27 protein-coding genes and 3 pseudogenes (2 of these 30 running past the window's edge) are annotated in these 57,671 nt (G+C 71.4%); 14 read left to right on the top strand and 16 right to left on the bottom strand.

The features are described 5' to 3' along the window. Positions 1–2,648, bottom strand: partial view of an SDR family NAD(P)-dependent oxidoreductase gene (locus tag M3Q35_RS14265; protein ID WP_476408949.1) — the 5' portion only. 2,383 nt of this gene lie to the left of the window's left edge; the window shows 2,648 of its 5,031 coding nt (coding positions 1–2,648); the start codon lies at positions 2,646–2,648; its stop codon lies off the left edge, out of view. 5 nt (positions 2,649–2,653) lie between these two features. Then, complete coding sequence (locus M3Q35_RS14270) at positions 2,654–7,639, bottom strand: type I polyketide synthase (protein WP_420704761.1); 4,986 nt, start codon at positions 7,637–7,639, stop codon at positions 2,654–2,656. 145 nt (positions 7,640–7,784) lie between these two features. Here M3Q35_RS14270 and M3Q35_RS14275 point away from each other — a divergent pair, with 145 nt between their 5' ends. After that, positions 7,785–8,555 (top strand): thioesterase II family protein, encoded by a 771-nt coding sequence (locus M3Q35_RS14275; protein ID WP_273942226.1) that lies wholly within the window; start codon positions 7,785–7,787, stop codon positions 8,553–8,555. Beyond that, positions 8,546–8,830, top strand: a complete 285-nt coding sequence (locus M3Q35_RS14280; RefSeq protein ID WP_273942227.1) for a LysR family transcriptional regulator — start codon at positions 8,546–8,548, stop codon at positions 8,828–8,830. Before M3Q35_RS14275 ends, M3Q35_RS14280 begins: the two co-directional genes overlap by 10 nt. Here M3Q35_RS14280 and M3Q35_RS14285 read toward each other — a convergent pair. Next, on the bottom strand, positions 8,814–9,968 hold the full coding sequence (locus tag M3Q35_RS14285) for a 3-deoxy-7-phosphoheptulonate synthase (protein ID WP_273942228.1): 1,155 nt from the start codon (positions 9,966–9,968) through the stop codon (positions 8,814–8,816). The two genes, M3Q35_RS14280 and M3Q35_RS14285, sit on opposite strands and share 17 nt — an antisense overlap. Positions 9,969–10,217: 249 nt before the next feature. Here M3Q35_RS14285 and M3Q35_RS14290 point away from each other — a divergent pair, with 249 nt between their 5' ends. From M3Q35_RS14290 to M3Q35_RS14310, 5 genes are all read left to right on the top strand, one after another. Next, on the top strand, positions 10,218–11,222 hold the full coding sequence (locus tag M3Q35_RS14290) for a 3-oxoacyl-ACP synthase III family protein (RefSeq protein ID WP_273942229.1): 1,005 nt from the start codon (positions 10,218–10,220) through the stop codon (positions 11,220–11,222). Between the two features lie 40 nt (positions 11,223–11,262). Then, positions 11,263–12,942 (top strand): 3-hydroxyacyl-CoA dehydrogenase family protein, encoded by a 1,680-nt coding sequence (locus M3Q35_RS14295; protein ID WP_273942230.1) that lies wholly within the window; start codon positions 11,263–11,265, stop codon positions 12,940–12,942. A gap of 32 nt (positions 12,943–12,974) precedes the next feature. Further along, a complete protein-coding gene (ccrA, locus tag M3Q35_RS14300; RefSeq protein WP_273942232.1) occupies positions 12,975–14,318 on the top strand; it encodes a crotonyl-CoA carboxylase/reductase in 1,344 nt (447 codons plus the stop codon). A gap of 17 nt (positions 14,319–14,335) precedes the next feature. Continuing rightward, on the top strand, positions 14,336–14,587 hold the full coding sequence (locus M3Q35_RS14305; protein WP_273942233.1) for a ferredoxin: 252 nt from the start codon (positions 14,336–14,338) through the stop codon (positions 14,585–14,587). An 81-nt stretch (positions 14,588–14,668) separates the two neighbouring features. Continuing rightward, on the top strand, positions 14,669–15,616 hold the full coding sequence (locus tag M3Q35_RS14310; RefSeq protein WP_273942234.1) for a phosphotransferase enzyme family protein: 948 nt from the start codon (positions 14,669–14,671) through the stop codon (positions 15,614–15,616). Positions 15,617–15,814: 198 nt separating this feature from the next. On the opposite strand, the gene M3Q35_RS14315 is transcribed toward M3Q35_RS14310, so the two are convergent. Next, entirely contained in the window at positions 15,815–16,252 is a 438-nt protein-coding gene (locus M3Q35_RS14315; RefSeq protein WP_273942235.1) for a hypothetical protein, read from the bottom strand. Here M3Q35_RS14315 and M3Q35_RS48880 point away from each other — a divergent pair. The 6 genes and pseudogenes from M3Q35_RS48880 to M3Q35_RS14345 all read left to right on the top strand — a co-directional run. Beyond that, positions 16,251–16,610: pseudogene (locus tag M3Q35_RS48880) on the top strand (cytochrome P450); the annotation flags it as partial. The gene M3Q35_RS14315 and the pseudogene M3Q35_RS48880 overlap by 2 nt on opposite strands. Beyond that, complete coding sequence (locus M3Q35_RS14325; RefSeq protein WP_273944348.1) at positions 16,601–16,870, top strand: cytochrome P450; 270 nt, start codon at positions 16,601–16,603, stop codon at positions 16,868–16,870. The pseudogene M3Q35_RS48880 and the gene M3Q35_RS14325, both read left to right, overlap by 10 nt. Next, positions 16,867–18,111, top strand: a complete 1,245-nt coding sequence (locus M3Q35_RS14330) for an MFS transporter (RefSeq protein WP_273942237.1) — start codon at positions 16,867–16,869, stop codon at positions 18,109–18,111. The genes M3Q35_RS14325 and M3Q35_RS14330 overlap by 4 nt, the downstream gene beginning before the upstream one ends. A gap of 611 nt (positions 18,112–18,722) precedes the next feature. Continuing rightward, positions 18,723–21,236 carry a helix-turn-helix transcriptional regulator gene (locus M3Q35_RS14335; protein WP_273942238.1) on the top strand — a complete coding sequence of 838 codons (2,514 nt, stop codon included), beginning with the start codon at positions 18,723–18,725 and terminating at the stop codon, positions 21,234–21,236. Further along, positions 21,236–23,932, top strand: a complete 2,697-nt coding sequence (locus M3Q35_RS14340; RefSeq protein WP_273942239.1) for a helix-turn-helix transcriptional regulator — start codon at positions 21,236–21,238, stop codon at positions 23,930–23,932. The genes M3Q35_RS14335 and M3Q35_RS14340 overlap by 1 nt, the downstream gene beginning before the upstream one ends. An 887-nt stretch (positions 23,933–24,819) precedes the next feature. Next, positions 24,820–27,426 carry a LuxR family transcriptional regulator gene (locus M3Q35_RS14345; protein WP_273942240.1) on the top strand — a complete coding sequence of 869 codons (2,607 nt, stop codon included), beginning with the start codon at positions 24,820–24,822 and terminating at the stop codon, positions 27,424–27,426. On the opposite strand, the gene M3Q35_RS14350 is transcribed toward M3Q35_RS14345, so the two are convergent. The 7 genes and pseudogenes from M3Q35_RS14350 to M3Q35_RS14385 form a co-directional block, all read right to left on the bottom strand. Further along, on the bottom strand, positions 27,401–28,510 hold the full coding sequence (locus M3Q35_RS14350; protein WP_273944350.1) for an FAD-dependent oxidoreductase: 1,110 nt from the start codon (positions 28,508–28,510) through the stop codon (positions 27,401–27,403). The two genes, M3Q35_RS14345 and M3Q35_RS14350, sit on opposite strands and share 26 nt — an antisense overlap. Beyond that, positions 28,505–29,457 (bottom strand): annotated as a pseudogene (locus tag M3Q35_RS48885) (oxidoreductase); the annotation flags it as partial. The pseudogene M3Q35_RS48885 and the gene M3Q35_RS14350, both read right to left, overlap by 6 nt. Then, on the bottom strand, positions 29,457–30,287 hold the full coding sequence (gene chcA / locus M3Q35_RS14365; protein ID WP_273942241.1) for a 1-cyclohexenylcarbonyl-CoA reductase: 831 nt from the start codon (positions 30,285–30,287) through the stop codon (positions 29,457–29,459). The gene chcA and the pseudogene M3Q35_RS48885, both read right to left, overlap by 1 nt. Further along, entirely contained in the window at positions 30,284–31,444 is a 1,161-nt protein-coding gene (locus M3Q35_RS14370) for an acyl-CoA dehydrogenase family protein (RefSeq protein ID WP_273944352.1), read from the bottom strand. The genes chcA and M3Q35_RS14370 overlap by 4 nt, the downstream gene beginning before the upstream one ends. A 23-nt stretch (positions 31,445–31,467) precedes the next feature. Then, the gene (aroA, locus tag M3Q35_RS14375; RefSeq protein ID WP_273942242.1) at positions 31,468–34,464 is read right to left on the bottom strand and encodes a 3-phosphoshikimate 1-carboxyvinyltransferase; all 2,997 of its coding nucleotides are present in this window, start codon (positions 34,462–34,464) and stop codon (positions 31,468–31,470) included. Between the two features lie 112 nt (positions 34,465–34,576). Next, a pseudogene (locus M3Q35_RS14380) lies at positions 34,577–44,218 on the bottom strand (SDR family NAD(P)-dependent oxidoreductase); the annotation flags it as partial. A gap of 77 nt (positions 44,219–44,295) precedes the next feature. After that, positions 44,296–51,522: a type I polyketide synthase gene (locus M3Q35_RS14385; RefSeq protein ID WP_273942244.1), complete on the bottom strand. Its 7,227-nt coding sequence runs from the start codon at positions 51,520–51,522 to the stop codon at positions 44,296–44,298. Positions 51,523–51,672: 150 nt separating this feature from the next. Here M3Q35_RS14385 and M3Q35_RS14390 point away from each other — a divergent pair, with 150 nt between their 5' ends. Next, positions 51,673–52,746 carry a histidinol-phosphate transaminase gene (locus tag M3Q35_RS14390; RefSeq protein WP_273942245.1) on the top strand — a complete coding sequence of 358 codons (1,074 nt, stop codon included), beginning with the start codon at positions 51,673–51,675 and terminating at the stop codon, positions 52,744–52,746. On the opposite strand, the gene M3Q35_RS14395 is transcribed toward M3Q35_RS14390, so the two are convergent. The 5 genes from M3Q35_RS14395 to M3Q35_RS14415 all read right to left on the bottom strand — a co-directional run. After that, positions 52,747–53,391, bottom strand: a complete 645-nt coding sequence (locus M3Q35_RS14395; RefSeq protein WP_273942246.1) for an NAD(P)-dependent oxidoreductase — start codon at positions 53,389–53,391, stop codon at positions 52,747–52,749. Between the two features lie 51 nt (positions 53,392–53,442). Then, positions 53,443–54,633, bottom strand: a complete 1,191-nt coding sequence (locus M3Q35_RS14400; RefSeq protein WP_273942247.1) for a cytochrome P450 family protein — start codon at positions 54,631–54,633, stop codon at positions 53,443–53,445. Then, positions 54,627–55,577: an alpha/beta fold hydrolase gene (locus tag M3Q35_RS14405; protein ID WP_273942248.1), complete on the bottom strand. Its 951-nt coding sequence runs from the start codon at positions 55,575–55,577 to the stop codon at positions 54,627–54,629. The genes M3Q35_RS14400 and M3Q35_RS14405 overlap by 7 nt, the downstream gene beginning before the upstream one ends. Continuing rightward, positions 55,574–56,818 (bottom strand): MFS transporter, encoded by a 1,245-nt coding sequence (locus tag M3Q35_RS14410; protein ID WP_273942249.1) that lies wholly within the window; start codon positions 56,816–56,818, stop codon positions 55,574–55,576. Before M3Q35_RS14410 ends, M3Q35_RS14405 begins: the two co-directional genes overlap by 4 nt. Positions 56,819–56,910: 92 nt before the next feature. After that, positions 56,911–57,671: the end of an ATP-binding protein gene (locus M3Q35_RS14415; protein ID WP_273942250.1), read on the bottom strand. The gene runs 1,621 nt beyond the window's last position; the window shows 761 of its 2,382 coding nt (coding positions 1,622–2,382); its start codon lies off the right edge, out of view; its stop codon occupies positions 56,911–56,913.

The following is a 57,671-nucleotide window of genomic DNA, read 5'->3' on the forward strand; positions in this document are numbered from 1 at the left end:
AGCCAGTGCCGCTCCCGCTGGAAGGCGTACGTGGGCAGGTCCGGCCATTCCGACGGCATGGCGGGCCACTGGACGGGAATGCCGCGGGCGTGCAGGCGGGCCAAGGCCGTCAGGAAGGTGGACGTCTCGTCGTGCTTGCGGCTGAGGGTGGCGATGAAAGCGGCCGTGTCGAGGATGTCGCCGCCGAGCGCCGTGAGCGCGGCGTCCGGGCCCAGTTCGAGCACGGTGTCCACCTGCTCGCGGGCCAACGTCCGAACGCCGTCGGCGAACCGGACCGTGGCCCGGATGTGGTCGGCCCAGTAGGCCGGGTCCCCGAGCCGGTCGTCGCCGACCAGCTCGCCGGTCACGTTGGAGACGACGGGAATCGTCGCCGGCCGGAAGGTGACCGAGGCCGCGATCCGGGTGAACTCGTCCAGCACCGGATCCATCAGCGGCGAGTGGAAGGCGTGGCTCACGTCCAAGTAGCGGGTCCGACGGCCGGCGAACTTCTTCGCCAGCACCGCAACGGCCTCGGTGCGGCCCGAGACCACCACCGACTCGGGCCCGTTCACCGCGGCCACCGCCACGCCGTCGGCCGGCGGCAGCTCGGCCACCACCTCGTCCTCCGAGGCCTGGATCGCCAGCATCCGCCCGTCCTCGGCCACGGACTGCATCAGCCGCCCGCGGGCCGTCACGAGCCGGGCCGCGTCCGACAGGGAGAGGACGCCGGCCGCGTGGGCGGCGGACAGTTCGCCCACCGAATGCCCGATCAGCACACTCGGGTGGACGCCGAGCGACTCCATCAGCCGGAACAGCGCCGTTTCCACGGCGAACAGGGCCGGCTGCGCGTAGGCCGTCGACGTCAGCGCCTCGGCGTGATCGTCGCCGAGGACGACCGACGCCAGCGGATGCTCCAGATACGGGTCCAGCGCCGCGCACGCTTCGTCAAATGCCTTGGCGTACACGGGAAAATTCTCGTACAGGCCGCGTCCCATGCCCGGGCGCTGGGAGCCCTGTCCCGTGAACGCGAAGGCCAGACCGCCGCCGGCCGCCGTCTCCAGGCGGACGCCCGACGCCGGCCGATCCTCGCTCAGGGCGGACAGCCCGCTCAGCAGTTCGCCATGGTCGGCGCCGATGATCACCGCGCTGTGGTCGAATACCGACCGCCGCGTGGCCAGGGCCAGACCGACTTCCTCGGCTGCCACGTCCGGATGCGCCGCGGCCCAGTCCCGCAGCCGCGCCGCCTGCGCCCGCAGCGCCTGCTTGCTCCGTCCGGAAATCACCCACGGCAGGTGCGGAAGTGCCTGTGCGGCAACGTCTTCGTGGTCCGGGGCTTCCTCAAGAATCAGGTGGGCGTTGGTGCCGCTGATACCGAACGCCGACACACCCGCCCGCCGCGGCCGATCCGCGCGCGGCCACTCCCGCTGCTCGGTCAGCAACCGCACCTCACCGGCCGACCAGTCCACCTCCGGCGTCGGCTCGTCCACGTGCAACGTCCGCGGCAGAACCCCATGCCGCAACGCCATCACCATCTTGATCACACCGCCGACACCCGCGGCGGCCTGCGCATGCCCGATGTTCGACTTCAGCGATCCCAACCACAACGGCCGATCGGCCGGCCGGCCCTGACCGTAGGTCGCCAACAATGCTTGTGCCTCAATGGGATCTCCCAGCCGAGTCCCCGTGCCGTGCGCCTCCACGGCGTCGATCTCGTCGGCGGCCAGCCGGGCGGCGGTCAACGCCCGCCGGATCACCCGTTGCTGCGACGGACCATTCGGCGCCGTCAAACCGTTCGAGGCGCCGTCCTGGTTGACCGCCGAGCCGCGGATGACGGCGAGCACCTGACGCCCGTGCCGCCGCGCGTCCGACAGCCGCTCCAGGACAAGCACGCCTACGCCTTCCGACCACCCGGTGCCGTCCGCGTCGGCCGCGAAGGACCGGCAGCGGCCGTCCGGGGACAAGCCGCGCTGCCGGCTGAACTCCACGAACATCACCGGCGTGTTGATCACCGTCGCCCCGCCGGCCAAGGCCAGCGAGCACTCGCCGGCCCGCAGGGCCTGGACCGCGAGATGCAGCGCCACCAGCGAGGACGAACAGGCGGTGTCCACGCTGACGGCGGGCCCCTCAAGCCCGAGCGTGTAGGACAGCCGGCCGGACACCACCGAAATGGCGTTGCCGGTGCCGACGAAACCCTCCGCCTCCTGCCGGGACTTCTGCAGATGAATGATGTGGTCCTGCATGCCGGTACCGATGTAGACACCGGCATCGCTGCCGTGCAGTGACGTCGGCGGGATGCCGGCGCGCTCCAGCGCCTCCCAGCCCGTCTCCAGGACCAGCCGCTGCTGCGGGTCCATCGCCGCCGCCTCCCGCGGCGAGATCCCGAAGAACCCGGCGTCGAAATGCGTTGCGGTGTCGACGAATCCGCCCTCGCGAGCGTACGTGGTGCCGGGCGTCGCCGGATCGGGGTCGTAGAGGGTGTCGAGGTTCCAGGACCGGTCCGTCGGCAGGTCCCCGATGACGTCGCGGCCCTCGGCGACCACCTGCCACAGCTCCTCCGGCGAGGAGACTTGCGGGTAGCGGCAGCCCATGCCGACGATGGCGACCGGCTCGTGCGACGCCTCCTCCACCGTCTGCAACCGCAGCCGGGTGTCGTGCAGGTCCGCGGTCACGCGCTTCAGGTAGTCCAGCAGTTGTTCTTCGGATCGCATGTCCTGCTCATCTCTGGAATCTGGCCGGTTCCCGGGCTACGAGATGCCGAGCTCTCGGTCGAGGAAGGCGAAGACCTCGGCCTTGTCGGCGTCGGCCAGCGTCTGCGCGACGTCACCGCCGGACGGACCGACGTCCCAGCGGGACGCCAGCGACCGCAGCCGGGTGGCGATGAGGGTGCGTTCGGACTCGTCGAGGTCGGCCGAGCCGAGCGCGGAGCCGAGGCGGTCGATCTCGGTGAAGAGGAGGACGACGTGGGCGACCCGGTGCCGAGCACGGTCCGGCCCAGGTGGGCGGCAACCGCCTCCGGGGTCGGATGGTCGAAGACCAGCGTGGCCGGCAGCGCCACGCCGGCCGTGGCCTGGAGCCCGTTGCGCAGTTCGAGGGCGGTGAGGGAATCGATGCCGAGCTCCTTGAACGGCTGCCGCGGGGACACCGCGTCGGGCCCGGCATAGCCGAGCGTGACGGCCACCTGGGTCCGGACGGTCGTCAGCAGCAGCCGGTCCCGCTCCGCGCCGGTGATGCCGGCCAAGCGGTCGGCCAGCGTGGGGCCGGTGCTGGACGGAACGTCAGGATCCGCGGGCACGACCGGGTGCAGTTCCCGCAGCAGGGCGCTGGGCCGGGACGCGGTGAACGACGGCAGGAACCGTCGCCAGTCGACGTCGACGACCGCCACGTTCGCGGGGCCGTCGGACAGCACCGTGGCCAGCGCCAGGACGGCCAGCCGGGGTTCCATCGCGGTCAGGCCCCGCCGCCGCAGGCGCTCCTCTATCTCCTCGTCCACGAGACCGCCGCCGGTCCACGGCCCCCACGCGATCGAGGTGGCCGGCAGTCCGTCGGCCCGACGACGTTGGGCCAGGGCGTCGAGGTGGGCGTTGGCGGCGGCGTAAGCGGCCTGGCCGGTGCTGCCCACGGTGGCGGCGAAGCCGGAGAACAGCACGAACGCCGACAGCTCGACGTCACGGGTGAGTTCGTCCAGCACCCGCGCCCCCTGGGTCTTCGGTGCCAGCACGCCGTCCAGGCCTTCGATGTCCAGGTCGTCGGCCATGCCGTCGTCGAGCACGCCGGCCGCGTGGAACACCGCCGTCAACGGATGCTCGGCCGGAATGCCGTCGAGCAGTTCCCGCACGGCCCGGCGGTCGGCGACATCGCACGCGGCGACGGTCACCGCCGCGCCGGACGCCGCCAGCTCCGCCCGCAGCTCGGCCACGCCCGGCGCCTCGGGTCCGCGTCGGCTGGTCAGCAGCAGATGGCCGGCTCCCTGATCGGCGGCCCAGCGGGCGACATGCGCCCCCAGCGCACCGGTGCCGCCGGTGATCAGGACGGTTCCGGCCGGCCGCCAGGGGGCGATCCTTGCGGCCGGGCCGGCCGGGCCGGCCGGGACGAGTCGACGGGCGAGGATGCCGGCCGGGCGCAGCGCCAGTTGGTCCTCGTCCGTGAGTGCGCCGCTCAAGGCCGTGCACAGCTGGGTTCCCACGTGCGGGTCGAGGACGTTCGGCAGGTCGACGAGTCCACCCCACCGGTCGGGGTGCTCCAGCGCGACCACCCGCCCCAGGCCCCAGATCTGGGCCTGACCGACGTTGGTGAGCCGGTCGCCGGTCGCGACCGCGCCTTGCGTCAGGCACCACAGGGGCGCCGTGATCCCGGCGGCGCCGAGCGCCTGGACGAGGGCGACGGTCGCCGCCGTGCCGCGAGGCACCGAGGGACACGCTTCGTCCGGCTGCTCGTCGAAAGCCAGCAGGGAGAGGATCGCGACCGGGTCGGGCCCGTCCGCGCAGGCCTGTTTCACGCGTTCGGCGAGCGTGTCCGTGGTGTCGACCAGGACGTCGTCGACCGTGCAGCCCGCCGCCAGCAGGCTGTCCCGAACCCATTCCGCGATGTCTTTCCCGGTGTGAACCAGCAGGATCCGGCCGTGCGGTGTCGCGCCGCGCACGTCCAGCGGACGCCACTTCTCGACGTACCGCCAACCGTCCACTGTGGTCTTCTCGACCTCGTTCCGGTGCCAGGACGCCAACTCCGGCAGGACGTCCTTGAGTGGTGTCTCGTCGCCGAACCGCACCTCCGGATCGAGGCTGCCAAGGTCCCCGTCCTCCACCGCCGCCCAGAATTGAGCGTCCACGGCCCCTTGGCCAGCAGACTCGCCCGGTGCACGGTTGCCGGCCGGCCGGGGCCAGTAACGCTCGCGCTGGAAGGCATACGTGGGCAGGTCGACCTGCCGCGCGCCGGCCAGGCCGGGCAACGCTGCCCAGTCGACGGCAACGCCGTTGACGTAGGCCTCGGCCATCGACGTGAGGAAGGCTCGCCGCTCGTCGGTGTCGCGGCGCAAGGTGCCGAGAACGGCGGACTCCCCGCCCTCCAGGATCTCGGACAGCGCCATCTTCAGCACCGGATGCGGGCTGATCTCGAGGTAGACCTTGTCCCCGGTGGCGGCCAGCCGCTCGATCACCGGCTGGAACTCCACGGTCTGGCGGGTGTTGCGGTACCAGTACGCGGCGTCCGGGACCGTGTCGGCCTCCGGCGACTCCCCTGCGACCGTGGACAGGAAGGCAATGCGCGCGGGCTTCGGTGCGACGTCGGCCAGGTCGGCCAGCAGCCGCTCCTGGAGGGCTTCGACCGCGGGGTAATGGGAAGCGCAGTCGGTGGCGACCCGCCGGGCCCGTACGCCTTGCGCGGCACAGACGGCGAGCAGCTCCTCCACCGCCTCGGTGTCGCCGGAGACCACGGTGATGGACGGGCTGTTGACCCCGGAGACGAACAGGCGGTCCGGCCAGGCGGCGAGCAGCTTCTCGACCTCCGCCCGCCCGAGCGGGACCGACACCATGCCGCTGCGCCCGGACAGGGCCAGCAGGGCCCGGCTGCGCAGCACCGCCACCTTGGCCGCGTCGGCCAGCGACAGCGTGCCGGCCACGTAGGCGGCCGCGATCTCGCCCAGCGAGCTGCCGACCACGGCCGCAGGCTCGACGCCCAGGGAACGCCACAGGTCAGCGAGGGCGACCGTGACCGAGAACAGCACGGGTTGGATCACGTCGACCCGGTCCATCGCGGGCGCCCCGGCGGCCTGGTGCAGGACGTCCAGCAAGGACCAGTCGACGTGGTCGGCCAGGGCCTCGGCGCAGGAGTTGAGGGTCTTGGCGAAATCAGGGAACTCGGTCATCAGCTCCAGCGCCATGCCGGCCCACTGGCCGCCCTGGCCGGGGAAGACGAAGACCACGTCCCGGCCACGGACGGCGGACCCGGTGACCACGCGCGCGTCCGGCACACCGTTGGCGGCACTGTCCAGGGCGTCGAGCAGCTCGTCACGGTGTGCGCCGAGGACGACCGCCCGCTGGTCGAACGCGCTCCGGGTGGTCACCAGCGAGCCGGCGACCTGAGCCGGTACGAATTCGGGGCGCGCGGTCAGGTAGCGGTGCAGCTTGCCGGCCTGCTCCCGCAGGGCGGCGGCCGTACGGGCCGAGAGGACCCACGGCAGCGTTCCGCGAAGATCCGCGGCGGGGTCGTCCTGCGGGGCTTCCCGGACTTCTTCGAGGATGAGGTGGGCATTGGTGCCGCTGACGCCGAACGACGACACCCCCGCCCGACGCGGCCGGTCCGCACGCGGCCACTCACGTTGCTCGGTCAGCAGCCGCACGGCACCGGCCGACCACTCCACCTCCGGAGTGGGCCTGTCCACGTGCAGCGTCTGCGGCAGCACGCCGTGCCGCATGGCCATCACCATCTTGATCACACCACCGACGCCGGCGGCGGCCTGAGCGTGTCCGAAGTTCGACTTCAGCGACCCCAGCCACAACGGCCGATCGGCCGGCCGGCCCTGACCGTAGGTCGCCAACAATGCTTGGGCCTCAATGGGATCGCCCAGCCGCGTGCCGGTCGCGTGCGCCTCGACGGCGTCGATCTCGTCGGCGGTCAGCCGGGCGTCGCGCAAGGCCTGCCAGATGACCCGCTCCTGGGACGGCCCGTTCGGGGCGGACAGGCCGTTGGACGCCCCGTCCTGGTTCACCGCGGAGCCGCGGATCAACGCCAGCACCGGATGTCCGTTGCGTTCGGCGTCGGACAACCGCTCCAGCACGACCACGCCGACACCCTCGGCCCACGCCGTGCCGTCCGCGGCCGCGGCGAAGGACTTGGCCCGGCCGTCGGGGGCGAGATTGCCCTGCCGGCAGAACTCGGTGAACGTCGTGGGCATCGACATCACCGTCACCCCACCGGCCAGGGCCAGCGAGCATTCCCGGTCGCGCAGCGACCGGGCCGCCATGTGCATGGTCACCAGCGACGACGAGCAGGCCGTGTCGACGGTGACGGCCGGGCCGACCAGGCCGAGCGTGTAGGACAGCCGGCCGGAGACCACGCTGCCGGTGTTGCCGGTAGTCAGGAAGCCTTCGAAGTCCTCGACGGACTCGTGCAGCCGGACGGCGTAGTCCTGGTTCATGGCCCCGGCGAAGACGCCGGTGTCGCTGCCGCGCAGGTCCCGCGGCGAGATCCGGGCCCGTTCCACGGCTTCCCAGGCCACCTCCAGCAGCAGCCGCTGCTGGGGATCGATCGTCACCGCCTCGCGCGGGGAAATCCCGAAGAACGCGGCGTCGAACCGGCCGGCGTCATAGAGGAATCCGCCGTCACGCACATACGACGGCGGTGTGCCGTCCGCCGCCGCACCGAACAGCGCGTCCAGGTCCCAGCCCCGGTCGACCGGAAACGAGCCGATCGCGTCGCGGCCCGCGGACACCAGCTCCCAGAGCGCTTCCGGCGAGTCGACGTTGCCGGGAAAACGGCAGCCCATTCCGACAATCGCAATGGGCTCGGCGTCGCGTTCCTCCTCAGCCCGCAGTCGCCGCCGGGTATCGCGCAGGTCCCGCGTGACCTTCCGGAGCGCGGCCACCAGCTGGTCCGACCGATCCGCACCTGTCATGACCATCCGTTCTCTCCACTGACACCGCCGGTTCCGAACGTCAGAGTTCACCGGAACGCGCCGGCGGAACAATCCCCTAAGCACCCCCTATGACCCCCCGACCCCAAAAGGGCCGGCCGGGCATACTTGAATCGATCGCCGACGACTGCGATTGTCTGAATACACCACCAAGAACACCAGCGGCAGGGGTAATGAGTTGAACGCGAAGATGGTCACCGACTCGGACCTGTGGATCCGCCGTTATCGGCCGGGGCCGGCCGGCGCGCTGCCGGTCGTCCACTTTCCGCACGCCGGCGGTTCGGCCAGCTATTACCGGCCGCTCTGCGTCGCGCTGTCCGACCGGTTCGACGCCCTGGCTCTGCAGTATCCGGGGCGTCAGGACCGGCGCGATGAGCCGTGCGTCACCGATCTGCCGGTGCTGGCCGACCTCCTGTTCGACCGGCTGCGGCCGCTCGCGGACCGCCCGGTGGCCTTCTTCGGCCACAGCATGGGGGCGCTGCTGGCGTTCGAGGTCACCCGGCGGTTCGAACGGGAACTCGGCACCTCACCGGCGGCGCTGTTCCTGTCCGGCCGGCGCGCCCCGTCCCGTCATCGGGACGAGAACGTCGACCTGACCGGCAACGAGGGCCTGCTGGCCGAGATCCGCGAGCTCAGCGGCACCGATCCCCGGCTGCTCGGCGACGACGAGATGCTCCAGATGATCATGGAGCCGCTGCGCGCCGACTACCGGGCCCTCGGCGGCTACCACTTCGCGCCCGAACCGCCCGTCCGCTGCCCGGTCGCCGTGCTGACCGGCGCCGACGACCCCCGTACGGCCGAGGACGAGGCGGCGGCCTGGCAGGAGCACACCACCGGCCCCTTCGACCTGCGGGTGTTCCCCGGCGGGCACTTCTTCATCAGCGAGAACGTCACCGCCGTCACCGACTTCGTCGCCGGGCGACTCGCCGCGAGGGCCCAGTGGACCTGAAGAAGCTGGGCTACTTCGTCGTGCTGGCAAGGCACCTGCACTTCACGCGGGCCGCCGGGACGCTGGGCATCGCCCAGTCGAGCCTCTCGCAGCAGATCAAGGTCTTCGAGGGCGAGCTCGGGGTGCGGCTGTTCGACCGCGACCACCATTCGGTGTCGCTGACGGCGGCCGGGAAGGCGCTGCTCGACGACGGCGTGTGCCTGCTCGAGGCGGCGGACCGCGTCGCCGGTCAGGTGCGGGCGGCCGCCGCCGGGCCGGTCACGAGCGCCACGTAGACACGAGCGCGACGGCCTGTTCGGGGTTGAGGCGGGGATCGCACAGCGTGGTGCGCCGGATATCGGGGCTGTCAAAGACGTTCAGGTCGCGGGCACATTCGAGGACGTTGTCGGGCGTGACCTCAAGGTGGAGGCCGCCGGCGATGCCACCGGACAACGTGACGGCCCGGCCGAAGGCCCGGATTTCGTCGGCCATGGTCGGCAGCAACCGGGTCTTGTGACCGTCGGGGGTGACGACGGTGTTGCCGTGCATGGGGTCGCACAGCCAGATCACGGGGTGTCCGGCCCGGCGAACGGCCTGGACGAGCGGGGCAAGACACGAGCTCACGGCATCGACGCCCATACGGGCGATGAACGTGAGGCGGCCGGGCCGACGCCGCGGGTCGAGGCGCGCGCACAGGGCCGTGATCTCCTCGGCGGTGGTGGCCGGACCGACCTTCACGGCCACGGGGTTGATCACGTCCGCGATGAGGTCGACGTGGGCACTGTCCAGCTGGTTGGTGCGCTTGCCGACCCACGGCCAGTGCGTGGAGCCGAGAAACCGCCGGCCGTCGCCCACGTCACGCACCAGGGGCAGTTCGTAGTCAAGGACGAGGGCTTCGTGGCTGGTCCACACCGAAGATCTTGCGCCGCCGCGCCAGCCGAGATGCCCCATGACGGCGTCGGCCGTCGCGTAGGCGGTGAGCATCCGCAGGGAATCGTGGCGCCGGCTGTAGCGGTCCCGGGCCGGAGAGTTGATCATGTGTCCGCGATAGACGGGCAGGTCGACGCCGTCGACCGACTCGTGCTGGTGGGACCGGGGCTTGGCGAACTGGCCGGCGATGCGACCGACGTGGACGACCGGCCGGCCGGTTTCGGCGGACAGGGTGTCGCCGAGCAGGTGCAGCAGGGCCGACTTGCGTGAGACGTGGTCCGCCGTGCATTCGTCCGGGTTCTCCGCGCAGTCACCGGCCTGGATGACGTGCGCCTCCCCCCGGGCGACCAGCGCCAGCTGGTCACCGAGCAGGCGGACGTCCTGCGCCCGGACCAGCGGTGGTCGGTCGGCGAGGATCCCTCGCACCCGCTCGGCCTCGACGGGGTCGTCCCACTCGGGCTGCTGTCCGGCGTGCGTGCGTGTCTGTGTGACGGAGCTAGCCACCACAGCCTCCAGGGAGTCGGGGCAAGAAGGTACGGAATACAAAGAACAGCCGTAGCGACCTCGACGGGTGATATCGACCGTAATCGAATCGGGAATTGCCCACAATCACAACAGGGGGTTGCCGGGAAGGATAGGGGGTGCCGCCGAGTGCCGGCCGAAACGGGCGGGCTAGGGGAAGGTAGGGGTTATCCCGGTCACGTTCCGGTCCGTAGCTTTGCCACCATGCCTGGACCACAGAGGTGACGGTGAATGGAAGCACAGACCGCGATAGGAATTCTCGGCACCGGCTCGTATCTTCCCGCTGAAACGGTCTCCAATCAGGTGGTCGCCGAACGAGCGGGGGTGACCGCCGAGTGGATTCAGACCAAGACGGATATCCGCAGCCGTCGTTACGCCGCCGAGCACGAGGCCACGTCCGACCTGGCCGCGGCGGCGGCGCGGGCCGCGCTCGCCGCGGCCGGGATCGCCGCCGGGCAGCTGAAGTGGATCGTGGTGGCGACGTCGACCCCGGACCATCCGCAGCCGGCCACGGCCTGCCTGGTCCAGGCCCAGATCGGTGCGCACGCCGCCGCCGCCTTCGACATCAACTCGGTGTGCAGCGGCTTCGTGTTCGCCCTGGTGACGGCGGCCCGGCTGGTGGCCGCGGACGGGGCGGACTCGTACGGCCTGGTGATCGGGGCGGACGTCTACTCGCGCATCATCGACCCCACCGACCGCCGCACCGCCATCCTGTTCGGCGACGGCGCCGGCGCGGTCGTGCTGGGCCCGGTGCGGCCCGGCCACGGGCTGGTCGGCGCGCACCTGCGCAGCGACGGCGAGCTGCACGACATGGTCCACGTGCCGGCCGGCGGCAGCCGCGAGCCGGCCTCGGAGAAGACCGTGGCCGACCGGCGGCACTACTTCCAGATGAAAGGCCGCGCGGTCAGCGACTACGTGCTGTCCGAGCTGCCCAAGGTGGTGCGGACGCTGCTCGACGCCCACGACGTGGCGCCGGCCGAGGTCGATCACTTCATTCCGCACCAGGCCAACGGCGTGATGTTGCGCAAGGTGCTGCCCGGCCTCGGGCTGCCCCGCGCCCAGGTGCACCTCATGGTCGCCGAGCACGGCAACACGGGCGCCGCCTCCGTTGCGGTGGCGCTCGACGTGGCCAACCGGCAGGGCGCCTTCCGCGACGGGGAGCTGTTGCTGCTGGCCGGTTTCGGCGGCGGCATCTCGTTCGGCGCGGCGCTCGTCCGATGGCAGGCCGGCCGCTGAGGACCCCCGCACCAGGAAACGACTCGAAGGGCGCAACGCCATGGCTCAGCGCTTCTCCACCATCGCGGTGATCGGTCTCGGGACGACCGGGTCGGCGCTGGCGAGCATGATCGCCCGCAGCGGCCGCCGGGTGATCGCCGTCGACACCTCCGTCCCGGATCCGGCTGCCGTCGGCCCGGTCGACCTCACCGCGCGCCTGGACGACATCGGCTCGGCGGACCTGGTGATCGAAGCCGTGCCCGAGCGGCTGACGGCCAAGTGCGAGGTGCTCAGTCAGGCGAACAAGGCGTGCGCCCCGGGCACGGTCTTCGCGACGACGACCACCGGACTGGCGGTGACCGACATCGCCTTCGGCTCGGGCCGGCCGAGTCGCACCGTGGGGCTGCACCTGTTCCCGCAAGGGTTGTCCGACCGGACGACCGCCGTGGAGGTCGTGAGCACGCCGCTGACCGACGGGGCCGTGCTCACGGACGTCGAAGCGTTGGTACGAGACCTCGGTCAGGTCCCGGTGTCGTTGCCCGATCGCGTCGGTTTCGCCGGCGGTGCCCTGACGATGGCCTATCTCAACGACGCCGCGACGATGTACGAGCAGCGCTACGCCTCCCGTGACGGCATCGACACCGCCATGCGGCTGGGCTGCGGGCTGCCGCGCGGCCCGCTGGCCCATCTGGACGCGATCGGGCTGGACGTCGCCCGTGACACGTTGGAAGCACTGTACGACCGCACCGGCGACCGGCGGTTCCTGCCCGCACCCGTGCTGACGCACATGGTCGCGGCCGGCCTGCTCGGCGTGAAGACCGGGCGTGGCTTCTACGACTACGCCGCCCCGGAAGCCCCTGACACCAATGACCATCCTTCGACGGCCCGTCCCGTGCGGAGCATCGGTGTGATCGGCTCGGGCACGATGGCCACCGGCATCGCCGAGGTCTGCGCGCGGGCCGGCTACCCGACGATTCTCGTGGCCCGCAACGAGGTCCGGGCCAAAGAGGCCCTCGCCACCGTGGAGCACTCGCTGGACCGGGCGGTGCAGCGGGGCCGGCTGACGCCGGAGCAGCTTGCCGCGTCGATGGAATTGCTGACCGGTTCGTCCACAGTGGACGCAGTCGCCGGCTGTGATCTGGTGATCGAGGCGGTCGTGGAGGACATCGACGTCAAGCGGGCGGTGTTCCGGGAACTCGACAACACCTGTGGGGCGCAGACCGTGCTGGCGACCTCGACATCGAGTCTGCCGGTCATCGACTGCGCCATGGCGACCAGCCGGCCCGAATCCGTGGTCGGCATGCACTTCTTCAACCCGGCGCCGGTGATGAAGCTCGTCGAGGTCGTAGGGACGGCGCTGACCTCGCCCGAGACACTCGGCACGGCGCACGCGACGGCCACCGCGCTCGGCAAGCGTCCCGTGAGTTGCCACGACCGCAGCGGTTTCATCGTCAACGCGCTGCTGTTCCCGTACCTGAACAGCGCGGTGGCCCTGCTCGACGAGGGCATCGTCACCGCCGAGGACATCGACACCGTGATGACCACGGGCCTGGGCTATCCCATGGGGCCGCTCCAACTGCTGGACGTGATCGGCCTGGACGTGTCGGTGGCGATCCTGCGCACGCTGCACACCACGTTCCGGGAGCCCGGCCTGCTGCCCGCACGCCCGCTCGAACAGCTCGTGGCGGCCGGCCACCTGGGCCGCAAGCGCGGCAAGGGACTGCGGACCTACGAGCGCTGAGCCGGAAACACCGTACTTCTGGAGGAAACCTCATGCGGGACATCGTCAGCGCGGCCCTGTCGGACGATGCGGTCGGCGCGGACTTCGCCGCGCTGCCGGTGCCGCCGTCCTACCGCGGCGCCGTCGTCCTGCGGGACGAGTCGGAGATGTTCCAGGGCATGGCGACCGCGGACAAGGAGCCCGCGAAGTCCTTGCGCGTACAGGAGGTGCCGACGCCCGAGCCCGCTCCGGGCGAGGTCCTCGTCGCGGTGATGGCCAGCTCCGTCAACTACAACACCGTGTGGACCTCGATCTTCGAGCCGATGCCGACCTTCGGCTTCCTCCAGCGGTACGCGCGATCCAACGATCCCGGCGCGGACCGGCACGATCAGCCGTACCACGTCGTGGGTTCCGACCTGGCCGGCATCGTGCTGCGCACCGGCCCCGGCGTGCACCGCTGGCAGCCGGGCGACCGGGTCGTGGCGCACTGCCTGTCCGTTGACCTCCAGTCGCCGGACGGGCACGACGACACCATGCTCGACCCGGAGCAGCGGATCTGGGGGTTCGAGACCAACTTCGGCGGGCTGGCCGAGCTGTCCCTGGTCAAGTCCAACCAGCTGATGCCGATGCCGAAGCACCTCACGTGGGAGGAGGCCGCCGCCTCCGGCCTGGTCAACTCCACCGCCTACCGGCAACTCGTCTCCCGCAACGGCGCCCAGATGAAGCAGGGCGACGTGGTCCTCATCTGGGGCGCGGCCGGCGGCCTCGGCTCGTACGCCACACAGCTCGCGCTGAACGGCGGTGCGACGCCGGTGTGCGTCGTGTCCGGCGAGCACAAGGCCGATCTCGTGCGGTCACTCGGCGCCGAGCTCGTGATCGACCGGGCCAAGGAGGGATACCGCTTCTGGCGGGACGAATCGACCCCCGACCCCAAGGAGTGGAAACGTCTCGGCTCCCACATCCGGGAGCTGACCGGGGGCGAGGACGCGGACATCGTCTTCGAGCATCCCGGCCGGGAGACCTTCGGCGCCAGCGTGTACGTGGCGCGGCGGGGCGGCACCGTGGTCACCTGCGCCTCGACGACCGGATTCCGGCACGAGTACGACAACCGCTATCTGTGGATGTCGCTCAAACGGATCATCGGCAGCCACTTCGCCAACTACCGGGAGGCGTGGGCGGCCAACCGGCTCATCGGCCGGGGGATGATCCATCCGACCCTGTCCACGGTGTACCCGCTGTCCGACGTCGGCATCGCCACGCAAGCCGTGCACCGCAACCAGCATGCCGGCAAGGTCGGCGTGCTGTGCCTGGCCCCCACCGAAGGGCTCGGCGTCCGGGACACGGCGCTGCGCGAGCGGCATCTGGCCGGTGTCAACCGTTTCCGCCCCCACGCATGACGAGCAAGGAGACAGCGATGGCGTACGCGCGTGTGCACCTCGACCAGTCGAGGTGCGTCACCTCGGGGCAGTGCGTCCTGACCGCGCCCGAGGTTTTCGACCAGCGGCACAAGGACGGCGTCGGCGTCGTGCTGGTCGAATCCCCCGGCCCGGACCTGGTCGGCGTGGTCGAGGAGGCCGTCGCCGGCTGTCCCGCCGCCGCGATCCGGTTGTCCTACCGGCAAACGCCGGCCGGCGCGGGTGGCCGGACCCCGATTGAGGGGCCGTAGGGGGTTGTCCGGCCCGGCGGCCGACCGGCACGTTTGTCGAGGCGAGACAGACTCATCCACCGAGTACGGAGCATGAATACAGTGGCAGCCAACAGTTCTCTCCCAGCCGAGCCGCTACCCGACGAGGTACCGCTGTTCCTGTGGGGCCGTGCCGATCTACGGGTCCTGAGCTGGGACCGCGATCCGGTCGACCTCGGCTTCCACTCGTACACGTATCTGGTCGGCTCCGACTCCGAGCGGTACGTGGCCAAATGCGTGCCCGTCGCCCAGGGTCCGAAGTTCACCAGCGGCCTGACCGTGGCGCAGGTGGTGGAGGAGCACGGGATTCCCGCCGGCGCGGCGCTGCCGACCATCGACGGCGCGGTGACCGCGTACGACGGCGACTGGTGCTGGGCGCTGCTGCGCTATGTCGACGGCGGTCGGGCCGACGAGAACGATCCCGTGCACATGCGGCTGGCCGGCGAGACGCTGGGCGCCGTCCACACCGCACTGGTCGGCACCCCGGTCCCGCCGGACATCATGAGCTGGCACCACCTGGACGTGCTGATGGTCGATCCGGCGCCGTTCCTCGAGGACAAGCCGTGGATCCAGGAGGCCATGCGGGAGGCGCACGAGACGGTGTCCGACAACGTCACGATGGGCCTGCTGCACGCCGACGCCAGCATGAACACGTTCCGCGTGCGGACCGATTCGATGGGGCTGTTCGACTGGGGCGAGGTCATGCACGGTCCGCTGCTGTTCGACGTGGCCACCGCGCTGAGCTATCTGGAGAAGCCGGTGAACGTCGGCCCGCTGCTGCGCGGCTACGTCGCGAAGGCTCCGGTGGCCGAGTCGGAACTGCGCTACCTCGGCGCGCTGCTGAAGTTCCGGGCGGCCGCGGAGGCCTGGATCTACGCCCGGCGCGAGTGGGTCGGCAACGACATCGGCAACGTCGGTGAGCTCAGCAACGAGTACCTGCTCGACCGGGCGCGCCGGAATCTCGCGTCGGCCGAGCTGGACGGCAAGCGCTTCCTGAGCCAGTACGAGTGAGCATCCCAGGCCAGTGATTCCTACGCTAGGAGACCGATCAGCCATGTCGCAGCTCTCGTCCGACCTGCCCGCCTTTCCCATGCAGAAAGCCAAAGGCTGCCCGCTCGACCCACCGCCCGAGTACGCCGAGCTGCGCACCGAGCGGCCGGTCGCCAAGGCGCGGCTGTGGGACGGCAAGGAAGTGTGGCTGATCACCGGCTACGACGAGATCCGCTCGATCTTCACCGACCCCCGTATCAGCGTCGACAACACCCAGCCCGGGTATCCGTGGCTGAGCGAGCAGGCCAAGACCGTCGTGCTGACCGGTGGCGTGACGCCGGTCGGCCGGATGGACCCGCCCGAGCACACCGCGATGCGACGCATGCTGGGCCAGGGCTTCCTGGTCAAGAAGATCCAGGGCATGCGGGGCGAGCTGGAAGCGCTCGTCAACGGGCTGATCGACGACATCATGGCCGGTCCGCGGCCGGTGGACCTGGTGGCGGCGTTGGCCATGCCGGTGCCGGCCACCGCGTTGGGCTGGATCCTGGGTGTTCCCCCGGCCGACCAGCGCCTGATCAGCCTGGTGCCGCGGCTGTTCGACGAGGACTCCGGGCTGGACGGCGCCATGGCGGCGCGGGCCGAGCTGTTCAAGTACATGGAGGACCTGATCACGCTCAAGGAGAGCGACCCGGGCGACGACATCATCAGCACCCTGGTCGGCTACCACCGGCAGGGCGAGCTGTCGCGCCCCTCGGTGCTCATCCAGTCGGTGACCCTGGTCGCGGCGGCGCTGGACACCACGAGGAGCATGATCACCAACGGGATTCTGGCTCTGCTCCAGCATCCTGAGCAGGCGGCGGCGCTGATCGCCAACCCGGACCTCGCGCCGGCGGCGGTGGAGGAGCTCCTGCGCTACACGGTCGTCACGGAGTTCGCGTCCAAGCGCGTTGCCGCCGCGGACATCGAGATCGCCGGCGAGACCATCAAGGCCGGCGACGGCATCATCTGCCTGATCAGCGCGGGCAACCGGGACGAGAAGGTCTTCACCGACCCCGACACCCTGGACATCCGGCGCTCCCCCGGCAGCACCTCGGCTTCGGGGCCGGCATCCACACGTGCATCGGCAAGCAGTTGGCCCGCATGGAGCTGGAAGTGGTGTACGGGACCCTGTTCCGTCGTATCCCCGGACTGCGACTGGCGGTGCCCTTCGACGAGGTGGTCTTCCGCAACACCTTCGACGTCCAGGGGGCCAAGGCCCTTCCGGTCACCTGGTGAGACCGTTGCCGCCCGAGAAGACCGCCCTCACCGCCACCCAGACCCCTCCCGTCCGCACCGTGTCCCGGGCCTGGATCGTCCGCTACTCGCTGGCCTGGCTCGGACTCTGGATGGCCTACCTGGGGCCGCAGCAGTTCGCGTTGCCCGACCAGCTGGCCCGGGTCGATCCGGCCGGCCGGATCACCGACTTCGGCGTCATCAACGCCGTGTGCGGTGTCGCCGGCCTGGTGACGCTGCCGCTGTTCGGCACCCTGTGCGACCGGACCCGGTCCCCCTTCGGCCGCCGGCGGATCTGGATCGCCGGCGGCGCGGCGCTCTTCACGGGCGGCCTGGTCGCCACCGGCCCGCAGACGCACTGGATCGGCATCGGCGTGTGCTGGCTGGTGTGCTCGATCGGCTTCTCCATGGCCACGGTCGCCTTCACCGCGCTGGTGGCCGACCAGGTTCCCGAGTCCCAGCGCGGCACCGTGTCCAGCGCGATGTTCGGGCCGCAGGCGGTCGGCATGGTCATCGGCCTGACCGCCCTGACCTCGATCACCGGCGACTTCGCGCGCTACGCGCTGCTCGCGGCCGCGGTTCTGGTGCTCGTCACGCCGTTCGTGCTCAAACAGCGCGACACCGCCGCGACACGGTCCGAGGGCGACGGCGGCCTCCGCGAGCTCGCGGTCAGCATCCGGGACAACCCGGGGTTCGCCTGGACCTTCAGCACCCGGGTGCTGATCAACCTGGCCAACACATTGGCCACCAGCTACATGCTGTACTTCATCACCGACGAGCTGCGGGTGCCCGACCCGGACCGGGAACTGTTGCTGCTGACCATGGTCTACCTGGGATGGACGCTCGTCTCGGTCTACGTCTGCGGGGCGCTGTCCGACCGGTGGGACCGGCGCCGGGCGTTCGTCGCGTGGGGCGCGACCGGCCAGGCGGTGGGCTGCGCGGTCATCGCGGTCGCGCCGGGCCCGGGCACCGCGCTGGTGGCGACGTCGCTGTTCGGCCTCGGTGTCGGCGCCTACATGGCCGTCGACCAGGCGATCATCACGACCGTGCTGCCCGCGGCCGAGAACCGCGCCCGGGACCTGGGCATCATGAACATCGGCCTGTTCGGACCGCAGACCGTGGGACCGCTGCTGGCCGGCCTGGTCATCAGCGGCCTTGGCGGATACCAGGTCCTGTTCGCACTGGCCGGGATCGTCAGTGTGGCCAGCGGCCTGCTGATCTACCGCGTGTCGGCCGTACGCTGAGCGATCTCGCCGCGGCTGGGCGAGCCGAGCAGTCCTCGCACGCCCGTCGCCGGCACAGCGGGGGCGCGAAGTTGATCTCGTGACAGGGGCGGCCGCGGATGCTTCAATACGTTAGGAAACTTTCCTAACGATGGAGGCCCGCCAGCCATGTCATCGCCCCGAACCCGCGCCGCTGTCGCCGCCGCCGCTCCAGTGCCGGCCAGGCCACGGTTGTTTCATCAAGTTCCAGATGAACACGTCGCCGCGCTTAACTTTTGACGATCCAGCCCCGCGGTATTTGAAAGTTCTTCATCCGTCATGTTCGGGCAGATTTCCTGGTCCGTCCGCCCCTGTGATCCCTACGCGGCCACCGGGCGTCGAGGCGCACGCAAGGCTGTGACCTGGGAACTTCGCCACGACCATCGGCTCGACCACCCACGTTGAGTCGTTCCACCGATGCCGGACACCATCGAACGCCGGCATCATGGAACCGATTTCAACTCAAGGGGTTGTCCATCAATTCTTCTCCGATACACGCAACGCCCGGCCGGCCATCGGCGAATTGACTTGACCCGGCATGGCGGGCCGAACACCCGTACCCGATACCCGCGGCGACCGCACGAGGAGGAAGCATGCACAGCCCGCCCGACCTGCGCCCGATCGGGCGAGAGGCCGAGTGCGCGCGGGTTGTCGCCGCGGTGTCCGAGGGGCGGAGGGAATTCCGTGCACTGCTCGTCCTGGGCGGCGTCGGGTCCGGCAAGACGGCCGTGCTGGCGACGGGCATCGCCGACGCAACCGCGCAGGGTACCCGGGTGCTGCACGTGCGGGCGAACGCCGCCGAGGCCGAGGTGCCGTTCGGGGCCCTGCATCAGCTGCTGGCCGTCCTCGGCAATCAGCCGGCGTGGTCCGAGGTGGCCGGCGAGGACGTCGCCGCCGCGCTGGTCGAGGCCGGCCTGGAGGCTCCCCTGCTGCTGGCCGTCGACGACGCGGAGCACCTCGACCGGCACTCGGCCCGGCTGCTCGGCCACATCGGCCGGCACACCAGCGCCGTCCCGATCACCCTGCTGATCTCGGCCCGGCGGCCGCCGGTCGGCATCGGGACGACCATGCCGGTGCTCCAGCTGTCCCGGCTGACCGATGCCGACGCGGCCCGGCTGGCCGATGCGCAGCCCCACCGGCCCAGCGGGCGGACCCGGCTGCGAATCCTGCGCGAGGCCGCCGGCAATCCCCTGGCGATTGTCGAATTGTGCCGTGCCCACGCCGGTGGCCGGGGATTCACACGGATCCGACAAATGCTCGACGTTTGCAGCGCGGGTCTGCCGGACCGAACCCGTTCGCTGGTGCTCCGCGCCGCGACGGGCGCCACCGCCGTCACCCCGGCGGACCTCATGGACTGGAAGCCGGCCGAGACCGCCGGGCTGGTCCGACTCGAGCACGGCGAGGTCCGCTTCGAGCATCCCCTTGCCGCGACGGCATGTTACTGGCGGGCGACCGCCGCTGAACGTCAACAGGCTCACCTGGACATCGCTCGTGACGGCGCCACGCCGGCCGATCGCCAGGCGTGGCACCTGGGGCAGGCGTGTCTGGCGAGCGACGAGACAGTCGCGGCGGCCCTGGAGGCCACGGCGCCGGAGCAGGACGCTTGTGCGGAGGCCGAAGCGCTGCAACGCGCCGCCGAGTGCAGTCCCGAACCGGCGCAGCAGGTACGCCGGTATCTCGGCGCGATGGCCGCGGCGGACCGGCTCGGCGCGCCGGCGTGGGTGCGTGAACTGCACACCGAACTGCTGGCCCGTACTGACGATCCACAGGCGTTGAACCAGGCCGCCCGGCACGTCGGACAGGCGCTGTCGCTGGCCGGGCGACAGCGGGAGGCGTTCGCCCACCTGCACAGCCGCGTGTCCTCGGACGGGATCCCGGTGTTGAGTGAGATCGCCTTCCGGTCCGGTCTGCCGGATCAGCGGACGGCGGTGGCGGAGTTGCTGCCGGACATCCCCGACCAGATCGCGCAGGCGGTCGTGCGGGTACGCACCGAGCCTTGGCGTGCCCTGGAGCTGACCGACCTGCCGGTACCGGCCGAGCCGTCGCGTTCCTGGTTGACGGCCGTCGGCGAGATCGCCTGGTACGCCGACGAAAGCGCGGCCTGCGTCTCGCATCTGGCGCCGGTCTTCACCGAACTGGTCGAGCAGGACGGCGTCGAGCTCACCGGGCCGTGGGTGTTACACCTGATGCAGGCGCTGCTGGACACCGGGGCATGGGACACGGCCGCCACCATGCTGACGACACTGGCGAACTTCGCCGGGGCACGAGAAATCGTGGCGTCACAGGTCTGGGTCGCGGCGCTGCGCGGTGAACTCGCGGCGAAGCGCGGCGCACCCGCGCCGAACGTCATGGATTGCGCATGGCGAATTGTCCCCACCGAGGAAAACCGTGCCGGCACGGCAATGCTGCGCCGTGCGGCCGGCCTCGCCGCGCTGGCCGTCGGCGACTGCGGCATGGCGTATCGCCACTTGCGGGCGTTGTTCGGCGCGGACGTCACGCCGCTGCACCCTGCCCTCAGCCACCGCTCGATCGTCGAACTCGTGGAGGCCGGCGTGCGCGTCGGCGAGCACCGCGAATGCGCCCGTCTCCTTGGCGCGCTACAAGAGCAGCCCGAGATGACCGCCCGCCAGCGACTTCGGCTGGGCCACGCGGCCGCGCTGCTCGGCGACGGCCCGGACACCGAAGGGTATTTCGTGTCGGCCGTGGCGAATCCGCGGGCCGACCAGTGGCCGTTCGACCACGCGTTGGCCCAGCTGCACTTCGCGGAGTGGCTGCGCCGCCAGCGGCGCAGCGTGGAGGCCCGCCCGCTGTTCACCACCGCACTTGAGACGTTCAGCGAGCTCGGCGCGGCGCTGCTCGTGCACCGGACCCGCGGCGAGTTGCGTGCCTGTGGCGGGGACGACGAGGAGAGCGGAAACGACCGCCTGTCAGTGCTTTCGGCGCAGCAGCGCCGGGTGGTGCAGCTCGTGGCGACCGGTATGCGCAACCAGGATGTGGCCGCTCGCCTGCTGCTCTCCGCCCGCACGGTGGACTCCCACCTTCGCGAGGCCTACGCGAAGCTCGGGATCAGCAACCGCCATCAGCTCCGTTCGGTGGTGGAGTGCTGATGGCCACCGCCTGCGCCAGCCGCCTTGTCGGCCGCGACCGGGAACTGGGCCGCATCAAGTCCATTGTGGACGGCTCGCCCGCGTCACTGCTGGTGCTCGGCGACATCGGCACCGGCCGGTCGACGTTGCTGGAACTCGCGGCTGAGCACGCGGCAGCCGGGAATCGGGCCGTGGCGGCCCTTCGCGGCCGACCGCTGGAGCACGATCGGCCGTTCACCGCCCTGCACCGGTTGCTCCGCCAGCTGCTCTCGGACGCGCGGGCGACGGGCATGAAGCCGCCGTGGGCCTTCGAACCGACACTCGACCTGCCGGACGACCCGGCGCTCGTGCGCAGCGCTGCACTGTCCATCGTGGACGCTGCCACCAGCCGTTCGCCGCTGGTCGTGGTGATCGACGACGCCCACCGGCTCGACCAGCCGTCCCTCGATGCCATCGCGTTCGTCCAGCGGCACATCGGCGGGCGGCCGCTCACTGTTGTGTTGAGTGCCGTCGGCGAGGCCACCCCGCCCGCCGTCGATGCCACCATCCCCACGATGGTGCTGGAGCCGTTACCCCTGGACGCCAGCGCCCGGCTGCTCGACAGCAGGCCCGGCGCACCGACGGGCCTGGCGCGACGTCACATCCTCGTTCGCGCGCAAGGCAATCCGCTTACCCTCGTCGAGCTCGGCGCGCTACACGCGGTCGGCCATGACGTGTACACCTCGCTGCCGGATCGGGCCCGGCTCTTTCTGGACGAGATCGGCCGACTGCCCGAGCAGACGCGCGCACTGCTGACCTATGCCGCCGCCGCGCACGGCCGTCCGAGGCTGGCGGTGATCGCCCGGGCGGCCGGCGTCAAGCTGCGGCTGGCCGACTGGGCGGCGGCCGAGCAGTCAGGCGTGGTGACCATCGTCGCCGAGCACGTCGTGTTCACCCACCCGCTGGCTCGGATGGCGGCGCTGCACGCGGCCACCGAGGAGGGGATGCGCCGCGCGCACAGCGACCTCGCGGACGTGACGGCCGACGATCCCGGCGCGCGAGCCTGGCACCTGGCCCACGCCGGCGCCGACCGGGCCGAGGCCGCGGCTGAGCTCGAAGCCGCCGCCGACCTGGCCACCGGCGAGCTGTTGGAAGCGACCTGCGCGTACGTGGCCGCGGCCCGGCGCAGTGACGACCCGGACGAGCGAAGACGCCGCTACACCAAGGCAACCACCGCGGCCGGCCGGCTGGGCGATCCAGGCTGGGCCCGTGAACTGGCCGCGGTGCTCCGGGCGACCACCGACGACCGTGAGTCGCTCGCGGTCGCCGCCTGCGCCTGCGCGCGAGCGCTTTCCCAGTTGTCCCACCAACACGCCGCTTTCGCGGAGGTGTCGCCGGCCTTGGCCGAGACACCGCCCCGAAGCCTGCTCATGGCGTCGCTGCTGGCGGTCGCGGCCTCGATCGCCTTCCATTCCGGGGATCCGGCGCACCGGGCTGCCGTATCTCGACTGCTGCACAACGTCCGCACCGGGCCCGGCCACCTGAGCGGCGACTTGGTGATCTACGCCAGGGCGGCGATCGCGCCGGGGCGGCTGCCGGCCGAATCGCGCCGTCGGATCGAGTACGCCTGCCGGACGTCGACCAGCCCGACACAGCTGCTGGCGCTGGGCACCGCGGCCTGGCACGCGGACGAGTCGGAACTGGCCGTCGAACTCTTCCAGCAGGGCTTCGCCAACGCGCGCACGCGCGAGCAGCGCGGCGAGTTCCTCGACTGCTTCCCGGCGATGATCTCCGCGCTGATCGACACCGGCCGCTGGCGCGAGGCGGACGCGATGATCCGGTACGGACAGCATGTCGCGACCGTGGCGCGGGCCGACCGGCTGCACGTCGAGGTGACCGCGCTGCGAGCCTTGTTGACGGCCTACCGCGGCGACGGCGACGCGGCGACGGCCCTGCTCGACGACGTGTGGCATCAGGTCGACCTGGACGACAACCGGTCCGTGCACGCGCTTGTGCTGATTGCCGCGGGCGCGGCCGCGCTGACCTCGGGCAATCCGGAAAACGCTTACCTCCACCTGCGGGCCCTGTTCGACGCGGACGGCAGTCCGCGGCACCACTTCCTGTCCCCACGGGCGATCGGTCAGCTGGCGATCGCCGCGTGGCGATCGGGCCGGGTCGACCGGGCGGCGCCGGTGCTCGCCGCCGTGCGCACCTGCGCCGGCCCGCGGCCCACGGTTCGCATGACGTTGCTCATCCACCACGCCGCCGCGTTGATCGACGGCGATCGCACCGCCGAGAAGCACTTCCGCGCGGCTCTGCGCCTGCCGGTGTCCCAGCGTTGGCCGTTGTCCCGTGCCCTCGCCGTGATGGACATGTCCGAGTGGCTGCGCAAACACCACCGCCCGGTCGAGGCCCGTCCGCTGCTGGCCGAGGCCGTCGAGTCCTTCACCCGGTTGGAGGCCAGCGCCCTGGCTTTTCGCGCTCGCGCTCACCTTCGAGCCGCGGGTGTGGCCGGCGGGCCCGTCGCCACCGGAGACTTCTCCGCACTCACCCGACAGCAGCAGCGCGTCGCCCGGCTCGCCGCTGACGGCCTGCGCAACCGTGAGATCGCGGACCGGATGCACCTGTCGCCGCGCACGGTCGCGCAACACCTGTACGCGACCTACGCCAAACTGGGTATCACCGGCCGCAGCGGCCTGCGCGACGTCATTCCGTTCGACGGCGCGGCCGGGGAGTGATGTGGCTCCGTCAACACACCGAAAAGCGTAATCGAAGCCATCACCCGGCCCCTGGCCGGTCTTTTTGGATTAGTGTCGCGCCATCACATCCATCGTCACCGCTGGCTATAGCAGTACCCGGGAAGACCCACGTCAGACACGCTTCAACCGGGGTGACTCTTCGGGCAACGGAACTTAGCCCGACGAACTCAAGGTGAACACGGCGCGACTGACCGTTGTCGATCTGGACTATAGTTGCCTTATCGAACCGCCCGATACGACAATCAAAGAGGCCGTCCCCGCATCCGGCGGGGCGTCGCGGCCGCCGACGACAAGGGATGGAGGTGATCACGGCATTTCGCGATGCGGTGCGGACGATCACACGCTACGTGCAACTGGGGTGTTGCCAAGCCATTCGGAGTGCGCAACTGTTATCGGCCTCGCGTTCTTTTCGGTCATGAATAATATCGTCCATGACCCCCTGACCTGGGCCGAAGGCATGTAGTTCGTGGTGGACAAACAATGCTGCGCGAGTTGTCGCGGTCCCTGGTGACCGGCCGAACTCGACCAGCGCACACTCAATGCCGCGATTGCGCCGATGGCGCCGTCGTGTGATCCGTGGCGGGTTTTCCGCGCCGCACGACACAGCGGTCACACGTGTGCGCATGTGTATTTCTTGCGAGAGGATCTCCAGAGGTGAGCTGCTTCCTTGGATCGTACGGGTCGGAACACGGCGCCCCGGAGCTGGACGCCTGGGAGGCGAAGGGCGGGCTCCTACTCCTTCGCGGACCGAAGTGCGCAGGGAAGACCACCGTGCTCAGCCGAATCTGTGAATCAGCGACGGAATCGGGAATGCTCAGCCTGTTGGCGACGGGCTGGTTGAACGAGTACAACTCCCCTTCGGCGTCATGCGGCAGATCCTGGACCAGCTGGACGCGGCCGACGGGGGCGGCGACCTCGACGACACCGCCGACTCGTCCTCGGCCATCGCCGAACTCGGCCACGACTCGTCCGACCTGGCCAACGAACGTGTGTACGACCGCCTCCTGCGGGCCACCGCGAAACGGCCGCTGCTGATCGCCGTCGACGACATCAACTATGTCGACAGCCCCTCCCGACGGTTTCTGCGCTTCCTGGCCCGGCGGCTGAAGGGGACGTGCATCCGGCTGGCCATGGCCGAGCGAACGGGACACGCCGTCTCCTACTGCGACGACCTGCGAACCGACGTCCTGCGGCTGCCGTACACCAGCGTGGTCCGGCTGTGGCTGCTGGGACGCAAGCAGATCGCCCGGCGCATCACGGAGCACCTGCCGCAGCTCCCCGCTTCGCTCCCGGCTCCCGCGACCAAACAGCTGGCCGGCGACATCCACGACCTGACCGGCGGCAACCCGCTGCTCGTGGACCTGCTGGTGCGCAAGTGGTTCACGTCGGCCGAGCCGACCAGGGCGGCGCCGATCGTCGACACGGACTTCCACGACAGCGTCCGGGTGATGATCAGTGACACGGACCTGCCCGACATCCGCCGCGGCGCCCACGCGTTGGCCGTGCTCGACGGCCTCGCGACCCAGCCGCGGCTGGCCCGGCTGCTCGGGATCGACACCGCCACGGCCGGCCGGATCCTCGGCTCGCTCAACGACCTCGGCATGCTGGTCGGCGGCTGTCTGCGGCCGGAAATGCGCCGTGCGCTGCTTCAGGACGAGAGTTTCACCGCGCGGGGCGAGCTGCATTCGCGGGCGGCCCACGTGCTGTTCGAGGACAGCCTGCCCCTGGCGCAGGTCGTCGAGCAGCTCACCGCGGCGGGCAGGATTGCCGCACCGTGGGATCTGCCCCTCGTCCTCGGCCTGGTCAACCGGGCGCTGAAGGGCGGCGACACGGACATGGCCAGCCGGCTGCTCAAACTGGCCAAGGTCTCGGCCGTCGGTCCCGATGAGCGCTGCGCCGTGGAGATGCTGCTGCTGCGCACCACCTGGCTGACCGACCCCGGGCTGGTCGGCTCCCTGCTGCCGACGCTCTGCCGCGCCGCCCGCCGCGGCGTGTTGAACGCGACCGACCTGGCGTTTCTGGTTCGAGTGGCGCTGTGGCACGGCTGCGCGGAGTTCGCCGCGGAGTTGATGCCCCTCATGCGGGAGAAATCGCCGCAGTCACCGCATCCGGTCGAGGTCGGTCTGGCCGAGGCGCTCTACAGCCTGTGGAACGGCATGCCGATCGACTGGGAGACGGTGGAACTGTGCTCGTCGAGTGCGGCCGACGAGCCTTACGGACCGGGAGCCGACGTCCACTCGCTCCTCCTCGGCCTGCGCAAGATCCATGACTCGATGAACGGGGGCAACCGGGCCCAGGTGACCTTCTGGGCCGAGCAGGTGCTCCAGGGCATCCGTGTGCAGTCCTCGGCCGTGGAAACCCTGCTGTTCGCGTGCAGCGCGCTGGACCACATGGGCTCGCTGCCCGCCGCGCGGCCGTGGTTCACCCAGCTGTCCGAGGCGCTCGAGGCGTATCCGTCCCCGCTGTGGAAGGCCCTGGTGGCCGTCGTCCAGGCGAAGATCTCGTTCGAGCTCGGCGACCTCGGTTCCGCGCACCGGCTGCTCGAGACGGCCCTCGCGCACAAGCCGTGGCACGAATGGGGTTCGAAGGTCGTCGTCATCGCCTCACTGCTGGTCGAGACCCTGACCGAGATGGGCCGGCCGCAGGAGGCCGCCGAGGTGCTCGACCGTCCCGTTCCCGTCGCGGTGTACCAGCGATGGGACGGCCTGCAGTACGTGAACGCCCGCGGCCGGTACCACCTGGCGACCGGTCGGCTGCACGCGGCGCTGGCCGACTTCGAGACCTGCCGGGACATGAGCGCCGCCCTCCGCGGCGAGGCGCCCACGATCGCCGACCGGACCGACCTGATGGTGGCCTGGCGCTGCGGGATGGCGGAGACCTATCTGGCTCTCGGCGACGTGGCCCGCGCCCGGGAGATCCTCCAGCAACAGCTGAAACGGCTCCCCAGCGAGGAAAAGCCCGTCCACGGGATCACACTGCGCCTCATCGCCAGGACCACGAGGGACGAAGGCCGGCGGCTGTCCCTGCTGAAGTCCTCCGCGGACGTGTTGGAACGCTACGGAAGCCGGTTGCAGCTCGCGTACACGCTCACCGAGCTGGCGGCCGCCTACCGGGAGACCTCGCGGCTGAACCTGGCGCGGACCACGTCGAAGCGGGCGCAGCGGATGGCCGAGCAGTGCGAGGCGCGTCGGCTGCTCGATCTCGTCACCGCGGACGCGCAGGGGGCCGGGCGGGACAAACAACCGGTCGACCAGCACCCGGAACTGGCCGAGCTGAGCTCCGCCGAACGGCGCGTGGCGGTGCTGGCGATCTGTGGCCACACCAACCGGGAGATCTCCGGCAAGCTGTTCATCACCGCCAGCACCGTCGAGCAGCACCTGACCCGGATCTACCGCAAACTCGGCGTACGGCACCGCGAGGACCTGCTGGACAAGTTCTCGACCGTGTTCATGAGCCGTGAACGGAGCGGCTGAGACCGACCACTCGATGTGCCGCACGCAGGCCCTCCGCAGTGGCGCGGACGGCGTTGAGGCCGTCGGAACCGACGGCGCCGCCGGCGGTGACGACCGGGATACCGGCCTCGCTCAACGGCGCGACGAGATCCTGCACGGGGAGCTGGCCGACGGCGAGGACGACGTGGTCGGCGGCGATGGAGCGGTCGGTGCCCTCCGCGTCGGTGACGACGACGCCGGCGGGGGTGATCTCCCGGTAGGTGATACCGGTGAGCATCCGCACGCTGGCGGACCTCAAGTGCTGCATGACGACCCAGCGGGTGCTGGGGCCGATGCCCTCGCCGATCCGGCGACCGCGCCGCAGCAGCGTGACCTCACGCCGCGCGGACGACTCCGCGCCGTGCCGCGGGATGCTGTCGCCCTCGACGTACCGGGCGAGGAACTCCTCCGGCGTGGCTTTGGCCTTCGGGTCGGCGGTCAAGGTGTGGGCCAGATCGACGGCGATGCCACCGCCGCCGATGATGACCACCCGCCCGTCGAGCGCTTCGGGATCGGCGAAAGCCTCGGCGTAGTCCCGCACATGGGGAAGCTCCACGCCGGGCAGGGATAGCCGGGCGGGGACGACGCCGGTGGCCAACACGACGCCGTCGAACGACCGCAGCTCCGGGATGTCCTCGACGCCGATGCGACGGCCCAGGTGCACGGGCATGCCGGCGTCGAGCAATTCCTGTACGTGGTGGCCGATGGTCTCGGCGAAGTCCGCCTTTCCCGGCACCTGGGCGGCCAGGCGGAACTGACCGCCGGGCTGGGCCGCCGCTTCGTACACCTCGACCTGGTGGCCGAGGCCGGCCACCGTGCGGGCGGCCTCAAGGCCGGCGATGCCGGCGCCGATCACGACGTAGCGGCCGGACCGGCCACCGCGACGAGATGAGGGAAACTCGACTTCGTGCCCGGCCCGGGGATTGACGAGGCACGACACCGGTTCCGCGCCGAAGGAGCGGTCGATGCACGCCTCGTTGCAGGCGATGCACAGGGTGACCTGGTCGGGGCGGCCGGCGGCCGACTTGGCGACGATCTCCGGGTCGGCCAGGAACGGCCGGGCCATGGCCACGAAGTCCAGCTCGCCGCCGGACAGGGCTTCGTCGGCCTGCGCGATGCTGGTAAAGCGGTTGGCGGTGATCACGGCGACGTCGTGGTGGCCGGCGGCCAGCAGTGCGCGTTTCAGCGCTTTGCCACTGGCCGCCCAGGTGCCGACGGGGACCTCGGACTGCACGGTGGGCACCGGTGACTCATGCCAGCCCACGCCGACGGACAGCGCGTCGGCCCCGGCCCCGGCCAGCGCCACCGCGAGCGCGGTGACCTCGGCGGCCGGGGTTCCTCCGGTCACCAGGTCGTTCCCGGAGATACGGAAGAGCACCGGGAAGTCCCGGCCCACGGCGGCGCGGATCCGGCACAGCACCTCCAGCGGAAACCGGCGCCGCCGTTCGGCGTCACCGCCCCATGCGTCGTCACGCTGGTTGGTCAACGGTGCCGTGAACTGGTTGATCAGATAGCCCTCGGAGCCCATCACCTCCACGGCGTCGAAGCCGAGGGCCCGCGCGGTGCGCGCGCCCTCGACGAAGTCGTCGATCGTGGCCGCGATGTCCGCGTGGGTCATTTCCTTGGCGTGCAACGATTGAAGCTGCTGTGCACGGGCGACGGGGCGACCGGGTGAACGCCGCCGTCTTCGGGCTTGGCATACCGCCCGGCGTGGAAGAGCTGGAGCGCGATCCGCCCACGGCGGTCGTGCACCGCCCGCACCGCCGCCGCGAGGGCCGTACGGCTTCGAGGGTCGCCGATCACCGCATACCCGGGGCCGCCCACGCCGGCGGCGTTCACCGCCACTCCCCCGGTGACGATGAGCGCCGCGCCGGCGCGCTCGGCGTAGAACGCGGCCAGGGCCGTGCCGTCATCGTCCCTGGTCTCCAGGTTGAGATGCATCGCGCCCATCACGATGCGATGCGGGAGTTCCATCGTGCCGATAGCACCGGCCCGGAACACGTTGTCGTACATCAGGAATCACGGGTCGGGCGGGGCGGCAGCCGCAGCGCTTCGCCGGCGTCGGCGAAGAACGGCGGCGCGACCACGCTCAGGCCGCCGTCGACGACCAGGCTCTGGCCGGTGAGGTAGCCGGCGCCGTCGCCGAGCAGAAAGGCGACCGTGTCGGCCATCTCCTGCACGGTTCCGGGTCGCCCGGAGGGGACGCGAGCCAGGACGCTGTCCATCTCGGGCATGCCGTCGACGCCGTAGAAGTAGGTCAGCGAGTCGGAGTCGATCAGGCCGCCGTTCACCGCGTTGACGTTGATCCCGTACGGCGCGAACTCGACCGCCATGTACCGCACCCACGCCTCGATCGCCGCCTTCATCGCGCCGAGCGCGGCGTAGGTCGGGAAGGCGCGGATCGATCCGTAGGACGACAACGCGACGATGCGGCCGCCGTTGTCCATCAGCCGGACGGCCTGCTGGGCGCCGAGCACGAAGGGCCGCAGGTTCATGGCATAGGCACGGTCCAGGTGGTGCTGGCGGAGGTCGAGGATGTTCTTGAACGCGCTGGCGGCGGCGTTGGAGACGAAGTGGTCCAGCCGTCCGTAGCGCCTGTCGACCTCGTCGAACAGGGCCGTCACACCGTCGGCCGTCTCGACGTCGGCCTGGACCGCGATGCCCCGCCCGCCCGCTTCCTCGACGTCGGCAACGGTTTTCTCGGCCAGGTCGGCGTTCTTCTTGTAGTTGACGACCACGGTGCCGCCCTGGCGGGCCAGCGTCAGCGCGAGGGCCCGTCCGATGCCGCGCGAGGCGCCGGTGATCAGGGAGATCGTGGCGTCGTCTGACTGCTTGTCGCTCATCGCGCGGCTCCAGTGGTTCCGGCCTGCCGCAGGAGTTCGCGGAAGACCACGGCTTTCTGCACCTCGTTGGTGCCTTCCTCGAAGCGCTGCGCGCGGGCGTCACGGTAGACGCGCTCGATCTTCTGGGACTTCCAGTAGCCGAGTCCGCCGTGGATCTGCAACGCCTTGTCGGTGACGGTGGTCAGCATCGTCACCGCGTGCATCTTGGCCATCGAGGACTGCATGGACGCGTCCTCTGCCCCCTCCTCGAAGCGGCGCGCGGCGTGCAGCACGAGCTGGCGGGCCGCCTCGATGTCGGCCGCGTTCTCGGCCAGCATGAACTGGATGGCCTGGCGCTCGGTCAAAGTCTTGCCGAAGGTCACCCGGGAGCGGGCGTAGTCGACGGCGAGCTGCTGGGCCCGCCGGGCGAGGCCGACGCAGCTCATCGCGACGGAAATCCGCGACGGCGTAAGGAATCCGCCGAGGAACACCGCCAGCCCCTGCCCTTCCTCGCCGAGCCGGTGGTCCACGGGAACCGGGGTGCGGTCGAAGACGATCGAGGCGTGGTCGGTGCCGGTGACGCCCATGGTGTTGGAGGCATCCTCGGCCCGTACGCCGGGCGCGTTCCGCGGCACCAGCAGGGCGACCGTGCCGTCGTGGCCCGTGCTGCCGGCGACCCGCGCCGCCAGCAGGTAGTAGTCGCAGCGCATCCCGAACGTGATCAGGTGCTTGTGGCCGGACAGGTAGTAGGTGTCGCCCTCCCGCACCACCGAGGTCGTGATGTCGGCGCCGGTTCCGTTGCCCGGCTCGGTCAGCGTGAAAGCGATCTTGATCTTGCCGAGCACGGCCGGCACGACGAAGCGCTTGCGCTGCTCGGCGGAGGCGTGGCCGTCCATCGACCGCCAGATGCCGTTGACGACATGGACGATCATGCGCAGGGAGCCGTGGGAGCGGGAGAAGATCTCCATCAGCTCCATCCACTGCGTGAACCCGATGCCCTGGCCGCCGTACTCCAGCGGGGCGGCCAGCCGCAGGAACCCGAGCTCGTTGAGCTCGGTCCACACCGCCTCCGGCACCTCACCGGTCTCCTCGATCCGCTCGGCCCAGCGCTCGCCCGGACCCCGCACCCACTGCTCGACGGCGTCGCGGAGCTTGTCGAACTGCTGCCCGTCCATCATCTGTCGCACTGCGTCCTCTCCTTTCACTGCACGGCATGAGGGCGCAGGTGGCGTGCCCTGGCCCGCAGTTCGAACTTCTGGACCTTGCCGATCGGGTTGCGCGGCAGGTCGGGCACGAGCTGGAGCCGTTCCGGCCAGTACTGCTTGGCGGTCTGGTGCCCGTCCAGGTAGCGGCACATCTCGTCGAAGTCGAGCAGCGCGCCGTCCCTGAGCACGACGAACGCGCAGGCCCGCTCGCCGAGCCGGTCGTCGGGCATGGCCACGATGGCCACGTCGTCGACGGCGGGATGGCCGAACAGCAGCTGTTCCATCTCGGCCACCGGGATCTTCTCGCCGCCGCGGTTGATCACGTCCTTGATCCGGCCGGTGATGCGGACATGGCCCGATTCGTCCAGCACCGCGAGGTCCCCGGTGCGGAACCAGCCGTCCGGGGTGAAGGCCTCGGCGGTCAGGTCGGGTCGGTCGAGGTAGCCGTCGAACGTCGTCGGCGAGAGGATCTCGAAGTTGCCCTCGGCGCCCGCCGGCAGCACCGCGCCGCGGTCGTCGGTGACCCGCAGCCGCACGCCGGCCAGGACTCGACCGTCGGTGCCCCAACGGAGTTCCGGCGCGTCGGTCGGTGTGGACAGCGCACCGAGGCAGGTTTCGGTGGTGCCGAAGGCACCGCATACCTTGGTGCCCAACACTTCGCTCGCGTGCTCGGCCAGCGACCGCGGCACGGTTGCGCCGGTGGCCACGAAGATCCGCAGGTGCTTGGGCGCCTCGCCGATCTCCTCGACCGCCTTCACCAGGTCGGCCAGGAACGGCGTGGCGGCCTGGACGAACGTGGCCCGGTGGTCGTTCAGCGAGACGACGGCACGCCGCGGATCCCATTCGGATTGCAGGATCTGGGGCACGCCCAGCACGGTCGCCAGCGTCATCCCGTACAGGAAGCCGGTCTGGTGGGCGAGCGGGGACGGCACCCACACGGCGTCCTCGGCGCCGAGGCCGAGGTGCCGTATCTCCATCGAGACGGCACGAACCAGGTTCGAGGACGGCTGCACGACACCCTTCGGCTCGCCGGTGGTGCCGGAGGTGAACAGCAGCTGCGCGGTCGCATCGGCCGACGGGTGGATCGCGTCAAGCGCTGCCCGGTCGACCGTCGTCGCCTCCAAAGCGCTCGCCCAGTCGTGCAACTGGACGCCGGCCGGAGCCGGCCGTGGCAGTCGGCTGGAGCCGCCCGATCGGGCCAGCACCACGACGTGTTGCAGGTTCGTCGTGTCCGGGCCGCCGGTGGCGGCGAGGGCGACGGCCTCGTCCGCGGGACGCCGAGACCGGTACTCGTCCATGACGACGAGCACACGGGCCAGCGAATGCCGCAGGACGAAGCCGAGTTCGCGTTCGCGGAAGAACGGCATGATCGGGCAGCAGACGGCGCCGATCCGCAGGGCCGCCAACGACAGCACCACGAACTCGATGCGGTTGGGCAGCTGGTAGGCCACGATCTCGCCCGGCCGCACACCGAGGTCGAGCAGCAGCGCGGCGGCCTTGTCCACCCGGCCGGCCAGCTCGCTCCACGTGACGACCGAATCGCCGTCCGGACGCACGTCCACGACGGCGGTGTCACCAGGCCGGGCCGCGGCGTGCCGGGTCAGCCACTCGGGCAGGGTGACCTGGGCGGCTTGGTCGGGATCCGCGACGACGCGGTCGGGGCCACGGCTGCGGGTGGCGCGGGCGGGACCGGACTCGACGGACGCCGGCACGCCGACAGCGTTGAGCATGTCGAGGAAGCCCGGGTACGAGATGCGATAGGCGTTGGGGTACGACAGCGTGGAGTGGCCGCGGGCCCGCGATGCGGCGACGGCCATCGACATCAGCACCCGATGGTCGTTGTACGACGACAACTCCGCGCCGACCAGACCGTCCACTCCGGACACTCGCAGGGTGTCGTCGGCCAGCGCCAGCTCGGCCCCCATGGTGTTGAGCTGGAGCATCGCGCCGGCCCGGTCGGACTCCTTGAGCCGGGTGTGCGCGACGTTGCGGAACACCGACTCGCCGTGCGCGAAGGTGGCGAGGGTGGACAGGATCGGCAGCATGTCCGGCACGTCACGGCAGTCGACCTCGACGGCCTTCAGCAGCGGGCCGTCCTGCTGGATCCGGACGCCGCCGGCCGCCGCGTCCAGTTCCATCGGAACGCCCATGGAGCGGGCGATGTCGATGAAGTCGAACTCGGGGTGGTCGGCGGGACCGCCGGTCAGGCTCGGGATGCCGCGCAGCACCACGTCGGCGGGGTGCAGCGCGGCGGTCGCGATGGCGAACGCCGCGGAGCCGATGTCGGGCGGCAGCGTCAGCTCGGTCGGCCGCACGCTCTGGTGCGGCGCCACTTCGAAACGCCGCCAGTCGGGGGTTACGGTCACCTCGAGGCCGAACTGCCGCATCATCGCGACGGTCAGCTCCAGATAGGTGCGTTCGTTGAGTTCCCCGCTCACGGTGATGGTGGTGGGGCCGGTGGCGAACGGCGCGAGCAGCAGCAGCCCGGAAATCCACTGCGACAATGTGCCGGCAATGGTCACCTCACCGCCCGCGGGCCGCTGGCCGTGCACCTGAATCGGCGGGCAGTCGTCCGCCGACTCCAGGCGCACACCCATCTGTTCAAGGGCTCGCAGCAGCGGGCCGACGGGGCGGTTCCGGAAGTATTTCTGCCCGGTGATCGTGACCGCGCTGTCCGAAAGGGAAGCGAGCCCGATCATGAAATAGAGGGTGGTGCCGGAACTGCCGGCCGAGACCGTGTCCCGGACCGGCCGGTAGCGGCCGCCGCGTCCCCGCACCACGAAGGTGTCGCCCTCGCGGGTGATCCGCACGCCGAGGCCACGCAGCAGCCGAACGGTGTACTCGACGTGCCGGGCGTCGGAGAGGCCGTGGATCCGGCTCTCCCCGTCGGCCAGCGACGCGAGGATGAGGGCGCGGTGCGCATGGTATTTGGAGTTCGGCACGATGATGTCACCGGTGATCCGGTGCTGAATTCCCTTGACGAGAAGATGCATGGGGTATGTCCACTCCTAGACATTTCGCCTTGGTGAATGCTCTCAGCATCGGATCGGTTCGCTGTCCCCTAGCGACCCCTAGTTCGGCCGGGCCGGCCGCCCATATCTCGGACTAGTCGACATTTCGCTCGACGAGTGCGAGCAGTTCCTCCGCGGTGGCCGATTCGATGTCGTCCGACAGCGGGCTTTCCGGTAGTGCGGCCGTGCCGTCGAGTCGGGCCAGCAGGGCGTCGAGCCGGGAGCCGAACCGCGCCCGGTCGCCGCGCGCGGCGTCCAGCAGGGTGTGCTCCAGCCAGTCCAGCTTGGCCAGGATCTCGTTGTTCAGGGCGTCCGGGTCGAGTTCGAAGCGCCGGCTGAGATAGTCGGCCACCGCCGTAGGGCTTGGGTGGTCGAAGACGAGGGTGGTCGGCAGCGCGAGGCCGCTGGCGTCACCGAGGCGGGTGCGCAGTTCGACCGCCATGAGGGAGTCGAATCCCATGTCGGTGAAGGCGCTGTCCACGGCGACGGCCTGCGGCGTGGCGTGGCCCAGCACGTCCGCGACCTCGGCCCGTACCAGATCCAGCACGGCGCCGCGCCGCGTCTCCGCATCCATGGCCGCGAAGCGCTCGGTCAGGTCCGACCGGGCCGGGGCTTCGTCGGTGGGCTCCGTCAGGTGTCGGAGGAGAGGGCTGGGGCGGTTGCTGGCGAAGACGTGGGCGAAGCGGTCCCAGTCGACGTCGACCACGGTGACCGTCGTGTCGTCACGGTCCAGGGCCTGGCCGAGAGCAGCGGTGGCGCCTTGAGGCGAGAGGGCGCGGACGCCGCGGCGCAGCATCTGCTCCTGGAAGCGGTCGTCGGCCATGCCGCCGCCGCTCCAGGGTCCCCAGGCGACAGCCGTGCCGACGGCGCCACGCGCCCGACGCCGCTCGACCAGCGCGTCCAGGTGGGCGTTGGCGGCGGCGTACGGGCCGTTGCCCGCGCTGCCCCAGGTGCCGGCGATGGAGGAATACACGACGAACGCCGTCAGGTCGTCCCCCAGCACGTCGTCGAGGATTTCCGCGGCGGTGACCTTCGCGTCGGCCACCGCCGCGAAGTCGTCCCCGACGAGCTCCGTCAACGGTTTCTCCGCGGCGACACCGGCCGCGTGCACCACCGCGTGGACGGGCGCGCCTTCAGCGGCCAGGCGCTCGGCCAGCTGGGCGACAGCGTCGCGGTCGGTCACGTCGCACGCCGTCAGGTCGACCTTCGCGCCGAGCTCCTCCAGTTCCGCGCGGAGTGCCTCGGCGCCGGGGGCGGTGGGGCCACGTCGGCTGGCGAGGACCAGCCGGGACGCACCCCGTGAGGCAAGCATGCGGGCGGTGTGCGCACCGAGCGCTCCCGTGCCGCCCGTGATCAGCACCGCCCCGTCCGTCCACGGGTCTGCGGCAGGCGCGTGAGCGCCACCCGGGTCGGCCTTGAGACGACGCGCGTGAAGGCCGTCGCCGCGCAGTGCCACCTGGTCCTCCCCCGCAGTCCCGGAAAGGACGGCAGCCAAGCCGGCCGGCTCCCCTTCGACGGGGAGGTCGATCAGACCGCCCCACAGCGCCGGGTGTTCGAGGGCGGCGACGCGACCGAGGCCCCAGACCTGGGCGTGCCAGGGATCCGGTGCGGCGTCCGACGGCCCGGTGCGCACGGCACCCCGCGTCAGCGTCCACAGCCGGGTCGACACGTCCGCGTCGTGCAGGGCCTGCACGAGCACCATGGTGGCTAGGGCCCCGGCCGCGACGCCGCGGTGCTTGGCGTCCTCACCGCCGGCCTCCGCCAGCAGGGACACGACCCCCGCCACCGGGCCGTCGGCGGTCGCGGCAAGCTCCTTCGCCAACGTCGCGCGGTCCATGCCGTGCGGATCGACGGTGATGATCCGGGGGTCGGCGCCGGCCGCGGCGAGCGACCGCCGTACGACGTCGGCCGTCGCGGTGTCGCCGGGTACGACAACCCACCACCTGCCGTCGAGCGATGCCGTGTCGTCCACGGGTAGCCGGTCCCACGCGATTCGGTACCGCCAGTCCGCGACCTGAGCGGGCGTGGTGGCGCGGCCGGCCGTGTCCTCCTCCAGCCAGTAGCGCTCGTGCTGGAAGGCGTACGTGGGGAGCCGGACCTGCCGGCCCTCCCCGAGCACTGCCGTCCAGTCGACGGATACCCCCTGGGCGTACCCAGCGCCGAGGGCCTTGAACAGGGTGCGTACCTCGGGCTGGTCACGTCGCGCGGAGGCGACGACCGGTTGCGCCGCCAGCGGTGCCAGCACGGCGTCCGGCCCCAGTTCGATCAACACGTCGGCGTCCATGGCGGTCAGGGCGTCGGCGAAGCGGACGGCGTGCCGGGCGTGGGCCACCCAGTATTCAGGTGTGGCAAAGGAATGGCTCGTGTCGGCCGTGGGCACGACCGGGATGGACGGCTCGTGAAATGTCAGCTCACCGAGGAACGCGGCGAACTCGTCGAGCATCGGCTCCATCAACGGCGAGTGGAACGCGTGGCTGACCCGCAACCGGGTCGTGCGGCGACCCCGCGCACGCCACTGGTCCGCGATCCGCAGGACGTCGGCTTCCGTCCCGGAGACGACGACGGCTTCAGGGCCGTTCACGGCCGCGATCGCCAGGTCGGGTAGGTCCGCGAGGCTCGCGGCCACCTCTGCCTCGCCGGCGGCGATCGCCAGCATCGCACCGCCTACCGGCAACGCCTGCATCAACCGCCCACGCACCACCGCCAACCGAGCACCGTCCACAAGGGACAACACACCGGCCACCACCGCAGCAGCGATCTCCCCCACCGAATGCCCTGCCAACACGGAGAATTCCACGCCCCACGACTGCCACAACCGCGCCAACGCCACCTCGAACGCAAACAACGCCGGCTGCGCAAACTCCGTACGCTCCAACACATCCGCCGGCCCCGACCACATCACCTCACGCAACGACCGCCCCAACAACGGATCCACCGCCGCACACACCTCGTCCAACGCCGCGGCGAACACCGGGAACCGCCCGGCCAGCTCACGGCCCATTCCCACGTGCTGAGCGCCTTGACCGGAGAACAGACCCGCCACGCGGCCGGGGCCGGCGGGCACCGCTCGGCCCCGGTCGGCAAAGACATCAAGGGCACCAAGCAGTTCGTGCCGGTCCTCGGCCACCAGCACCGCCCGATGGTCGTGACGGGACCGCGTCGTGACCAGTGACCACGCCACATCGGCCAGGTCGAGCCCGGGGCGGTCGAGCAGGTGGGAATGCAGGGCACGGGCCTGTGCGGTCAACCCAGCCGCGCTGCGAGCGCTGAGCACATACGGCAGCAGAGCCCGAGCAGCGGGACCGGTCGAAACGGGCTCGATCGGATCGCCCTCTTCCAGCACGATGTGTGCGTTGGTGCCGCTGATGCCGAACGACGACACACCGGCCACGCGCTGACGGTCGCCACGGGGCCAGGGGCGTTCCTCGGTGAGCAGCCGCACGGTCCCGGGCGACCAGTCGACCTCGGGTGACGGCGTGTCGGCGTGCAGCGTGCGGGGCAACAGTTCGTGCCGCAGGGCCTGCACCATCTTGATCACGCCGCCGACGCCGGACGCCGCCTGCGCGTGGCCGAGGTTCGACTTGAGCGAACCGAGCCACAGCGGCCGTGCCGGCTCACGGTCCTGGCCGTAGGTGGCGATCAGGGCGTGGGCCTCGATGGGGTCACCGAGCCGGGTGCCGGTGCCGTGCGCCTCGACGGCGTCGACCTCGGTGGCCGCGACGCCCGCCTGCGCGAGCGCCGCCTCCACAACGCGTTGCTGCGCCGGACCACTCGGGGCAGTCAGGCCGTTGGACGCGCCGTCCTGGTTGACGGCCGAGCCACGGACCACCGCGAGGACCTCGTGCCCCAGCCGACGCGCGTCGGACAGCCGTTCCACGACGAGCACGCCGACGCCCTCGGCCCAGCCGGTGCCGTCGGCGGCGGCGGCGAACGACTTGCACCGGCCGTCGGCGGCCAGCCCGCCCTGGCGGCTGAACTCGACGAAGATGTGCGGCGACGCCATCACGGTCGCGCCGCCGGCCAGCGCGAGATCGCACTCGCCACGGCGCAGCGCCTGGGCAGCGAGGTGCAAGGCGACCAGCGAGGACGAGCAGGCGGTGTCGAGCGTGACCGCCGGGCCCTGGAGCCCCAGCAGGTACGAGATGCGCCCCGACATGACGCTGTTGCTGTTGGCGATGCCGATGATCCCCTCGAGGTTCGCCGGCGTGCTGCTCAGACGGGAGAAGTAGTCGTTGTACATGGTGCCGACGAACACGCCGGTGCGGCTGTCGCGCAGGCTGTCGGGGGCGATGCCGGCGTGCTCGACGGCCGCCCACGACGTCTCGAGCAGCAGGCGGTGCTGTGGGTCCATGGCCAGCGCCTCACGGGGCGAGATGCCGAAGAAGGCCGCGTCGAAACCGGCGACGTCGTCGAGGAATCCGCCCTCGCCGGCCGAGGAGGTGCCGGCCCGGGAGCGGTCCGGGTGGCTGAGGCCGACCAGGTCCCAGCCACGGTCGGTGGGGAAGCCGGCGACGGCGTCCCGGCCCTCCGCGACGAGCCGCCACAGGTCCTCGGCCGACGCGACACCGCCCGGGTAGCGGCAGGCCATGCCGACGATGGCGACGGGCTCGTCGGCGACGGCCGTCCTGGTCGTGACCGGCTGTCGAGGGCGTGACGACGGCTCGGCGAGCTGGCTGTTCAGGTGTCGGGCCAGCGCGCCGGCGGTCGGGTGGTCGAAGACCAGCGTCGCCGGCAGCCGGACACCGGTCGCGGCCGACAGGCGGTTGCGCAGCTGCACGGACATCAGGGAGTCGAACCCGAACTCGCCAAGCGGGCGCTCGGTGTCGACGGCGCTCAGGTCGCGGTGCCCGACGGCCGCGGCGATCTCGGTCCGTACGAGATCGGACAGCGCCTTGGCACGGTCCGCAGCCGCAAGCACGGCCAGGTTCGTCGACACCGTCTTCTGGCGCGGTTGCAGCGCCGTGAAGAACGGGGCCGGACGGGTGCTGGTGAACACAGGCAGGAAGCGCGGCCACGCCACGTCGGCCAGCACGCGGTCCTCGCCGAGGGACACCGCCGCCGACAGGGCTGCCATGGCGTCGTCGACCGGCAGCGGGACAAGCCCCTGGCGGCGCAGCCGCCGCTCCAGGTCGGCGTCGACCATGCCGCCGCCCGACCACGGACCCCAGGCCAGCGCCGTGCCGGCCCGGCCGCGGGCGCGGCGGCGGGCGGCCAGCGCGTCGAGCACGGCGTTGCCCGCCCCGTACGCGCTCTGCCCCGCCCCGCCCCAGACGCCGGAGACGGACGAGAACACGACGAAGGCGTCCACGTCACCGAGCACCTCGTCGAGGACCCGGGCACCGCTCGCCTTGCCGTCCATGACGGCGTGGAACCGGTCGAGGGTGGTCTCCAGCAACGGTGTCTCATCGGCGACGCCGGCCGCGTGGAACACCGCGCGGACGGGCGTGCCGGTGTCCGCCGCCGCACGCACCAGTTCGGCCATAGCGGACCGGTCGGTGACGTCGGCGGCAACGATCCGCGCCGGGGTACCGGTGGCGGCCAGCTCGGCCAGCAACTCCTGCGCGCCGGCCGCCTCGGCGCCTCGGCGCGAGACGAGCAGCAGCGAGCAGCCGCCGAGACCCGCGACCCAACGGGCGACATGGCCGCCCAACGCCCCGGTGCCGCCGGTGATCAGCACCGTGCCGGACGGCGTCCAGTCGGTGGGCTGCGCCGGCCGCTCCGGCCTGACCAGGCGCCGTACAAACACGCCGTCGGGCCTGAGCCGGATCTGGTCCTCGCCCGAGCCCGCGGTGAGCAGGCCGGCCAGGCAGTCGAGGTCGGGCCGCACGCCGGCCGGCGGCAGATCGACCAGGCCGCCCCAGCGTTCCGGCAGTTCCAGGGCCGCCGCGCGGCCCGCGCCCCACACGGCGGCCGTGTCGAGCTCGTCGTCGGACTCGTGGGTCAGGCACCACACCGGCGCGTCCACACCGGCCTCGGTAAGCGCTTGCAACGCCGTGACAAGGACGTCCGGGTGCGCGGCGAACAACAGCACGCCGTCCACGACCGCGTTGACCAGCCGTGCCGTGAGGGCGGCGCGGTCCTCGGAGAGGTCGACGGAAACCGTGTGCGCGGCCATGTCCCGGGTCCAGGAGACGTCCGTCGCCGGTGGCGCGAGGACAAGCCAGGTGCCAGGGAGCTGGTCGGCGCGCGGTGGGTCGGGCAGCCGCTGCCACGTGACCTCGTAGGCCAGGCGATGCACGCGCCCGTCCGCACGGGACCCCAGCCGGGCTGCCCGCAGCACCAGTTCGCCGACGGTGAGGACCGGGTCGCCGGCACTGGTGACGGCGTCCAGGCGAACGGTCTCGCCGCCGGTCTGTAGGCGCACACGCAGTTCGGACGCGCCCGTGAGATGCACGGTGGCCCGGCCGAAGGCGAAGGGCAGCCGGACCTGCTCACCAGCGTCGGCGGCCAGCGGATGCAGGGCGGCGTCCAGCAACGCGGGGTGACAGCCGTACCGGCCGTCGCGGGCCTCCTCGGGAAGGACGACCTCGGCGTACAGCTCGTCCCCGGACCGCCACAACGCCCGCAGGCCGCGGAACGCCGGGCCGTAGCCGTAGCCACGGGCGGCGAGCGTGCCGTAGAGCTCGTCGACCGGCAGCTCCTCGGCGCCCGCCGGCGGCCACTGCTCCACGGTCCACGCCGAGAACTCCTCCGCCACGAGCCGTCCCGTGGCGTACTCCACCCACTCGCCGTCACCACTGCGGCCCCGGATCACCAGTGCGCGTTCCGGCGCACCCTCCGGTTCCACCCAGACCTGGACGTCGACGCCGACGGCCGGCAGCACGAGCGGGGCCTGCACGACGAGGTCGGCGACCTGCCGCCACCCAACCTGCCGGGCAGCGCGCAGGGCGAGCTCCAGGAAACCGGTGCCGGGGAACAGCACCGTGCTGTCCACCGCGTGGTCGGCCAGCCACGGGTCCTGGGCCGGCGAGATCCGGCCGGTCAGAACCACGCCGCCCTGGCCCGGCAGTTCCACGACGCCGGACAGCAGGGGGTGCTCCAGCGCGTCGGCCCCGGCGCCCGTGAGGGCTGGCGGTGCGAGCCAGAAGCGCCGGTGCTGGAACGGGTACGTGGGCAGGTCGGCCCGGGCAGCCGCCGGGAACACGGTCGTCCAATCGACCTCGACGCCGTGCGCATGGGCCTCGCCGAGCGCGGTCACCAGCGTCAGGGCCTCGCTCTGCTCACGGCGGCAACTCGGCAGCACCGTGCCACCGTCGATCAGCGGCGTCAGTACCGCGTCGGGCCCGATCTCGACCACGACGTCCGCGTCAAGCCGCGTGACGGCGTCATGGAATCGCACCGCGCGGCGGGCGTGGTCGACCCAGTAGGCCGCGCTGGCGAACGGATGCGTGGTGTCGGCCGAGGCCACCACGGGTAGCTTCGGCTCGCGGCGCTCCAGTTCCTCCGCCACCGCAAGGAATTCGTCCAGCACCGGTTCCATCAGCGGCGAGTGGAAGGCATGGCTCACCCGGAGCCGGCTCGTGCGACGGCCACGCTCGCGCCAGATCTCGGCGATCCGCTCGACCTCCGCACGCGCGCCGGAAACCACCACCGCCTCCGGGCCGTTGACCGCGGCGATGCCGACGAACGCCGGATCCCCCAGCGTCGCAGCGACCTCCGCCTCGCCGGCGGCGATCGCCAGCATCGCGCCGCCTGCCGGCAACGCCTGCATCAACCGGCCACGCACCACCGCCAACCGGGCACCGTCCACAAGGGACAACGCGCCGGCCACGACCGCGGCGGCGATCTCGCCCACGGAATGCCCGGCCAACACGGAGAATTCCACGCCCCAGGACTGCCACAGCCGGGCCAGCGCCACCTCGAACGCAAACAACGCCGGCTGCGCAAACTCCGTACGCTCCAACACATCCGCCGGCCCGGACCACATCACCTCGCGCAACGACCGCCCCAACAGCGGATCCACCGCCGCGCACACCTCGTCCAGCGCACCGGCAAACACCGGGAACCGCTCGGCCAGCTCACGGCCCATACCCATGTGCTGAGCGCCTTGACCGGAGAACACCGCCGCGATCCGGCCACCGCCTACGGCCACCGGGGTCACGTCGCTGAGCGCCGCAAGCACGGCGTCACGGTCGCCCGTGACCGTCGCACGGTGGTCGAATGCCGTGCGGTGCACGGCCAGCTCCCGCGCCGCCCGCGTGAGCGACAGCCACGGCCGCGCCGCCAGATGGTCCCGCAGCGCCGCCGCCTGGTCGCGTACGGCATCCGGCGTCCGGCCCGACAGCACCAGCGGCACCAAGACTTCCGCCAACGGCGTCGAGGGCCCGTTCTCGGCGGCGGCCTCGGGGATGAACTCCTCCAGGATCACGTGCGCGTTGGTGCCGCTCATACCGAATGAGGACACGCCGGCGCGGCGCGGGCGGTCCTCGACCCGCTCCCACGCGCGGTCTCGGTCCAGCAGCGCGACCGTGCCGGCGGACCAGTCGACCTCGGTCGACGGACGGTCGGCGTACAGGCTGCGTGGCAGCACGCCGTGTCGCAGCGCCTGCACCATCTTGATCACGCCGGCGACGCCCGCGGCCGCCTGGGTGTGGCCGATGTTCGACTTCAGCGAACCGAGCCACAGCGGCCGCCCCGCCGAACGGCCGCGTCCGTACGTCGCCATCAGGGCCTGCGCCTCGATGGGATCGCCCAGTCGCGTGCCCGTCCCGTGCGCCTCTACGACGTCGATCTCGTCCGTGCTCAGCCGAGCGCTGCGCAGCGCCGCGTCGATCACGCGCTGCTGCGCGGGACCGCTCGGCGCCGTCATGCCGTTCGAGGCGCCGTCCTGGTTGACCGCGCTGCCCCGCACCACGGCCAGCACCTCGTGCCCCAGCCGCAGCGCGTCCGACAGCCGCTCCACGGCCAGCACGCCCACACCCTCGGACCAGCCGGTGCCGTCGCCGTCGTCGGCGAAGGAGTGGCAGCGGCCGTCGGTGGACAGCACCCGCTGCCGGCTGTACTCGACGAAGAACGTGGGGCCGGCCATGATCGCGACGCCGCCGGCCAGCGCCAGATCGCACTCGCCCGAGCGCAGCGCCTGACACGCCAGGTGCAGTGAGACCAGCGACGACGAGCAGGCGGTGTCGACAGTGACGGCCGGCCCTTCAAGGCCGAGGTGGTAGGCGACCCGGCCGACGGCCATGCTGCCCGCGCTGCCCATGTGGACGTAGCCCTCGAACCCGTCCGGTGCCTTGCCGATGAAACGGCTGCCGTAGTCGTGGTGCATGACGCCGGTGAACACGCCGGTGCGGCTGCCGCGCAGGTCGGCGGGACGGATGCCCGCGCTCTCCAGCGCCTCCCAGGTCGTCTCCAGCAGCAGCCGCTGCTGCGGGTCCATGGCCAGCGCCTCGCGCGGGCTGAGCCCGAAGAAGTCGGCGTCGAAGAGGTCGATGTCGGTGAGGAAGCCGCCTTCGCGCGTGTACGACTTCCCGACGGCGTCCGGGTCGGGGTCGTAGAGGGCGGCCACGTCCCAGCCGCGGTCCCGTGGGAAGCCGCTGATGGCGTCACGCCCCTCCGCGACCAGCCGCCACAGGTCGTTGGCGCCGTGCACGCCGCCCGGGTACCGGCAGCCGATGCCGACGATCGCGATCGGCTCGTGGGCCCGCGTCTCGGCGTCCCGCAGCCGCGACCGGGTCTTCTGCAGATCGGTGGTGACCTTGCGCAGGTAGTCGACGAGCTGGCTTTCGTCTGTCATGTCTGGCACCTATCGGCTTCGCGGCTGTCGGCCCGGCGGCGGGAACAGCAGTGGTGGCAACGGGTTCACACCCGGGGTCAGAGATCGCCCAGCTCGGCGTCGATGAACTGCATCAGCTCGGCGGCGCTGGCCGAGGCGAGCCCGTCCGCCGCGGCGACCGGCCGGGCGTCGAGCGCGTCCAGCCGATCCAGCAGTGTGGTGAGACGGCCGGCCAGCGCCTTGCGGGTGGCGCTGTCGGTCAACGGGGACAGGACCCGGCTCTCGATGTCCTCGACCACCTCGAGCAGCGGCTTCTCCGCCGGCGTGGGCCCGCCGAGGTCGAGCTGCCCCATCAGGTGCCGGGCCAGCGCGTTCGGCGTCGGATGGTCGAAGACCAGCGTGGCCGGCAGCTTGACGCCGATCAGGCCGGCGAACCGGTTGCGCAGCTCGACCGACATCAGGGAGTCGAAGCCGATCTCCTTGAGCGCCCGGGCCGGGTCGACCCGCTCGGGCCCGGACTCGCCGATGAGCGCCGCCACGTGCGTCCGCACGACCTCGGTCAGTGCGGGGAGCCGCTCGGCGTCCGGGAGCACGGCAAGCCGTTGTGTGAGGCTGTGCGTCTCGGCGCGCTGGCCGTCCGGCTCGGGCGCGGTCTGCGGCGCGAACGAGCCGAGCAGCGGACTGGGCCGGGCCGCGGTGAACGCCGGCAGGAAACGCGGCCAGCTGATGTCGGCAATCACCGGGTCCCCGGCACCGACGATGCTCTGCTCCAACGCCTGGATGGCGGCCGGCACCGGCAGCGGGGCCAGACCACGCTTGCGCAGTTCGCGTTCGTCGTGCTCGGTGAGCATGCCGCCGCCGGCCCACGGCCCCCACGCGATGGAGACCGCCGGCTTGCCCTGCTCACGGCGACGCCGGGCGAGCGCGTCGAGGCAGGCGTTGCCCGCCGCGTACCCCGCCTGCCCCGCTGCGCCCCAGACGCCGGAGATGGAAGAGAACAGGACGAAGTCGTCGAGGTCCGGCAACAGCTCGTCGAGCAGCAGCGCGCCTTCGACCTTGGCCGCCATCTGCGCCGCCAATTCCTCGGCCGCGGTCTCCGCGATCCGCACGTCCCGGACCACGCCCGCGGCATGCACCACGGTGCGCACGGGCGTCCCCTCGGCCGCCTGTGCGGCAAGGAAAGCGTCGAGCGCGGCACGGTCCGTGACATCGACGGCGACGGCCTGCGCCTTGGCGCCCAGCGCGGCGAGATCCTCCACCAGTTCGGCAGCGCCGGGGGCCGCCGGGCCCTGACGAGACACGAGCAGGATGCGGTCGGCGCTGCCCTGCGCGGCGATGCGGCGGGCCACGTGCCCGCCGAGACCGCCGGTCCCGCCGGTGATCAGCACCGCGCCCTTGGGCGTCCAGGCAGTGGTCGGCGGCGGCGACGCCGTCACGAGCCGCCGGGCCCACGGACGTCCGTCGCGAACGGCCAGTTGGTCCTCGTCGCCGTCGCCGGTGAGGATGCCGGCGAGCGTCCGCCGGGTGGCGTCGTCGATCCGCTCGGGCAGATCCACCAGTCCGCCCCAGCGGTCGGGCAGTTCCAGTGCGGCGACGCGGCCGAGCCCCCAGACGCCGGCCGCCCGCACCTCGGCGGCGGGATCGGCGGTCCCCACGCCGACCGCGCCGCTCGTCACGCACCACACCGGTCCGGTCGGCCGGTCGGCGATCTCGTGCAGGGCGGCAAGCAGGTCCTCCGCGCGTCCGGCGCCGATCAGCACCCCGTCCGGCGCGGTCGAGCGGTCCGGACTGTCGAACAGGGAGCCGAGCTCCGCGGGCACCTCGCCCAGCAGGAGCCAGTTCCCGGGCACCCGGTCGGCGGTGGCCGGCCGGACCTGCTGCCACGTAACGGAAAACCACCCGGTGCGGCCGGACGCCCCGGCCACCTCCAGCTGTGCGCGCTCGATGGAGCGCAGGATGATGCCCTCCATGGCGAGCACGGGCGACCCGGCGTCGTCCGTGATCCACACGGCGGCGGAGTCGGCGTCCGCCCGGATACGCACCCGCAGGCGCCGGGCGTCCGTGGCGAACAGGGACACGCCGTTGAAGGAGAACGGCAGTCGAACTTCGCCGGCCTCGTAGAGGCTGCCGGTGATCGGCAGGGCGTGCAGGGCGGCGTCGAGCAGCGCGGGATGGATGCCGAAGCCACGCGGCTGCCCCTCCGGCAGCACGACCTCGGCGAAGAGGTCGCCGTCACGCTCCCAGAGGGCCTTGGTGCCCCAGAAAGCCGGGCCGTACTCGTAGCCGCGGGCGGCGAGATCCTCGTAGAAGGGGCGGACGATCGCTCGCGCACCGACCGGGGGCCAGGCCTCGGCGGCCCGGTCGAAGCCGTCGGTGTCGACGGTCCGCGCCGCGAGCAGACCGGTGGCGTGCAGGGTCCACTCCCCGCCGGTCTCCCTGGTGCGGATCTGGAGTTCACGCTCAGCGCCCGGCCCCACCCACACCTGAAGGTCGCGGGCCTTGCCCTCGGGGAACACCATGGGCGCGCGCAGGACGAGTTCCTCGACCGAGCCGGCGCCGGCCGCACGGGCCGCTTCGAGCGCGAGCTCGACGAAACCCGTGCCGGGCAACAACATCGTGCCCATGACGACGTGGTGCGACAGCCACGGGTCGCTGCCGGGCGTCAGCCGACCGGACAGCAGCAGGCCTCCCCCACCGGGCAGATCCGTGCGCGAGGTGAGCATCGGGTGCGGCTGCGGATCCGCGCCGGCGGCGGCATGGGCGTCTGACGCGGAGTCCCAGTAACGCTGGCGCTGGAAGGCGTACGTGGGCAGGCCGACACGGGGAGCGGGCGGCAGCAGGGCGGCCCAGTCGACGTCGGCGCCATGAGCGTGGGCCTGGCCGAGCGCCGTGAGCACGGTGTGCGTCTCGGACTGGCCGCGCCGGGTGCTGGGGAGGACGGTGTGTGCGGTCTCGATCAGCGGGGCCAGTGCGGCGTCCGGGCCGACCTCGATCAGGATGTCGGCTTCGGGAAGCCGCCCTATGGCGTCGCCGAACCGCACGGCGTTGCGCGCGTGGTCGACCCAGTAGGCGGCGGTGTCGATGGCGTGCGCCGTGTCGGCCGTGGCGTTGATCGGGATGGTTGGCGGTTGGAAGCGCAGTTCCTCAACCACGGCGCGGAATTCGTCGAGGATCGGCTCCATGAGCGGCGAGTGGAAGGCGTGGCTCACACGAAGCTCGGCGACCCGTCGGCCGCGGTCACGCCAGATCTCGCCGACGCGGGCCACCTCGTCGCGGGCGCCGGAGACCACCACCGCCTCGGGACCGTTGACCGCGGCGATCGCAGCGAGCACGGGATCGCCCAGCGTGGCCGTCACCTCGTCCTCGCCCGCGGCGACGGCGAGCATGGCACCGCCGTCGGGCAGGGACTGCATGAGCCGGCCGCGAGCCACCACGAGCCGCGCGGCGTCCGGCAGCGTCAGCACCCCGGCGACGACGGCGGCGGCGATCTCGCCCACGGAATGTCCGACCACGGCCATGAACGACACGCCCCAGGACTGCCACAGCCGGGCCAGCGCCACCTCGAACGCGAACAGTGCCGGCTGCGCGAACTCCGTACGGGCCAGGGTTTCGGGATCCTCGGACCACATCACGTCCCGAAGTCCACGGCCGAGCTGCGGGTCGAGATGGCCGCACACCTCGACCAGCGCCTCGTCGAACACCAGGAAGTGCTCGGCCAGCTGCTGGCCCATGCCGACCCGCTGCGCGCCTTGGCCGGAGAACACCGCCGCAACCCGGCTGGGCCCGGCGAGCACCGGCGCGACGTCACCCAGACCGTCCACGCCCATGACCACGGCGCGGTGCTCGAACCTCGTCCGTCCCGTCAGCTCGCGGGCGACGTGCGGCAGCGGCAGCTCCGGGTGGGATGCGAGGTACTCCCGCAGCGCCTTGGCCTGCGCGCGCACGGCTTCCGGCGTCTTGCCGGACAGCACCAGCGGCACCGCCACGTCCGCCAAGGGCGCGGCCGACGGCTCGGGCGCCTCCGCCGCGAACTCCTCCAGGATGACGTGCGCGTTCGTGCCGCTGATGCCGAAGGCGGAGACACCGGCCCGGCGCGGACGGCCGTCGACGCGGTCCCACTCGCGGGCCTCGGCCAACAGCTCGACCGTGCCCGACGACCAGTCCACCTCGGTCGTCGGATTGTCGGCGTACAGGCTGCGCGGCAGCACGCCGTGCCGCAGCGCCTGCACCATCTTCACCACGCCGGCCACGCCGGCCGCCGCCTGCGCGTGGCCGATGTTCGACTTCACGGAACCGACGTACAACGGCCGTGCGGTCGGGCGGTCGCTGCCGTACGTGGCGATCAGCGCCTGCGCCTCGATGGGGTCGCCCAGCCGTGTCCCAGTACCGTGCGCCTCCACCACGTCGATGTCCGCGGCGCGCAGGCCGGCGCTGTCCAGCGCGGCCCGGATCACCCGCTGCTGGGCGGGGCCGTTGGGCGCGGTGAGGCCGTTGGAGGCGCCGTCCTGGTTGACGGCGCTTCCCCTGACCACAGCCAGCACGTCATGTCCCAGCCGCTGCGCGTCGGAGAGGCGCTCCACGACCAGCACCGCCACGCCCTCGGCCATGCCGAAGCCGTCGGCATCGGCGGAGAACGGCTTGGACCGGCCGTCCGGCGCGACTGCGCGAAGCCGGCTGAACTCGATGAACAGTCCCGGTTCGGCCATCACCGTCGCCCCGCCGACCAGCGCCAGATCGGTCTCGCCGCGGCGTAGCGACTGCCCGGCCAGGTGCAGCGCCACCAGTGAGGAGGAGCAGGCCGTGTCGAGCGTGACGGCGGGCCCTTCCAACCCCAGGATGTAGGACAGCCGGCCCGAAGCCACGCTGGACGTGGTGCCGGTCATGACGTAGCCCTCGAGGTCGGGCCGCGCGTGGTGCAGGGGCCGGCCGTACGGGAGGTTCATGACGCCGGTGAACACGCCGGTCCGGCTGCCGCGCAGCGTCGCGGTGTCGATGCCGGCGCGTTCCAGCGCCTCCCACGACGTCTCCAGCAGCAGCCGTTGCTGAGGATCCATCGCCAGCGCCTCACGCGAGGAGATGCCGAAGAAGGCGGCGTCGAACTCCGCGACGCCGTCGAGCAATGCGGCGTCGCGCTGGTACGAGGTGCCCGGCTGCGCGGCGTCGGAGTCGTACAGCGCCGTGAGGTCCCAGCCGCGATCGGCCGGGAAGGGCGCGACCGCGTCACGGCCGTCGAGCACCAGCTGCCACAACTCGTCCGGCGAGCCGACCCCGCCCGGGAACCGGCAGGCCATGCCGACGATGGCGATCGGCTCGTCGGGGTCGGTCAACGGTGTCGTGGTCGAGGCCGGCTCATCGCCGCCGCACGCCGCACGCACCAGCTCCGTCGCCAACGCGCGCGGCGTGGGGTAGTCGAACAGGATCGTCACCGGGAGCCGCAGCCCGGTCGTCTCGACGAGCTGGTTACGAATACGGACGGCGCCGGCGGAGTCCACGCCCAGGGACCGGAAAGGATCGTCCGCGCCGATGGCCGTCGGCTCGATGTGCGCGGCAACTGCGTCCGTGACCAGACGTACGGCCTCTGCGGTGCGTTCTGCCGCGGTGCAGTCCAGCAGCCGCTCGCGTAGTCCGGTGCCGGTGTCGGCCGTGTCCAGGTCGAGCCGGTACGGCGGCAGTGTCACGAGGCGTGCGTCGGGGAAGACGGTGCCCCAGTCGGGAACGACGTCGTGCAGGTGCGCCTCGGCCAGGGCGCGTAGGTAGCGGTCGCGGCCCGCGTCGTCACGGCGCATCGTGTCCAGGACGACGACGTCCTGGCCGATCTGTGCGGCGGTCTCCTCGATCGACAGCGTCAGCACCGGGTGCGGGCTCATCTCCACGAACACCCGATGGCCGTCCCACAGCAGCGCCTCGATGACCTGCTGGAACCGGGCGGGCTCACGGAGGCTGAAGAACCAGTGCTCGGCGTCCAGGTCGGCGGTGTCCAGAGGTTCGGTCGTGGTGGACGTGTAGACCGGGATCTCGCCGGCCCGCGGCCGCACAGCCGCGGCCTCCCGCACCAGGTACTCGTGGACGGGCTCCATGCGCCATGAGTGTCCGGCGATCCCGATAGGCAGCAGGGCGGCCCGAACGTCCTTGGCGCGCAACCGCTCCAGCAACGCCGTCGCGGCCTCGGTGCTGCCCGCGACGACCGTCGAGCGGGGACCGTTGACGACCGCGATGTCCAGGTCGAGATCCCAGTCGGCGATCAGTTCGCCGACCTGCTCGGCGGAGAGCGCCACGGCGACCATCTCGCCGGTGCCTTGCAGCCGTGCCAGCGCTTTGCTGACAGCGGCGACCAGCCTCGCGCCGTCGGCCAGGGTGAGCGCGCCGGCCGCGGTCGCCGCCGCGATCTCGCCGAAACTGTGGCCCACCACCGCGGCGGGCGTGACGCCGTTCGACCGCCACAGCTCCGCGAGCGACACCATCACGGCGAACAGCGCCGGCTGGATGACCTCGACGCGCTCAAGGGGATGCTCCCCGAAGATCACGTCATCGAGCTCGAAATCCACGAACGGGCGCAGCTCCCGTGCGCACTCGGCCAAGGTGTTGCGGAAGACGGGGGCCGCCACGGCGAGCTCACGCGCCATCCCCACCCACTGCGCGCCCTGGCCCGGGAAGACGAACACCGCGGACTCGGGTCCACCGCCCTGTGGCGCCACGTCGCTCGAGCGGCCCTCGGCCACCGCCCGCAGGGCCGTGACGATGCCGTCCCGGTCGGCCGCGGCAACCATCGTCCGATGGGGCCAGAGCGTTTTGGTCGTGGCTTGGGTGAAGGCGGCGTCGGGCAGGGAGATGTCCACCCGCTGCTCGAGGTGCGCCGCCAGCCGGCCGGCCTGCGCCCGCAGACCGGCGTCTGTCCGGCCCGACACCAGGAACGGGACGGCGCCGGAACTCGCGGCATCCGGGGCGCTCGCGCGGTCTCGAGGCCGCAGCGTGTGCACCTGTTTCTCGGCATCGCCGGAGAGCGGGCCGTAGTGCTCGGCACCGGCCGTCTCCAGCGCCAGCGCCACCGCCACGGCCTTGTCATGGACGACAACCAGGGCGGGGTGTTCCGAGCGCAGGCACGTCTCGGCCGCCGCGAAGACGGCGTCCTGGGAGGAACGCACCTCCACACCAGGAACCTCGTCCTGTTCCGGCAGAGCCGGGCCGGCGAGCAGAGCCACCACACGGTGGTGGGCCGACGGCACGACCTGGGCGTCCTCGATCGCGGCCCAGAGCGTGGACGACACCGAAGCGCCCTCCTGGCGGGCGACACCCACGACGACGATGCGCGGAATCCCTGCTGTCATAGAAAACAACCCAAGCAAGAGGGCGCCGGCCATAACACCCCTACCACCCCCGAATGCGCGAATTCGGCCGGGAAAAGAAATACGGCGGCACGGCACTTGAGGGGGACATAGGGGTTGCCCGACCCCGAGGCCGACCGGCAGGTTTCCGATATGCGAGGACCACAGCCGCGTCCGGAACTGCATTCCCTAGCCGCGCACGCGGCCGGCCGAGCGGGCGGTGCGCCGACCGCGGAACTCAAACACCTGCTGGCGGCGAACGAGAATCCGTACGATCCGCTGCCCGGTGTCCTTGACGCGGCCGTCGCCGCCGCCGGGCAGTTCAACCGCTACCCCGATATCGGCTGCGAACGACTGATCGACGCGCTGGCCCACCGTTTCGACCTGCCGCCCGCCCGATTCGCGGCCGGCGCCGGGTCGGTGAGCGTCATCCAGTCGCTCGTCCAGGCCATGACCGCGCCGGGGGACGAGGTGATCCACGCCTGGCGGTCGTTCGAGGCCTACCCCATCATCACGAAAGCCGTCTGTGGCGCGACCGCGGTCGGGGTCCCGCTGACCGACGACGGGCACCACGACCTCACCGCCATGGCCGACCGGATCACCGAACGGACCCGGCTGATCTTCATCTGCACCCCCAACAACCCCACCGGCACGACGGTGCGCCGTGACGAGCTGGCGGAGTTTCTCGGCCGTGTTCCGGAGAACGTGCTCGTCGTGCTGGACGAGGCCTACGCCGAATTCGTGCGGGACGAGGACACGCCGGACGGCATCACCCTGTGCCGCGAATACGCCAATGTCGCCGTGGTGCGGACGTTCTCCAAGGCGTATGGCCTGGCCGGCTTGAGGATCGGGTATGCCGTCGCCCCGGAATCCGTCGCCGCGGCGCTGCGCATGACGGCGCCCTACGGGGTCAGCCAGATCGGGCAGGAGGCGGCCATCGCTTCGCTGGCCGCCGAACGTGAGGTCATGCACCGGGTCGACGCGGTCATCACCGAGCGCCGCCGGATGGAGGACGTCCTGGCCGAACAGGGCTGGCCGGTCACCCGCTCCCAGGCGAACTTCGTCTGGCTCCCCATCGGCGACCGCGGCGGTGACTTCGCCGCTGCCTGCGGTCGGGCCGGCATCGCGGTGCGGGTGCTCGGCACTGACGGAGTCCGGGTCACCGTCGGCTCTCCGGAAGCCAATGACCTGTTCCTGGCCACGGCGGCCGAAGCTCGACTGGGATGATCACCGGAATGCGTGCTCGATCGGCGTCGGTCCGGCCGTCGCCTGCCAGACGCCTTTGATTCCCTGCGCCAACACGGCACGGATCGCGTGGGCGCAGTCGCCGCGGGAGAGCTCGTCACCGACGGTCGGCACGCCGTCGGGGCGGGCCCGCACGGTCCCCAGCGGGGGATCGTCGGTCAGCATGCCCGGGCGCAATACGCACCAGTCCAGGTTTCGCCCACGCACCACCTGTTCGGCGGACCGCTTCTCGGCCAGGTAGGCGTCCAGTTCGTCGCCGAGTTCATCGCGGTCCCGTGCGGTGGGCAGGTGGGTGCTCACCATGACGAACCGGCGGACGCCGCAGTCCTCGGCCGCGTCGCACAACTGGGCCGTCGGCGCGGACGCCGCCGCGCCGAGCGAGCCCGGGCCGGTGCCGGTGCCCGCCGCCAGCACCACGGCGTCCGCGCCGCGGACGGCCCGTTTCAGCTGCACGTCGAGGTCGGATCCGTTGGTGTCAAGCAGGAACGGCTCGATGCGGGCGGCACGCATGCGCTCCGCGTCGCCGGCTCGCAGGACCAGTCCGACCGGTGTGTTCCCGTCGGCCAGCAGGTAGGACGCGAGCCGGCCGCCGAGACCGGTGGTCACCCCAGCAACGACAACCCGCATCGCGATCACTCCTCTATGGACTGCCTACTTCGGACGCAGAAATTCCTCGGTTCACCAGCGCACCGGCAGGCTGCGCACGCCTCGGACCCTGATGCCCGGCAGCCAGTCGAGACCGGCCGGATCGATGTCTAGCGCCAGCTCGGGACAGCGGCGCAGCAGGCTCAGGATCGCGACCCGGCTTTGCAGCCGCGCCAACCCGGCGCCGAGACAGAAGTGGATGCCGTGGCCGAAGGCGACGTGGCCGCCGCGGGTGCCGCGGTGGAGGTCGAACGTGTCGGGTCGCTCGAACTGGGCCGGGTCGCGCCCCGCCGCCGCGATGCTGACCAGAACCGTCTCCCCCGGCGGGATCTTCGTGTCGCCGTAGCCGATGGTCTCGGTGGTGAACCGCTTGGTCGACGTCTCCACCGGGCCGTCGTGGCGCAGCATCTCCTCGACCGCCTGGTCGATCAGGCCCTCGGGGTCGGCCCGCAGCGCCGCCAGCTGTGCCGGATGCGTCAGGAGCGTGCGCACCCCGTTGGAGATCAGGTTGGCCGTGGTCTCGTGGCCGGCGATGATCAGGATGAACACCATCGAGCGCAGCTCGGGGACCGACAGCCGGTCGTTGTCCTCCGCGTTCGTCCGCAACAGCGAGGAGATCAGGTCCCCGGTGGGCGTGGCCCGGCGCTTGTCCTCGATCAGGTTCTTCAGGTAGTCGGTCAGGGCCAGCCCGGCCTGCGCGAACCCACGGCTCTTCCACCAGGCGATGGTGTCCGGCTCGGCCGGCACCAGCACCCGCTCCGTCCAGTCGCGGAAGTCCTCCCGGTCGGCGAACGGGACCCCGAGCAGCTCGCAGAGCACGGTGATCGGCAGCGGCGACGCCAGCGCCGCGACCAGGTCCGCTCTTCGCCCACCGGCCGTCATCTCGTCGAGCAGACCGTCGGTGATCTCCTGGACGCGCGGGCGCAGCGCCTCCACCCGGCGCGCGGTGAACTCCCGCGAGACCAGCCGTCTCAGCCGCGTGTGGTCCGGCGGATCGGTGATCAGGACGTGCCGCTCGTCCTCGCTGGGCGGGTCGAGGCACTTGGCCAGCCGGGGATCGGCCAGCGCCGCCCTGGCCTCGTCGTAGCCGACGATCAGCCAGAACCGGTCGCCGTCGGCCAGCACGATCTCGTGCACCGGCCCGGCCTCGCGCAGCCGGGCGTAGTGGGGGTACGGGTCGGTGAAGAACTCGGGCCCGTACGCGCTCAGGTCGACGGTCACCATAACGAGGACGCCGTCTCGGCCGGATATTCCACGGCGGTGAGGTAGTCGAGGCCGGTCAGCGGCTGGTCGGTGAAGAACCGCAGCACCAGGTCGGCCCAGTCGACATTGCGTTCGAGGAAGGAGACGTGGCAGGTGTCGCGAATGGTCGTGAACGCCGCGCCATCGATGTCCGCGGCCATGGCCCGCACCAGGTCAGGGGGCGTGAGGTCGTCGTGCTCCCCGGTCACGCACAGGGCGCGCATCCCGGAGATCCGTCCCGGTTGCGCCGCCGGATGGTCGACCAACCGCTGGGCGACGGCGAGGTACCGCACCATTTCCGCCTCGGTCGCCGTGCTCAGGTGTTCGAGCAGGGCCCGCTGGACGGCCGCCCGGTTGTGCACGGTCCGGGCCGGGTCGCCGTTCACGCACAGTTCCACCAGCTTGCGCGCGAATTCGTCGGCCCGGCCAAGGGTCAGCCAGTGTTCCAGTTCGGCGAACCTGGGCCGCATGGTCTCGCTCCACGCCGCGCCGGTGAGGATCAACCGCGCGATCCGATCCGGGTGCTGCTGGGCGAACCGGTGCGTCGGCGCGGTGCCGAGGCTGACGCCGAGCAGGTTGACGCGGGGTAGCTCCAGCTCGTCGAGCAGGTAGGCCAGTGCGTCGGCGTCGAACTCGTAGCCGACGGTCCGCGGCACCGGATCGGGCGAGTACGAGCCCGGCGGCTCCATGCAGACGATGGTGGCCGAGTCCTGCCAGTACTCGTCGTAGCGGTGGTAGCTGCGGATGTTCTGGAACGCCGCGCACAGGACGACGATCGGCTCGGTGACCGGTGCCGGGCACTCGAGGATCCGGCAGGCGAACTCGTAGCCCTGGTACGAGAAGTGCCTGACCTGTTCGGCCGCGGAGCCGTCGGCCATGGTTGCGTTCTCCGATCCGCCGGCGACCCGGCGCAGTGGGGTGGTCATGCGGTGGCTTCTTCGACGGTGTCGGTCGACGGGATGCGCGGTGTGCGGCCGAATGCGGTCAGCACCAGTGCGACGACGACGAGCGCCGCACCGGCGGCGACGGGCAGCGCGGGCCCGAAGGAGTCGAGCAGTACTCCGCTCAGCACCATGCTGAGCGCGCCGCCGCCCGTGGTGGCCATGGCCATCCAGCCGAACGCCTCGGCCCTGCGGTCCTGCGGGGACGCCTCGGCGATCTGCTCGTAGGTGGCCGCCAGCGTCGGTGCGATGGCCGTCCCGCCGAGGAACAGCACCACGATGACCAGCCAGAGCGGCACCGTATCCAGAATTGGCGGGAGCACGACGGCGAGCGCGGCAATCCCGACGGCCATCCCGGCGACCCGCGGCGTCCGGGGCATTCCCCGGGCAAAGGTGCTCAGCGCGAACCCGCCGGCCAGCGATCCGAGCGTCCAGCCGGCGGTCAGCACCCCGGCCAGTGCGGGACGGCCCATGTTCTGCGTCCAGGCCACCACCGACAGGTTCACGGCGAAGATCGCCGCCGTGACCAGCAACGCGATGGCGACGACGCGGACGAACGGCCCCTCGGCCAGCAGTGACCGCCGGGCGACGCGCTTTCCGTGCTGCGGCAGCGGTTCGCCGCCGAGGCCGACGCGGCTGAGCGCGGCGGCGAAGACGAGGGCCGAGACCAGGGCCAGCAGGCCCGTGACACCGACGGCCCAGAACGGCCCGGCAACCGCGATGACCGCGGCGGCGAGCAGCGGCCCGGTGGTGGTGATCACCTCCGACGCCGTCGCCTCAGCCGTGTAGAGCGCGGGGGTCAGCTCAGCGCCGACGATCTTCGGCCATACCGCCCGGCTGATCTGTGACACCGGCACGGCACTGAGCCCGGTCACCAGTGCGACGGCCACGACCACCGGCCACCCGGACGCGGGCACCGTCGCCGCGAGCGCCACTATCACGCCCAGCCCGGTCGCGTACCCGATACCCGTGATCATCAACAGCCGGCCCGTCGAGCCGCGGTCCGCCGCCCGTCCTCGCAGCGGCGCGGCCGCGCCCTGTCCCAGCGTCAGCGCACAGCCGACCAGGCCGACGATGACGTACGAGTTGCTCCAGCGCACCAGCATCAGCGCCAGCGCGACCGGCAGCGCCGACACGTTGAGCCGGCCCAGCATCGACCACAGGAACAGTTGGGGCAGACCGGGAACCTTCAGCAGGTCCTTGACGCCACCCATCGGTTGAGACACGTGGGGTCCTTCCCGGAAGGTCACCGTGAGGCCCCGAGTCCACCAGAGCCGGCAACCAGCCAGAACCCCTACGCGCCCCTATCCCGACGTGATCACAACCGGTGATCCAGGCGGGTGCGGAACTGGGCTGCCCGTGCCCCGTCGACGTCGGCGACCAGGGATCGGGCCTCCAGCCAAGCCAGCCGCGCCTGGTCGGGTTTGCCCAGCAGGCTCAGCGTTGTCGCGAGGCTGTCGAGCGCCACCGCCAGCTGCCACCGGTCGCCCAACCGGCGCTGGATTTCCGCGGACCGCCGGAAGAAGTTGGCGGCGTCGTCCAGGCGTCCCAGCTGTCGGTACGCCACCCCGGTGACGTGCAACGCCTCTGCCTCAGTGCCGTCATAGCCGAACTGGCGCAACAGGACTGCGGCGCTATGGCTGGAGGTCAGTGCGCTCTCCGGTGACCCCTCTGCCAGTTCCAACCGGCCTTGCTGGAGGAGCACGAGCCCCTCCAGCAAGGTGTTGTCGTGGGCTTCGGCGTGGGCCAGGGCACGGTGGAGCGAGTCGCGGGCTTGGGCCGGCTTGCCCTGCTCGATCAGGACTTCCGCCACGTAGGACAGGGAGAAGGCCTCCTCGGTGTCCTCACCGAGTTCTCGGTACTCGGCGATGGCCTGCTGGAGGTGACGTTCGGCTTCGGCCAGGTGGCCGAGGTCCCGCTGAACGCAGCCGAGGTTGCCGAGCAGGATAGCGGCGAGGAGCGGGGCTTCCTCCTCGCGCGCGATGGCCAGTCCTCGCTCGTATTCGGCCCGCGCCTCCTGGAGCCGCCAATCGCGCATATGCGTGATCGCAAGGCCATTCAGCGCGTTCGCGACACCAA

This window comes from Kutzneria chonburiensis (assembly GCF_028622115.1).
In the GTDB taxonomy this organism is placed as follows: domain Bacteria; phylum Actinomycetota; class Actinomycetes; order Mycobacteriales; family Pseudonocardiaceae; genus Kutzneria; species Kutzneria chonburiensis.

What these genes read in the sequence shown, in the direction of transcription:
- M3Q35_RS14290 (WP_273942229.1), top strand. Translation starts at nt 10,218, where the DNA reads ATGGAAGCACAGACCGCGATAGGAATTCTCGGCACCGGCTCGTATCTT.
- M3Q35_RS14295 (WP_273942230.1), top strand. Translation starts at nt 11,263, where the DNA reads ATGGCTCAGCGCTTCTCCACCATCGCGGTGATCGGTCTCGGGACGACC.
- ccrA (WP_273942232.1), top strand. Translation starts at nt 12,975, where the DNA reads ATGCGGGACATCGTCAGCGCGGCCCTGTCGGACGATGCGGTCGGCGCG.
- M3Q35_RS14305 (WP_273942233.1), top strand. Translation starts at nt 14,336, where the DNA reads ATGGCGTACGCGCGTGTGCACCTCGACCAGTCGAGGTGCGTCACCTCG.
- M3Q35_RS14315 (WP_273942235.1), bottom strand. Translation starts at nt 16,252, where the DNA reads ATGTACTTGAACAGCTCGGCCCGCGCCGCCATGGCGCCGTCCAGCCCG.
- M3Q35_RS14335 (WP_273942238.1), top strand. Translation starts at nt 18,723, where the DNA reads ATGCACAGCCCGCCCGACCTGCGCCCGATCGGGCGAGAGGCCGAGTGC.
- M3Q35_RS14340 (WP_273942239.1), top strand. Translation starts at nt 21,236, where the DNA reads ATGGCCACCGCCTGCGCCAGCCGCCTTGTCGGCCGCGACCGGGAACTG.
- M3Q35_RS14345 (WP_273942240.1), top strand. Translation starts at nt 24,820, where the DNA reads ATGCGGCAGATCCTGGACCAGCTGGACGCGGCCGACGGGGGCGGCGAC.
- M3Q35_RS14350 (WP_273944350.1), bottom strand. Translation starts at nt 28,510, where the DNA reads ATGGCCCGGCCGTTCCTGGCCGACCCGGAGATCGTCGCCAAGTCGGCC.
- chcA (WP_273942241.1), bottom strand. Translation starts at nt 30,287, where the DNA reads ATGAGCGACAAGCAGTCAGACGACGCCACGATCTCCCTGATCACCGGC.
- M3Q35_RS14370 (WP_273944352.1), bottom strand. Translation starts at nt 31,444, where the DNA reads ATGATGGACGGGCAGCAGTTCGACAAGCTCCGCGACGCCGTCGAGCAG.
- aroA (WP_273942242.1), bottom strand. Translation starts at nt 34,464, where the DNA reads ATGCATCTTCTCGTCAAGGGAATTCAGCACCGGATCACCGGTGACATC.
- M3Q35_RS14385 (WP_273942244.1), bottom strand. Translation starts at nt 51,522, where the DNA reads ATGACAGCAGGGATTCCGCGCATCGTCGTCGTGGGTGTCGCCCGCCAG.
- M3Q35_RS14390 (WP_273942245.1), top strand. Translation starts at nt 51,673, where the DNA reads ATGCGAGGACCACAGCCGCGTCCGGAACTGCATTCCCTAGCCGCGCAC.
- M3Q35_RS14395 (WP_273942246.1), bottom strand. Translation starts at nt 53,391, where the DNA reads ATGCGGGTTGTCGTTGCTGGGGTGACCACCGGTCTCGGCGGCCGGCTC.
- M3Q35_RS14400 (WP_273942247.1), bottom strand. Translation starts at nt 54,633, where the DNA reads ATGGTGACCGTCGACCTGAGCGCGTACGGGCCCGAGTTCTTCACCGAC.
- M3Q35_RS14405 (WP_273942248.1), bottom strand. Translation starts at nt 55,577, where the DNA reads ATGACCACCCCACTGCGCCGGGTCGCCGGCGGATCGGAGAACGCAACC.